Origin of the sequence: Actinoplanes sp. TBRC 11911, assembly GCF_012933445.1 — a bacterium.
Classification (GTDB): domain Bacteria; phylum Actinomycetota; class Actinomycetes; order Mycobacteriales; family Micromonosporaceae; genus Actinoplanes.
In genome coordinates this window covers 1-57,671 of record NZ_JABBNC010000017.1, presented here as the reverse complement: position 1 = coordinate 57,671, position 57,671 = coordinate 1, and the positions used below count along the sequence as shown (strand labels likewise).

The 57,671-nt window shown below is 71.7% G+C and carries 50 protein-coding genes and 1 pseudogene (1 of these 51 running past the window's edge); 33 read left to right on the top strand and 18 right to left on the bottom strand.

The window, feature by feature from the left end; genetic code table 11:
* The 7 genes from HH310_RS22845 to HH310_RS22815 all read left to right on the top strand — a co-directional run.
* Window positions 1–299, top strand: partial view of a response regulator transcription factor gene (locus HH310_RS22845; RefSeq protein WP_169177657.1) — the 3' end only. 379 nt of this gene lie to the left of the window's left edge; only the last 299 of its 678 coding nucleotides appear in the window; the start codon falls outside the window, past its left edge; its stop codon occupies window positions 297–299.
* Window positions 296–1,558 (top strand): HAMP domain-containing sensor histidine kinase, encoded by a 1,263-nt coding sequence (locus tag HH310_RS22840; RefSeq protein WP_169177656.1) that lies wholly within the window; start codon window positions 296–298, stop codon window positions 1,556–1,558. The genes HH310_RS22845 and HH310_RS22840 overlap by 4 nt, the downstream gene beginning before the upstream one ends.
* A gap of 85 nt (window positions 1,559–1,643) precedes the next feature.
* The gene (locus HH310_RS22835) at window positions 1,644–2,348 is read left to right on the top strand and encodes a PepSY domain-containing protein (protein WP_169177655.1); all 705 of its coding nucleotides are present in this window, start codon (window positions 1,644–1,646) and stop codon (window positions 2,346–2,348) included.
* Window positions 2,349–2,762: 414 nt separating this feature from the next.
* Window positions 2,763–4,112, top strand: coding sequence for a glycosyltransferase (locus HH310_RS22830; protein WP_169177654.1), 1,350 nt, complete (start codon window positions 2,763–2,765; stop codon window positions 4,110–4,112).
* Window positions 4,113–4,138: 26 nt separating this feature from the next.
* A complete protein-coding gene (wecB, locus tag HH310_RS22825; RefSeq protein WP_169177653.1) occupies window positions 4,139–5,311 on the top strand; it encodes a non-hydrolyzing UDP-N-acetylglucosamine 2-epimerase in 1,173 nt (390 codons plus the stop codon).
* Window positions 5,311–6,924 carry a DUF2334 domain-containing protein gene (locus HH310_RS22820; protein WP_169177652.1) on the top strand — a complete coding sequence of 538 codons (1,614 nt, stop codon included), beginning with the start codon at window positions 5,311–5,313 and terminating at the stop codon, window positions 6,922–6,924. The genes wecB and HH310_RS22820 overlap by 1 nt, the downstream gene beginning before the upstream one ends.
* A gap of 136 nt (window positions 6,925–7,060) precedes the next feature.
* A complete protein-coding gene (locus tag HH310_RS22815; RefSeq protein ID WP_211192493.1) occupies window positions 7,061–7,309 on the top strand; it encodes a 2TM domain-containing protein in 249 nt (82 codons plus the stop codon).
* Here the strand turns inward: HH310_RS22815 and HH310_RS22810 are convergent.
* Window positions 7,273–10,407 carry an AAA family ATPase gene (locus HH310_RS22810; RefSeq protein WP_169177651.1) on the bottom strand — a complete coding sequence of 1,045 codons (3,135 nt, stop codon included), beginning with the start codon at window positions 10,405–10,407 and terminating at the stop codon, window positions 7,273–7,275. The two genes, HH310_RS22815 and HH310_RS22810, sit on opposite strands and share 37 nt — an antisense overlap.
* A gap of 160 nt (window positions 10,408–10,567) precedes the next feature.
* Between HH310_RS22810 and HH310_RS22805 the strand changes: the two genes are divergently transcribed.
* Both HH310_RS22805 and HH310_RS22800 read left to right on the top strand, forming a co-directional pair.
* Window positions 10,568–13,504: an AAA family ATPase gene (locus HH310_RS22805; RefSeq protein ID WP_169177650.1), complete on the top strand. Its 2,937-nt coding sequence runs from the start codon at window positions 10,568–10,570 to the stop codon at window positions 13,502–13,504.
* A gap of 63 nt (window positions 13,505–13,567) precedes the next feature.
* On the top strand, window positions 13,568–14,632 hold the full coding sequence (locus tag HH310_RS22800) for a bifunctional 2-polyprenyl-6-hydroxyphenol methylase/3-demethylubiquinol 3-O-methyltransferase UbiG (RefSeq protein WP_169177649.1): 1,065 nt from the start codon (window positions 13,568–13,570) through the stop codon (window positions 14,630–14,632).
* Between the two features lie 68 nt (window positions 14,633–14,700).
* On the opposite strand, the gene HH310_RS22795 is transcribed toward HH310_RS22800, so the two are convergent.
* The 3 genes from HH310_RS22795 to HH310_RS22785 all read right to left on the bottom strand — a co-directional run bounded on the left by HH310_RS22795 (window position 14,701) and on the right by HH310_RS22785 (window position 19,042).
* The gene (locus HH310_RS22795) at window positions 14,701–15,603 is read right to left on the bottom strand and encodes an SDR family NAD(P)-dependent oxidoreductase (protein ID WP_169177648.1); all 903 of its coding nucleotides are present in this window, start codon (window positions 15,601–15,603) and stop codon (window positions 14,701–14,703) included.
* A 71-nt stretch (window positions 15,604–15,674) separates the two neighbouring features.
* The gene (locus HH310_RS45470) at window positions 15,675–18,353 is read right to left on the bottom strand and encodes a LuxR family transcriptional regulator (protein ID WP_169177647.1); all 2,679 of its coding nucleotides are present in this window, start codon (window positions 18,351–18,353) and stop codon (window positions 15,675–15,677) included.
* 26 nt (window positions 18,354–18,379) lie between these two features.
* Window positions 18,380–19,042: a GntR family transcriptional regulator gene (locus tag HH310_RS22785; RefSeq protein ID WP_169177646.1), complete on the bottom strand. Its 663-nt coding sequence runs from the start codon at window positions 19,040–19,042 to the stop codon at window positions 18,380–18,382.
* Window positions 19,043–19,162: 120 nt separating this feature from the next.
* Between HH310_RS22785 and HH310_RS22780 the strand changes: the two genes are divergently transcribed.
* From HH310_RS22780 to HH310_RS22730, 11 genes are all read left to right on the top strand, one after another.
* A complete protein-coding gene (locus HH310_RS22780) occupies window positions 19,163–20,209 on the top strand; it encodes a sugar ABC transporter substrate-binding protein (protein ID WP_169177645.1) in 1,047 nt (348 codons plus the stop codon).
* Window positions 20,209–21,294, top strand: coding sequence for a mandelate racemase/muconate lactonizing enzyme family protein (locus HH310_RS22775; protein ID WP_169177644.1), 1,086 nt, complete (start codon window positions 20,209–20,211; stop codon window positions 21,292–21,294). The genes HH310_RS22780 and HH310_RS22775 overlap by 1 nt, the downstream gene beginning before the upstream one ends.
* A complete protein-coding gene (locus tag HH310_RS22770) occupies window positions 21,291–22,352 on the top strand; it encodes an ABC transporter permease (RefSeq protein ID WP_169177643.1) in 1,062 nt (353 codons plus the stop codon). Before HH310_RS22775 ends, HH310_RS22770 begins: the two co-directional genes overlap by 4 nt.
* Complete coding sequence (locus HH310_RS22765; RefSeq protein ID WP_169177642.1) at window positions 22,349–23,305, top strand: ABC transporter permease; 957 nt, start codon at window positions 22,349–22,351, stop codon at window positions 23,303–23,305. The genes HH310_RS22770 and HH310_RS22765 overlap by 4 nt, the downstream gene beginning before the upstream one ends.
* The gene (locus HH310_RS22760; RefSeq protein WP_169177641.1) at window positions 23,305–24,816 is read left to right on the top strand and encodes a sugar ABC transporter ATP-binding protein; all 1,512 of its coding nucleotides are present in this window, start codon (window positions 23,305–23,307) and stop codon (window positions 24,814–24,816) included. Before HH310_RS22765 ends, HH310_RS22760 begins: the two co-directional genes overlap by 1 nt.
* Entirely contained in the window at window positions 24,813–25,772 is a 960-nt protein-coding gene (locus HH310_RS22755; RefSeq protein ID WP_169177640.1) for an aldo/keto reductase, read from the top strand. The genes HH310_RS22760 and HH310_RS22755 overlap by 4 nt, the downstream gene beginning before the upstream one ends.
* Window positions 25,769–26,596 (top strand): amidohydrolase, encoded by an 828-nt coding sequence (locus HH310_RS22750; RefSeq protein ID WP_169177639.1) that lies wholly within the window; start codon window positions 25,769–25,771, stop codon window positions 26,594–26,596. Before HH310_RS22755 ends, HH310_RS22750 begins: the two co-directional genes overlap by 4 nt.
* Complete coding sequence (locus HH310_RS22745) at window positions 26,593–27,873, top strand: enolase C-terminal domain-like protein (RefSeq protein ID WP_312034270.1); 1,281 nt, start codon at window positions 26,593–26,595, stop codon at window positions 27,871–27,873. The genes HH310_RS22750 and HH310_RS22745 overlap by 4 nt, the downstream gene beginning before the upstream one ends.
* On the top strand, window positions 27,864–29,351 hold the full coding sequence (locus HH310_RS22740) for an aldehyde ferredoxin oxidoreductase N-terminal domain-containing protein (RefSeq protein WP_169177638.1): 1,488 nt from the start codon (window positions 27,864–27,866) through the stop codon (window positions 29,349–29,351). The genes HH310_RS22745 and HH310_RS22740 overlap by 10 nt, the downstream gene beginning before the upstream one ends.
* 90 nt (window positions 29,352–29,441) lie before the next feature.
* Window positions 29,442–29,735, top strand: a complete 294-nt coding sequence (locus HH310_RS22735; RefSeq protein ID WP_169177637.1) for a hypothetical protein — start codon at window positions 29,442–29,444, stop codon at window positions 29,733–29,735.
* A gap of 267 nt (window positions 29,736–30,002) precedes the next feature.
* Window positions 30,003–32,024, top strand: coding sequence for a metallophosphoesterase family protein (locus HH310_RS22730; RefSeq protein WP_312034269.1), 2,022 nt, complete (start codon window positions 30,003–30,005; stop codon window positions 32,022–32,024).
* A gap of 39 nt (window positions 32,025–32,063) precedes the next feature.
* Here the strand turns inward: HH310_RS22730 and HH310_RS22725 are convergent, their stop codons facing one another.
* The 3 genes from HH310_RS22725 to HH310_RS22715 form a co-directional block, all read right to left on the bottom strand.
* On the bottom strand, window positions 32,064–33,062 hold the full coding sequence (locus HH310_RS22725) for a hypothetical protein (protein WP_169177635.1): 999 nt from the start codon (window positions 33,060–33,062) through the stop codon (window positions 32,064–32,066).
* Window positions 33,059–33,373: a PadR family transcriptional regulator gene (locus HH310_RS22720; protein ID WP_312034268.1), complete on the bottom strand. Its 315-nt coding sequence runs from the start codon at window positions 33,371–33,373 to the stop codon at window positions 33,059–33,061. Before HH310_RS22720 ends, HH310_RS22725 begins: the two co-directional genes overlap by 4 nt.
* Before the next feature lie 158 nt (window positions 33,374–33,531).
* Window positions 33,532–34,932 (bottom strand): FAD-binding oxidoreductase, encoded by a 1,401-nt coding sequence (locus HH310_RS22715; RefSeq protein ID WP_312034267.1) that lies wholly within the window; start codon window positions 34,930–34,932, stop codon window positions 33,532–33,534.
* A gap of 407 nt (window positions 34,933–35,339) precedes the next feature.
* Here HH310_RS22715 and HH310_RS22710 point away from each other — a divergent pair, with 407 nt between their 5' ends.
* From HH310_RS22710 to HH310_RS22700, 3 genes are all read left to right on the top strand, one after another.
* The gene (locus HH310_RS22710; RefSeq protein ID WP_169177633.1) at window positions 35,340–38,117 is read left to right on the top strand and encodes a BTAD domain-containing putative transcriptional regulator; all 2,778 of its coding nucleotides are present in this window, start codon (window positions 35,340–35,342) and stop codon (window positions 38,115–38,117) included.
* Window positions 38,118–38,160: 43 nt separating this feature from the next.
* Window positions 38,161–38,559 (top strand): MerR family transcriptional regulator, encoded by a 399-nt coding sequence (locus HH310_RS22705; protein WP_169177632.1) that lies wholly within the window; start codon window positions 38,161–38,163, stop codon window positions 38,557–38,559.
* Window positions 38,560–39,138: 579 nt separating this feature from the next.
* A complete protein-coding gene (locus HH310_RS22700; protein ID WP_169177631.1) occupies window positions 39,139–39,837 on the top strand; it encodes a hypothetical protein in 699 nt (232 codons plus the stop codon).
* An 80-nt stretch (window positions 39,838–39,917) separates the two neighbouring features.
* Here HH310_RS22700 and HH310_RS22695 read toward each other — a convergent pair whose 3' ends face one another.
* From HH310_RS22695 to HH310_RS22675, 5 genes are all read right to left on the bottom strand, one after another.
* On the bottom strand, window positions 39,918–40,370 hold the full coding sequence (locus HH310_RS22695) for a nitroreductase family deazaflavin-dependent oxidoreductase (RefSeq protein ID WP_211192491.1): 453 nt from the start codon (window positions 40,368–40,370) through the stop codon (window positions 39,918–39,920).
* A gap of 80 nt (window positions 40,371–40,450) precedes the next feature.
* Entirely contained in the window at window positions 40,451–40,675 is a 225-nt protein-coding gene (gene infA, locus HH310_RS22690; RefSeq protein WP_169177630.1) for a translation initiation factor IF-1, read from the bottom strand.
* Between the two features lie 10 nt (window positions 40,676–40,685).
* Window positions 40,686–41,495, bottom strand: coding sequence for a GNAT family N-acetyltransferase (locus HH310_RS22685; RefSeq protein ID WP_169177629.1), 810 nt, complete (start codon window positions 41,493–41,495; stop codon window positions 40,686–40,688).
* Between the two features lie 183 nt (window positions 41,496–41,678).
* A complete protein-coding gene (locus tag HH310_RS22680; RefSeq protein WP_312034266.1) occupies window positions 41,679–42,191 on the bottom strand; it encodes a GNAT family N-acetyltransferase in 513 nt (170 codons plus the stop codon).
* A 4-nt stretch (window positions 42,192–42,195) separates the two neighbouring features.
* Window positions 42,196–42,972, bottom strand: a complete 777-nt coding sequence (locus HH310_RS22675; protein ID WP_211192490.1) for a DUF4253 domain-containing protein — start codon at window positions 42,970–42,972, stop codon at window positions 42,196–42,198.
* A gap of 189 nt (window positions 42,973–43,161) precedes the next feature.
* On the opposite strand from HH310_RS22675, the gene HH310_RS22670 reads away from it, so the two are divergent.
* The 4 genes from HH310_RS22670 (at window position 43,162) to HH310_RS22655 (ending at window position 47,879) form a co-directional block, all read left to right on the top strand.
* Window positions 43,162–44,574 carry a Y4yA family PLP-dependent enzyme gene (locus HH310_RS22670; protein WP_169177735.1) on the top strand — a complete coding sequence of 471 codons (1,413 nt, stop codon included), beginning with the start codon at window positions 43,162–43,164 and terminating at the stop codon, window positions 44,572–44,574.
* Window positions 44,571–45,878, top strand: a complete 1,308-nt coding sequence (locus HH310_RS22665) for a pyridoxal-phosphate dependent enzyme (RefSeq protein WP_169177626.1) — start codon at window positions 44,571–44,573, stop codon at window positions 45,876–45,878. The genes HH310_RS22670 and HH310_RS22665 overlap by 4 nt, the downstream gene beginning before the upstream one ends.
* Window positions 45,871–47,031: an aminotransferase class V-fold PLP-dependent enzyme gene (locus HH310_RS22660; protein ID WP_312034265.1), complete on the top strand. Its 1,161-nt coding sequence runs from the start codon at window positions 45,871–45,873 to the stop codon at window positions 47,029–47,031. The genes HH310_RS22665 and HH310_RS22660 overlap by 8 nt, the downstream gene beginning before the upstream one ends.
* 83 nt (window positions 47,032–47,114) lie before the next feature.
* Window positions 47,115–47,879 carry a class I SAM-dependent methyltransferase gene (locus HH310_RS22655; RefSeq protein ID WP_169177625.1) on the top strand — a complete coding sequence of 255 codons (765 nt, stop codon included), beginning with the start codon at window positions 47,115–47,117 and terminating at the stop codon, window positions 47,877–47,879.
* On the opposite strand, the gene HH310_RS22650 is transcribed toward HH310_RS22655, so the two are convergent.
* From HH310_RS22650 to HH310_RS22630, 5 genes are read right to left on the bottom strand one after another with little or no spacing between them, the layout of a single operon-like run.
* A complete protein-coding gene (locus HH310_RS22650; RefSeq protein ID WP_169177624.1) occupies window positions 47,860–48,216 on the bottom strand; it encodes a hypothetical protein in 357 nt (118 codons plus the stop codon). The two genes, HH310_RS22655 and HH310_RS22650, sit on opposite strands and share 20 nt — an antisense overlap.
* A gap of 4 nt (window positions 48,217–48,220) precedes the next feature.
* The gene (locus HH310_RS22645; RefSeq protein ID WP_169177623.1) at window positions 48,221–48,850 is read right to left on the bottom strand and encodes a hypothetical protein; all 630 of its coding nucleotides are present in this window, start codon (window positions 48,848–48,850) and stop codon (window positions 48,221–48,223) included.
* 27 nt (window positions 48,851–48,877) lie between these two features.
* A complete protein-coding gene (locus tag HH310_RS22640) occupies window positions 48,878–49,564 on the bottom strand; it encodes a hypothetical protein (RefSeq protein WP_169177622.1) in 687 nt (228 codons plus the stop codon).
* Window positions 49,565–49,612: 48 nt separating this feature from the next.
* The gene (locus tag HH310_RS22635) at window positions 49,613–50,269 is read right to left on the bottom strand and encodes a response regulator transcription factor (protein WP_169177621.1); all 657 of its coding nucleotides are present in this window, start codon (window positions 50,267–50,269) and stop codon (window positions 49,613–49,615) included.
* Between the two features lie 14 nt (window positions 50,270–50,283).
* Window positions 50,284–52,212 carry a sensor histidine kinase gene (locus HH310_RS22630; protein WP_169177620.1) on the bottom strand — a complete coding sequence of 643 codons (1,929 nt, stop codon included), beginning with the start codon at window positions 52,210–52,212 and terminating at the stop codon, window positions 50,284–50,286.
* A 161-nt stretch (window positions 52,213–52,373) separates the two neighbouring features.
* Here HH310_RS22630 and HH310_RS22625 point away from each other — a divergent pair, with 161 nt between their 5' ends.
* From HH310_RS22625 to HH310_RS22600, 6 genes are all read left to right on the top strand, one after another.
* Complete coding sequence (locus HH310_RS22625) at window positions 52,374–53,093, top strand: ATP-binding protein (protein ID WP_169177619.1); 720 nt, start codon at window positions 52,374–52,376, stop codon at window positions 53,091–53,093.
* Between the two features lie 63 nt (window positions 53,094–53,156).
* On the top strand, window positions 53,157–53,564 hold the full coding sequence (locus HH310_RS22620) for a PASTA domain-containing protein (protein WP_169177618.1): 408 nt from the start codon (window positions 53,157–53,159) through the stop codon (window positions 53,562–53,564).
* Between the two features lie 95 nt (window positions 53,565–53,659).
* Window positions 53,660–53,899 (top strand): hypothetical protein, encoded by a 240-nt coding sequence (locus HH310_RS22615; protein WP_169177617.1) that lies wholly within the window; start codon window positions 53,660–53,662, stop codon window positions 53,897–53,899.
* Between the two features lie 1,375 nt (window positions 53,900–55,274).
* Window positions 55,275–56,309 (top strand): helix-turn-helix domain-containing protein, encoded by a 1,035-nt coding sequence (locus HH310_RS22610; protein ID WP_169177616.1) that lies wholly within the window; start codon window positions 55,275–55,277, stop codon window positions 56,307–56,309.
* A gap of 38 nt (window positions 56,310–56,347) precedes the next feature.
* Window positions 56,348–56,812, top strand: coding sequence for a hypothetical protein (locus HH310_RS22605; RefSeq protein WP_169177615.1), 465 nt, complete (start codon window positions 56,348–56,350; stop codon window positions 56,810–56,812).
* Window positions 56,813–56,864: 52 nt separating this feature from the next.
* Window positions 56,865–57,341 (top strand): RICIN domain-containing protein, encoded by a 477-nt coding sequence (locus HH310_RS22600; RefSeq protein ID WP_169177614.1) that lies wholly within the window; start codon window positions 56,865–56,867, stop codon window positions 57,339–57,341.
* A 92-nt stretch (window positions 57,342–57,433) separates the two neighbouring features.
* Here the strand turns inward: HH310_RS22600 and HH310_RS22595 are convergent.
* A pseudogene (locus HH310_RS22595) lies at window positions 57,434–57,671 on the bottom strand (fructosamine kinase family protein); the annotation flags it as partial.

Genomic DNA, 57,671 nt, shown 5'->3' with positions numbered 1-57,671 from the left:
CGATCACGGTGGGGGAGCTGGTCATCGACCCGGGCGCCCGGCAGGTCACGCTCGCCGGGGTGCCGATCGAGCTGACGCCGCGCGAGTTCGACCTGCTGCACCACCTCGCGGGGCGCGCGGGGCAGGTGGTGACCAAGCGCGAGCTGATGACCGAGGTGTGGCAGATCCCGTACGGGGGTGCGGACAAGACGGTCGACGTCCATCTCTCCTGGCTGCGCCGCAAGCTGGGGGAGAGCGCCACCGCGCCGCGTTACCTGCACACCGTCCGCGGCGTGGGTGTCCGGCTCGGACCTCCGTGAGAACGCGGCTGACGCTGCTCGTGCTGGCCACCACGAGCCTCCTGGTGATCGCCTTCCTGGTGCCGCTCGCGCTGCTGGTCCGGCAGGTCGCCCAGGACCGCGCGACCGTCCGCGCCACTGCCGACATCCAGGGCATCGTGCCGGTGGCCGGCACCTCCGACGTCCGCCAGCTCGGCCTGACCGTCGCTCAGCTCGCCGCGACCTCGGGCCGCCCGGTCACCGTCTTCCTCGGTAACGGAACCGTGCTGGGCTCGCCGGTCGCGGTCACCCCGGCCGTCGAGCTCGCCCGGCGCGGGCAGAGCCTCACGGTCTCCGAACGAGGCGGCGCCCGCGAGATCGTGGTGGCGGTGCAGGGCCGGCCGGAAGGCCCGGCCGTGGTGCGCACCGTCGTGTCGCCGGCCGAGGCGAGCAGCGGCGTGGCCCGGTCCTGGCTGGTGCTGGTGGTGCTCGCCGCCGTGCTGGTGCTGCTCGGGCTGGTGGTCGCCGACCGGCTCGCCCGGCGGCTGGTCCGGCCCATCACCGCGCTCTCCGACGTGTCGCACCGGCTCGCCAACGCCGAGCTGACCGCGCGCGCCGAACCGGACGGGCCGCCGGAGCTGCGCGAGGTCGCCGGCGCTCTGAACCATCTGGCCGCCCGGATCCAGGAGCTGCTGCGCCAGGAACGCGAGCACGTCGCCGACCTCTCGCACCGCCTGCGCACGCCGCTGACCGCGCTGCGCCTGGAGGCCGAGGGGCTGCGTGATCCGGCGGAGAGCGCCCGGCTCGCGGCCGCCGCCGACGGGCTCGAACGCGCGGTCAGCGGGCTGATCCGGCAGGCGCGCAGCCGCACCGATCCGTCGTCACCCGGCCGCTGCGACGCGGCGGCGGTGGTCGGTGAGCGTGCGGCGTTCTGGGCGGTGCTGGCCGAGGACACCGGCCGGCACATGGAGGTGGAGCTGGTCGCCGGCCCGCAACCGGTGGCGCTGGCCGCCGAGGAGCTCGCGGCCGCGGTGGACGCGTTGCTGGGCAACGTCTTCGCGCACACGCCGGAGGGAACCCCGTTTTCGGTACGCCTCACCGGCGCCCCGGCCGTGATCGTGGCGGATCAGGGTCCCGGGATGCCGTCCGGCCTGGCGGCGCGCGGGGTCAGCGGCGGCGACTCGACCGGGCTGGGCCTGGACATCGCGCGCCGGGCGGCCGCGGCGAGCGGCGGTGACCTCGCGATCCACCCGGCCGAACCGAGCGGGACGTCGGTCGTGCTGCGGCTCGGCCGTCCTTAACCCCGTCTTAGGGATCATGCAGCGCGCCGCTATCCCGCGACGCGCGAATCTTCTGGTCGTCAACCGGTAACCAGGAGGTTCAGTCATGAAGCGCACGTCCATGATCGCCGCGGCCATGGGTGCCGCCGCCGTGCTGGGTCTGGCGGGCACCGCGGTCGCCGCGAACGCCGGCGACGGCGCACCGGCGACCGTCCGGGTCAGCCCGGCGAGCGACGACAACGGCCTGCGGGGCGACGGGACGGTGGACGACAACCCGTCGAAGACCGCGCCGGCCCGGCCCTCGGCGTCGGCGTCGTCGCCGACGGCTTCCGACGACCGCGCCGCGGCCTCGAAGGCTGCTCTGCGGGCCGCCGGCGGCGGCACGGTGACCAAGATCGAGGCGGAGTACGAGCACGGGCGGGCCGTCTGGAAGGTCCGCATCGTCAAGGACGGCAAGCGGTACGACCTGTACGTGGACCGCAAGACCGGCAAGGTGACCCGGCACGACGTCAAGAAGTCCTCGTCCGCCACGTCGACGCGGACCGTCACCTACAGCACCCCCAAGCCCAAGGCGACGAAGAAGCACTCCGCCGACGACCACCGCGGCCGGGGCCGCGGGTCCGACGACAAGGGCCGCGACGACCGGGGCCGTGGCGGTCACGGCAGCGACGACAAGGGCCGCGACGACCGGGGGCGCGGCGGTCACGGCTCGGACGACAAGGGCGGCGACGACCACGGCCGCGGCGGGCACGGCAGCGACGACAAAGGCTCGGACGACCACGGCGGACACGGCCGCGGCTCGGACGACTGAGGTTCCCTTACGGCGTAGAAAGGGACTCCTCACCCCGGCGACGGCCCACGCGATCCTCGCGTGGGCCGTCGTTTCGTCGTTGCCGCGTCACGGGCGACAACACACTGCGTAACAATCGCTGCCGGCGTCTCGCGCGCTCGCACCACAGGGCGGCAGCACAAAGAGTGATAGCGCAGGGCCCCGGCATCGCCCGCTGTGACCTGCGGCATAGGTCCGACTTGTGCCGTCTTTCGCCGTTTTACGACCGGTCTGAGATGTCTGAGTTGGGCCATTCGGCCGTATTGGTCCGCCGGTCAGGTCAGCGGCCTTGAATCACGCTGCGTAGCTTCATATTGTCCCAATACGTCCATCACTACGGGCAGTATCCGACGGTGGACATCACGAACAGTGACTTGGGACAGGAGGAAGAGCGCGGTGACCGCTACGCATCAATGGCTGCTCCTGGTCGCCGGATACGCCGTCATGTTGTCCTGGCCGATCTCCACGATCGCCCTGGTGACCTTCGCCGTCCGCTACGTCGGTGCCCGCCGGCGGAGCTCGGTCACCAAGGCCCTGGAGGGCGGAGACGGCACTCCCGAGCATTTCTGGATCATCGTGCCGGCGCTGAACGAAGAGGTCGTGGTCGGCAACACGGTCCGCGCCGCGCTCGGCCTCAGCGGTCCCGGCAACACCCTGGCCCGGGTCCTCGTGGTGGACGACGGCTCCGACGACGGCACCCCGGACGTGCTCGCCGCCATCGACCACCCCCGGCTGCACATCATGCGGCGCGAGCTGCCCGAGGCGCGCAAGGGCAAGGGCGAGGCGCTCAACGCCGCCTACCGCTACATCGCCGAGCGCTCCGCGGAGGCCGGCGTCAGCCCGGACAAGGTGGTTCTCGGCATCATCGACGGCGACGGCCAGGGCAGCCGCAACATCCTGCTCGAGGTCTCCCGGATGCTGCGCGACACCCGCATCGGTGCGGTCCAGGTCCAGGTACGCATCCGCAACCGCAACAAGCTTCTCGGCGCCGTGCAGGACCTGGAGTTCGGCTCGATCGTCAACGCCTGCCAGAGCCTGCGCGACTCGCTCGACACCGTCGGGCTCGGCGGCAACGGCCAGTTCACCCGGCTCTCCGCGCTGCTCGCCCTGGGCGACGCGCCGTGGTCGGCCTGCCTGGTCGAGGACCTCGAGCTGGGCCTGCGCATGCATCTCGACGGCCTCGGCATCCGCTACTCGTCGCGGGCGTCGGTCACCCAGCAGGCGGTGGTGGACGTCCGCCGGCTCACCCGCCAGCGCACCCGCTGGGCGCAGGGCAACCTGCAGTGCGCCCGCTACCTGCGCCGGCTGGTCACCTCGAAGCGGCTCGGCCCGATCGGACTCGTCGAGGTGCTGCACTACCTGCTCTCGCCGTGGGCGAACGCCGTGGTCGCCGTGCTCCTCGCCGGCATGGTCGCGGTCGCGGTCGGCGGCCTGGTGATCGGGCACCCGTTCGCGTACATGGACGACTGGGGTTGCCTCGCCGAGAGCTGCGGCACCTGGCTCGGCGTCACCTTCTTCCCGGGCCTGCTCTGGGCACTGGTGCACCGCTACCGCCTGCGCGACGAGGGCATCCGCCGGCTGCTGGTGGCTGCCCTGGCGTACCCCCTGTTCCTGCTGCTCGGCCTGGTCGCCACCTACCGCGCGGTGGGCCGGCAGGTCAGCGGCCGGCAGGCCTGGGCCAAGACCGAACGACTCGCCGAAGAACCGATGGACACCCCGCAAGAAGAGCTCGTACTCGCCGGTTAACCCACGACGACCCCCCGGAGAATCACATGTCGCTCCCCGAAGTCCACCTCATCGGCGGTACCCGCCCCGAAGCCGTCAAGCTCGCGCCGGTCGCCGTCGCGATGCGCGAGCAGGGCCTGGTCGAACCGGTTCTGCTGGCCAGCGGTCAGCACCCGGCGATGGTCGTGCAGGCGCTCGCCGCGTTCGACCTGACCCCCGACGTCACGCTCACCGTCGAGCGGACCACCGGCAGCCAGGCCGAGCTGCTCACCGAGATGATCCGCAAGCTCGAGGAGCTGTGGGACCGGCGGCCGCCCGCCGCGGTGATCGTGCAGGGCGACACCACCACCAGCCTGGCCGGGGCGCTCGCCGCGTTCTGGCGGCGCATCCCGGTCGTGCACCTCGAGGCCGGCCTGCGCTCGGGTGACCTCGACTCGCCGTTCCCGGAGGAGGCGAACCGCAAGCTGGTCGCCCAGGTCGCCGCGCTGCACCTGGCGCCGACCCCGCTGGCGGCCACCAACCTGCTCGACGAGAACGTGCCCGGCGACGGCGTGATGGTCATCGGCAACACGGTGGTGGACGCGACGCTAGCGGTGGCCGGTCGCAAGCTGCCGTTCGAGAACGCCGCCGTGGCCGCGTCCCGGGCCGGCAGCACGAACCGGCTGGTGCTGGTCACCGCGCACCGCCGCGAGTCGTGGGGCGAGCCGCTGGAGCGGATCCTCAAGGCGGTTCGCCACCTCGTGGCGAAATATCAGGACATAGAGGTAATTCTGCCGAGCCACCCCAACCCGGCGGTACGGGCGCAGGTGGAAGCCGGGCTGGCCGGCGTCGAGCGCGTCACCGTCACCGACCCGCTGCCGTACCCGGACCTGTCCCGCCTGCTCTCCGAGGCGTACCTGGTCCTCACCGACTCGGGCGGCATCCAGGAGGAGGCGCCGTCGTTCGGCGTGCCCGCCCTGGTGCTGCGCGACGTCACCGAGCGCGTCGAGTCGCTGCACGCCGGCTGCGCGAAGCTCGTCGGCTCGGACACCGACCTGATCGTCACCGAGGCGTCCGCGCTTCTCGACGATCGTGCCCTCCGCGACGCGATGACCGCGGGCGGCAACCCGTACGGCGACGGCCTCGCCGCCCTCCGAACCGCCCAGGCGACTGCCGCTCTTCTGGGCCTGGCCCCCGCCCCCGCCGCCATGCCGGCCCTCGTGACTGGAGTGACCCGCTGATGCGTACGACCAAAATGACCCGACGTGGCCTGCTCGGCGCCGGCCTCTCGATCGCGGCGGTGACCGCGGTCGGCCTGAACGCCGTCGAGGCCGACGCCGCACTGCCGGCGGCCAAGTCCGGCCTGGCCGCACCCGGCGGTGGCACCGCGAAGACCCTCATCCTGTACGACACCACGAGTGAGTTCGGCTGGCTCGGCGAGGTCTACGCGACCCAGACCGCGAACCTGAGCTCGCACTTCGGCTCGTGGACCGCGGCCCCGGTCGGCGGCTACAAGACCGGCGACCTGAATGCGTACACCGCCGTCGTCTACATCGGCAGCACCTACGACGAGCCGCTGCCGGTCGCCTTCCTCGACGACGTGACCGCCACGACCAAGCCGGTCACCTGGGTCTACGACAACATCTGGCAGCTCACCGCGCGGGACACCACGTTCGCCGCCAAGCACGGCTTCACCAGCGGCGCGTTCGACACCTCGGACGTCGCCGAGGTGAAGTACAAGGACAAGTCGCTCACCCGGGACGCGGTGAACAACAAGTCCGGCATCATGAACCTGTCGATCAGCGACGCGAGCAAGCTCACCCCGCTGGCCACCGCGGTCCGGCCGGACGGCACCACCTTCCCGTGGGCGGTCAAGTCGGGCAACTTCACCTACGTCGGCGAGATCCCGTTCGCGTACGTCACCCACGACGACCGCTACATGGCCTTCGCCGACCTGCTGTTCGACTCGCTGGGCAGCACCGGCGTCGAACGGCACCGCGCGCTGGTCCGCATCGAGGACGTCGGCCCCGACTCCGAGCCGGCCGAGCTGCGCGCCGTCGCCGACTACCTGTTCGCGCAGAAGGTGCCGTTCACCGTCGCCGTCTACCCACGCTACCGCGACCCGAAGGGCGTCAACAACGGCGGCCGGGCCGAGGACTACACGCTGCTGCAGCGGCCGCAGGTCATCTCCGCGCTCAAGTACATGCAGAGCAAGGGCGGCACGTTGCTCATGCACGGCTACACCCACCAGTTCGGCAACCTCGCGAACCCGTACGACGGGGTCAGCGCCAACGACTTCGAGTTCTACATGGCCCATGTGGACGCCAACGACAGCGTGATCTACGACGGCCCGGTGGCCGGCGACTCGGCGATCTGGATGACCGGCCGGATCCTGGCCTCCGGCCTGGTCTTCGCGGCCTCCGGGCTGGGCACGCCGACCATCTTCGAGCCGCCGCACTACGCGGCCAGCGCGGTCGACTACCAGACCATCAACTCCATCTTCGGCAAGCGCTACGACCGGGGTCTCTACTTCCCGGGCGTGCTCACCGGCGCCAAGCCCAACTACGCCAAGCAGTTCGGGCAGTTCTTCCCGTACACCGTCCGTGACGTCTACGGCTCGGTCGTCGTCCCGGAGAACATCGGCAACGTCGAGCCGCTGCCGTTCAACCACCACCCGGCCCGCCTGCCCGCCGACCTGATCGCCTCGGCCGACCGCAACCTGGTCGTCCGCGACGGCGTGGCGAGCTTCTTCTACCACCCGTACCTCGGCACCGACTACCTCAAGCAGCTGGTGCCCGGCATCAAGGCCGAGGGGTACACGTTCGTCAGCGCGGCCACCATGCTCGCCGGCTGACCCGTCGCACGAAATGAGCGCCGCCCGGCATCGCCGGGCGGCGCTTACGCGGTTCAGTAGTCCTTCAGTCGCCATCAAGTCGATCAATTTAATCTGGGCGCACGTGCGGCCCCGGAACGATTGGACGGTGGCGGGAATGAAGGATTACAAGGACTACCGAGCGCCGCGATGGCAGGACATGAGCGACCGGGAGAAGAAGATCGGCCTGTTCTGGCACGCGCTTTCCTATCTCGTGTTCAATGTGGCCTTCATCGTCTACTGGCTGATCGCGCCGCCGACGGGCTTCTTCTGGCCGGTCGTCCCGGTGGTCGCCTGGGGCATCGGGCTGGCGTTCCACGTCCGGGCCGTCTACGCACCGTCGAAATCGGCGCCGCGGGAGGCGTGAAGGCCGCCGGCCAGCTTCTCGGCCCGCCGGGCGAACAGGTGAGCGCCCCGGGCGACCGACAACGCCCGGGCGCTCTCCGCGACGGCTCGCACCGCCGACTCCGGCTCGCCGCGCGCCCGGGCCAGCCGCGCCCGCATCAGCAGCAGGAAACCCTCGGGATAGCGCTGGCCGTGGGTGTCGAGCAACGCGCCGGCCCGGTCGAGGGCGGCGGCGGCCGCGGCGGGCCGCCCGGCCGCCAGCCACATCTCGGCGAGCAGCCCGTACCAGGTGGCCACGCCCGAGCGGGGCGGGTCGAGCAGGGTGCCGGCGATGATCTCCGCGGCCTCCGTCGCGGCGGCGGCCGGGTCCTCGCCGGACACCGCGCGCGCCCAGCAGCGGCCGAGCCGCTGGTACGCGCCGAGGAACACGAAGGTGGCCTCCGGGTCCACCGCGATGCCGCGATCCGCCGCCCGCCGCGCCCAGTCCGGGTGGCCGGCCAGCGCCGCGATCGTCACGCTGAACGCCGCCCAGACCGTGATCACGTACGGGTCGCCGTCCGCGCCGGCCTCCATCGTGTCGAGCTGGGCTCGCGCGCCGCCGACGTCGCCGTGCAGCGCGGTCATCAACGCGCGCATCACCGGCCAGAGCAGCCGCAGGTCACGGCGCAGCGAGTAGGCGCCGCCGTCGGCCGGGTCGTCGAGCATCGTCGCGGTCCGGTCCAGGTACCTGAACGCCGTACCGATGTCGCCCACGTCCCACCGGTGGATGCCCCAGGCGTGCCGCCCGTACGCGCGTACGAGGGAATCGGTCGACGCCTCGCCCTCGTCGAGCAGCTGTCGCGCGAGCCGGCCCGCCCGGTCGAGCCGGATGCCCTGCGAGTACGCGGCCCAGCGGGAGAACAGGAAGTCGGCGGCCTCACGTTCGCGTCCGAGCTTGCGTGCCAGCAACTCGGCCCGTTCCAGCTGGTCGAGCGCCGAGCCGACGTACCCCGACCGCATCCCGCTGACCGCGGCGAACCGCGACAGCGCGGACAGTTCCAGCTCGGCCAGGCCCGCCGTGCGAGCGATCTGCGCGGCCGCCCGTAACTGCTGCTCGGCGGCCTCGAACGCGGACTTGGCTGCGGCCCGGCGACCGGCGTCCACGAGCGCCGCGGCGGTCCGGGCCGGGTCGGCGAGCGGCCCGGCCGCCCACAGGTGATGGGCGAGACGCTCGGCGACCGGCTCGTCGCCGGTCTGCTCCAGCGCGTCCGCGATCCGCAGGTGCAGCCGGGTCGCGAGCGGCGCCGGCGTGGCCCGGACCACCGACTCGCGCACCAGGTCGTGGGTGAAGCGGAACGCGAAGGGATCGCCGGGCGCCGGTTCGAGCATGCCGAGCTCGACCGGCGGCTCGAGACGGTCGAGGCAGCTCAGGCTGTCGACGCCGGCGGCCCGGGCGAGCAGGCCCAGCTCGACGTCCCGGCCGGCCAGCGCGGCGATCCGCACCAGATCCCGGGCGTCGTCGTCGAGGCCGGCCATCCGGTCGCGCACGATGTCGCGCACGGTGGACGGCACCCCGGCCCGCGCCGCGGCGTCCCCGGTGAGCGGGCCGCCGCCGGCGAGGAACCGGGACAGCTCGCGGACGAAGAACGGATTGCCGCCGGTGCGGGCGTGGATGCTGTGCGCCGCACCCGGGCCGGGCTCCCGGCCGGTCTCGCGGCGGACCAGCTCGGACACCTCGGCCTCGCCGAGCGGGCCGAGCCGGATCCGGCGGTGCTGGGGCAACCGGCTCGCCGCGGCCAGCATCCGGGCCAGCTCCGAGCCGGGCACCGGCGCGCGGTCGCGCAGCGCCCCGACGATCACGACACCGTCCGGCAGCCGGGCCGCGAGGTGGCCGAACAACTGCAGCGAGGCGACGTCGGCCCACTGAAGGTCGTCGATCACCAGCAGCAGCGGGCGGCGGGCCGCGATCTGACCGGTCAGCTCGACGGTCCGCTCGAACAGGCGGAACCGGGCGCCGGTGTCCGGCAGCACCGGCGCGGCCGGAGCGCCGTCGCCGGGTTCCAGGAGCCGGCCGAGGTCGCCGCCCTGCCACTGCTCGCGGGCCGCGACGCTCAGCTCGCCCAGCAGGGTGCCGACGGCCTGCACCCACGGCCACATCGAGGGCGTCCCGTCGCCGTCCAGACAGCGGCCCCAGACGACGAACGCGCCCCGCCGGGACGCCTCGGCGGCGATCTCGGCCAGCAGGCGGGTCTTGCCCACCCCCGGCTCGCCCTCGACGACCGCGAGTGCGCTGCCGCCGCCGAACGCCGCCGCCAGGGTGTGGCGTAACACCGCGAGCTCCTCGGCCCGGTCGACCAGACCGGTGGCGGGCGCCGGCATGGCCTCGGCGGGCGCGGGCTGCCGCAGCGCCCGCTGGTGTGCGGCGAGCAACGCCGGTCCCGGATCGATGCCGAGCTCCTCGGCCAGCCGCGCGCGAACCGCCTGGAACACCGACAGCGCCTCGGCCGTGCGTCCGGTGGCGGCCAGCGTGACGACCAGCGCGGCCTGCACCGTCTCGTGCAGCGGCGCCATCCGGGCGGCCAGACGCACCGACGGCAGCACCCGCTCCGGCTCGCCGCGGGACACCGCGAGCCCGGCCGCCGCCACGCAGGCGTCGAAGAACTCGCCGTCGAGCGCGGTGAAGATCGACGACGCGGCCGCCGTGGTCAGGCCGTCGCCCGCGGCGCCGTGCCACAGCGGCAGCGCCCGCGCGTAGTGGCCGAGCGCCACCTCCGGGGTGGCACCCGCCTTGGCCGCCTCGACGAGCTCCCGGAAGCTGACCACGTCCAGCATGCCGGGACCGGGCTCGAACAGGTAGCCGTTGCCCCGGCGCCGCAGGTACGAGCCGGGTCCGCGGGCGGGCCGCGCCGGTTCCAGCAACCGCCGCAGCGTGCCGACGTACTTCTGCAGGATGTTGAGCGCCGAGGCCGGCACGTCGTCGCCCCAGATCAGATCGATCAGCTCGTGGGTGCTGACCGGCTTGCCCGCGCGGGCCAGCAGAACGGCGAGCAGGCAGCACTGCTGCCGCGGCCCGGTGTCGAGTTCGACGCCGTCGCGCCACACCCGCAACGGGCCGAGAATCTGCAGATACAGATCCGCCATGCCATTCCCATACCGAATTGTCAGGACAATTTCCGGGGAGCCGCGAACAGTCTACCGAGATCATCCACATTGGTCACCCGATGCAATTCGGTCCATTTCCGTGCGGACCGTTCGCGTTCCGCATTCGCTCGACTCCACCAGATTGTGCTTGGCTGGCGGTATGCGGGTGAATGACCTGGTCGGCCGGGACGGCTTGCTGGCCGATCTGCTCGGCTGGTTCCGCCCGGCGGCGCGCGGCAGCGGCCGGGCGGCGCTGCTGCTGGGCGAGGCCGGCGCGGGAAAGTCCAGCCTGGCGGACGCCGTGGCGGCCGGGCTCGACGGCTTCCGGGTCGCGCGGGGCTGGTGCTCCGCCGCCGGGATGCCGCCGTACTGGCCATGGCGGAGCGCGCTCGCCAAGGTCGCGCCGGGCCTGCCGTTCGATTCCGGCGACGCGTCCCGCGACGACCGGCAGGTGCTGTTCACCGCCGTGCTCGACGCGCTCGAACGGCAGCCGGCGCCGCTGCTGATCGTGCTCGAGGACCTGCACTGGGCGGACGCCTCCTCGCTGGCGCTGCTGCGTTCGGTGGCCGCGGCACCGGTGGCGTTGCTGTGCACCCGCCGCGACGAACCGGGCGTGAACCCCCTTGCCGACCCGCTCGCGGACCTGCCGACCAGCGTGCGGCGGATCGCCGTGCCGCCGCTGGACGACGTCGCGGCCGCGACGCTGGTGTCGCGGATCGTCGGCGACCGGCTGCCCGGCGCCAGCGTGGCCGCGGTCGTGGCGCGGGCCGGCGGCAACCCGTTCTTCCTCGCCGAGGTGGCCCGGCTGCTGGCCGCGCACGGCTCGTCCGCGATGGCCGTGGTGCCACCCGGCGTGCACGAGGTCCTGGGCCGCCGGGTCGCGCGGCTGACCCAGTCGTGCGCGACGTTGCTCGCGGCCGCGGCGGTGACCGCGGAGACGGCCACCGCCGGCCCGGACCTGATCGACGAGCGCCTGGTCGTAGCGGTCACCGGCCGGTCACCCGAGACGGTGACCGACCTGCTCGACGAGGCGGTGCGGGCCGGCCTGGTGACGGCCGGCCCGTCCCCGCGATTCGCCCACGCGCTGGTGCGCGAGGTGCTGGTGGCGGACCTGCCGCGCGGCGAAGCGGGCCGTACCCACCGCCGGACAGCCGAATTGATCGAGCCGAGTGGTGACGCGGAACGGCTCGCGTATCACTGGTCGCGCTCGTCCGGGCCGGACGCGCCCGGCCGCGCCGCCGCATGGTCGATCCGGGCGGCCGAGCAGGCCGTCGACGCGCTCGGCTTCGACCAGGCGGTCGCCCACCTGCGGCGGGCGCTGGACGGCGCCGCCGCGGACCGGGTCGATGTGCTGATCCGGCTCGGCCGGGCGCAGCGTCTCGCCGGTGATCCGGTCGGCAGCCGGGCGTCCTTCGAGGCCGCGGCCGCGCTGGCCGGCGAGTCCGGCCGGGCGGACGATCTCGCGGTGGCGGCGCTCGGCATCGGCGGCGGCGTCATCGGGTTCGAGGTGCCGATCGCCGACGAGGCGTACGCGGAAATGCTGCGCGACGCGCTCGCGCGGCAGACGGGTGACTCACCGGTGAAGGCCGCGCTGCTCGGGCGGCTGTCCATGGCGCTCACCGGGCTCGCCGGGCCGGGGGAGCGGCGGCGGCTGGCGCAGGAGGCGGTCGCGATGGCGGAGCGGACCGGCGATCCGGCCACGACGGCCGGGGTGCTCGCGGCGTACTGCGACGCGGTGGCGGGTCCGGAACATGTGACCGCGCGCCTGGCGGCGGCGGACCGGATGCTCGCCGTCGCGGCCGGTCGTGAGTCGAGACTGCTGGCCCGGCGGCTGCGCCTGCTCGCCTACTTCGAACGCGGCGACCTCGCCCGGGTCGACGCCGAGATCGCCGCGTACCGGCGCGACGCCGGGGCGGCCGGCATCCCGCTCTACCAATGGCTGCCGGAGATCTGGCGCGGCGCCCGCGCCCTGCTGACCGGCGACCCGGACGCCGCGCTCGCACACGCCGCCACCGCCGAGGCGATCGGCGCCCGGGCCGGCAGCGGCAACGCCGTGCTGCTCGGGCTCGCGCTGCGCATGCACGCCCACCTGACCGCGGGCCGGGCCGCCGAGCTCGCCGGCGAGATGCGCGCGCTGCTCGACCAGGTCGCCGTCGTGCCGTTGCAGATCTTCTACCGCGCCGCTCCCGCGGTCGTCCTGCTCGCCGCGGGCGACGACACCGAGGCGCGGGCGACCTTGAACGCCTACGTCGAAACGGCCGCGGCGGACATCGCGCCGGACGCCGAATGGCTCGAAGGACACTGGGCGCTGGCCGAGATCGCGGTCCGGCTGGGCGACGAGCGGGCCGCGGCACGGGTGCTGAGCGACCTGCGGCCGTTCGAGCGGCTCTGGGCCGTGGACGGGATCGGCGCCGCGGTCTTCGGCACCGTCGGTCACCAGTTGGGGCGGCTCTGTGCGCTGCTCGGGCGGCACCGCGAGGCGCACGGTTACTTCGAGCGGGCGCTCGCCGACTACGAGCACGCCGGGGCCCGGCTCCTCGCCGGGCAGGTGCGGGCCGAGGCCGGCCTGCCCCGGCCGGCGCCGGTTCGCGACGAGGGCGTACTACGCCGCGACGGCCGGTACTGGCACGTCGAATGGCGCGGCACCGCCTCGGTGGTGGCCGACGGCAAGGGCATCCGGGACCTCGCCGTGCTTCTGGCGCGGCCGCATCGGCCGGTGCCGGCCGTCGAGCTGGCCGGCGTCGAGAGCGCGGGCGACCTGGGACCGCGGCTGGACGCGACCGCCCGCGCCGCCTATCGAGCCCGGCTGGCCACGCTCGACGCGGCGCTCGCCGACGGCACCGGCGACGCCCGGATCCTCGCCGAGCGGGAGGCGATCGTGGCCGAGCTGCGCGCGGCGATCGGGCTGGGCGGGCGGCCGCGCGCCGAGGGCGATCCGGCCGACCGGGCCCGCAAGGCGGTCACCATGCGCATCCGTGCGGCGATCACGGCCGTCGAACGCACCGATCCGGCGCTGGCGCGGCATCTGCGCAACGCGATCAAGACCGGCCGGGTCTGCGCGTACCAGCCGGAAACCGCGGTTCGCTGGCGCACCTGACGATGTCAGCTCCCGTCTGACGCCTTCCCGGGTGACAGCGAAATTCCCGGAAGGAGCACCGCCATGGGTACCGAAGAGCTAGCCGACCGCCTGTTCACGGCCGGCGTCGCCACGATCGAACTGTCCTGCGTCTACCTGGGCATCCGGCTCGGGTACTACCACACGCTCGCCTGCACCGGCGGCGGCCTCACCGCCGACGAGCTGGCCAAACACACCGGAACCGCCCCCCGCTACACGCATGAGTGGCTGCAGTCGCAGGCGATCAGCGGGTTCGTGACCATCGACGGCGACGACCCGGCGACCGCACGGTACGCGCTGGCCGACGGCGCCTCGGACGTGCTGGTCGAGGTGACCGGCCCGGCCTACCTCGGCGGCCTCGCCCACGCCGCGGCGGCGATCGGCGGCGTGCTGCCCGATCTGGCCGACGCGTACCGCACCGGCGACGGCCTCCCCTATGCGCGATACGGCGCCGACGCGGTCACCGCGCAGGCGGCCCTGAACCGGCCCGCGTACGTGAATTCGCTGGCCGCCGAGTGGCTTCCGCAGGTGCCCGACGTGGTGGATCGGCTGGCCGGAGGCGCCCGGGTCGCCGACTATGGCTGCGGTGCGGGCTGGTCCTCGATCGAGCTGGCCCGGGCCTATCCGGACGTGCGGGTGGACGGCTTCGACAACGACGAGGCCTCGATCGCCACCGCCCGGCGTAACGCCGCCGAGCAGGGTGTCGCGGACCGGATCGACTTCGAGGTGGCCGACCTGACCGGCGGCACGGGCGCGGTGGGCCGGTACGACGTCGTGTTCTTCTTCGAATGTGTGCACGACTTCCCGCGACCGGTCGAGGTGCTGCGCAACGCGCGCACGGCGGTACGGCCCGGCGGCACCGTCATCGTCATGGACGAGCGCGCGGCCGAGACGTTCACCGCGCCCGGCGACCCGGTGGAGCGGTTCCTCGGCGGCGTGAGCGCGTTGTGGTGCCTGCCGCAGGGTCTGGTCGGCGCCGACCCGCAACCGGTCGGGACGCTGATGCGACCGGCCGCCATGGCCGCGCTGGCGGCCGACGCCGGCTTCGCGGCCAGCGAGATCCTGCCGATCGAGCACCCGTTCTTCCGCTTCTACCGCCTGGTGCCGTGACGCTGCCACGGACCGGGAGCGGCGCGGCCGGCCGGGCAACGGGCAGCCGCGCCGCTCGGGACAAAAGCTCAGTTCTCCTCGGGGTTGCTCGGATGCAGCAGGTCGGACAGGCCGAGCCGGGCCAGGAACTCGCCGCGCACCCGGTCGGCCACCTCGTCGACGGCCGTGGCCCCCTGCCCGCTCGGCTCGTGGTGCACGCGCAGCGGGCGGGTGCCCTTGTCCATCGCGACCACCTCGACGATCAGCCGCGCGATCACGGCGGCGTCGATGCCCGCGGGTTCGAGCATCGCCATCTTCGCGCCGATCTGCTCCATCAGCTGCGGGTAGCGCAGCTCGTACTCGGCCGCCACCGCCGCGTCGGCCGGCGCGCCCGCGTGCGCGTAGTGGTTCGTGCCGCGGGTGAACGAGCCCGGCGTCACGATCGTCGTCTCGATGCCGAAGCGGGCCACCTCCAGCGCGGTGTTCGCGGCCAGCGCGTCCAGCCCGGCCTTGGCCGCGAAGTACGGCGCCAGGTACGGCGGGCTGCCGGCCCGGGCGCCCGCGTTGCCGATCCAGAGCAGCAGGCCGTCGCCGTTCGCGCGCATCGACGGCAGCATCGCCCGGTTCAGCCGGTGGGCGCCGAGCACGTTCGTGTCGTACAGGTCGGCCAGTTGCTCCGGGGTGAACGCCTCGGCCGGGCCCACCACCATCGCCCCGACGTTGTGCACCAGCACGTCCACCCGACCCCCCTGGTCGAGGATGCCGGCGGTCGCGTTCTTCACCGACTCGGCCGAGGTCACGTCCAGCTCGATCACCCGCAGATCGACGCGGCGGCCCCGGGCGTAGGCCGCGGCCTCGTCGGCCGGCTCGGCGTTACGCCCCGCCACGTCCCGGATGCCCGCGAACACCGTGTGGCCCTGCTCGGCCAGCGCGCGCGACGTCATCCGGCCGAAGCCGCTGGATGCGCCGCTGACGACGATGTTCTTCGGCATGAGTGGTGTGGTCCTCCTCGCGCACGATCTTTGTGTCGACCGTACGAAGCGGACGGCGTGTCTAACGTGAGTCAAACGACGTAACTGCGCGTCACAACCGTCGCGAGCTCGGTGCGCGACGAGACCCCGACCTTCGGATATATCCGGTACAAATGACTGCTGATCGTGCGCGGCGAGACAAACAGCCGCCCGGCGATCTCGCGGTTGCTCAATCCCTCCGCCACCAGCCGGGCCACCTGCAGCTCCTGCGGCGTCAGCTGGTCGGTGGCATCGGTGGTACGCCGGCGCGTCTCACCCGACGCCCGCAACTCCGCCTGCGCGCGCTCGGCCCACGGACGGGCACCCAGGGCGTCGAAGGTCTCCACCGCCGCGCGCAGGATCGGCCGGGCCAGCGCCGGGCGGCGCCGTCGCACCCGGCTGCCGTACGCGAGTTGCAGCCGCGCCCGCTCGAACGGCCATTCGCTCAGCTCGCCGCCCAGCGCCGCGCCCAACTCCTCGTCGGCGTCGGCCAGCATCGCCCGCGCGCAGGTCAGGCCCACGGTCAGCACCGAAATCCCGGTGATCGACTCGACCTCCCGCACCCGCCGCGCGACGCTGTCCCGCCGGTCGCTGGCCACGCCCGCCTCGGCCAGGTGCGCGAGCACGAACAACCGCAGGTACGGGTGGTAGCCCGGCCCGGACGGCTCGAAGATCGCGTCGAACTCCTCGTGCGCCTCGGCGAACCGCGCGTCCGCCAGCGCCTGCACGCCCCGCGCGATCCGCACCAGCCCGAGCAGCGTGTGCGCGCCGATCGACAGCAGCACCTGCTCGGCCTTCTCGGCCAGCATCCGGGCCTCGTCGCCGTTGCCGCGCAGCGCTTCGCCCTGCGCCCGGGACAGCATCGCGGTGAGCATGAAGTTGCGCTGCCCGGTGTCCGCGGCCAGCTCCTCCGCCTCGGCCGCCGCGGTCCGGGCCAGCGACGCGTTCCCGCGCTGCGCCGCGATCCAGGCCTGATTCACCAGGGCCTGGGTCAACGTCACCAGGTGTCCCTGCTCGCGCAGCAGCTCGACGGCGTCGGCGGCGAGCTGAGCCGCCGGCCCGAGCGCCCCGACCCCGCTCGCGCCGGTGCTGATCTCGTGCATCTCGTACGCGGTCAGGTCGATGCGCCCGAGCAGCTCCCGGGTCCGCGCCACCACCTCGGCGCCACGCTCCAGCGGGGCGATCAGGCCGAGCGCGCCGACCAGCCGCGGCGTCGACGGTGGCAGGCCGAGGCTGTCCAGCAGGGCCAGCATGCCCGCGCGCAGGTCGGCGTCCGGGTTCGAGTGGTACGTCCGCAGGGCCACCCGCCACAGCGTCAGCAGCGACTGCCGGGGCCGTCCGGCGTCGCGCAGCCGGATCGTCGCGTCCAGGTGGCCGCGCAGCCGGGACGCCCCCGACCACGTACCGCCGCGGGTGGTCTCCGAGACCAGCCACAGCAGCACCTGGTCGTCCGGGCTGAGCTCGTCGATCAGCACCTGCGGGAGCAGCTTGTCGACCCGGGCGAGGTCGCCGGTCTCCAGCGAGCTGACCGCGGCCTGCAGCAGCATCGCGGACCGGCGGCCGGGCACCGAGGTGAGCCGCGCGGCGCGTTCCCAGGCCTGCCGCGCCGGGCCGGGCGCGCCGCGGTCCATCAGCCGTCTCGCGAGCCGGCCGAGATCCTCGGCGAGCCCGTCGTCGGTGCCGACGGTGGCCGCCGCGCGGTGCCACACGGCGCGGTCCGGGTCGCCGGCCACCCCGGCCAGCGCTGCGTGCGCACGCAAGCGTTGCGAGAGGCTGGCGCCCTCCCGGATCGCCGAGCGGACCAGCGGGTGCCGGAAGTGCAGCCGGAACGCGTCGTCGACGTCGATGAGCCGGGCCGCGATCGCCGGTTCCGCGTCCTCGACCGTCAGCGGCTCGTCCCCGCCGAGCGCCCCGGCCGCCAGGAACTCGTCCAGCCGGTCACCGTCGTCCAGCGCCGCCACCAGCAGCAGCGCCCACGTCCGCGGCGGCAGCTCGCGGGCGGCCGCGCCGAACGCGCGTTCCAGCCGGGTGGTCAGCGGCAGCGTCGCCAGCAGCAGACCGTCCGCGCCGGCGCGCGCGGCGGCCACCGCGAGCTCGGCGAGGGCCAGCGGGTTGCCGGCCGCCTCGGCGAGGACCCGGCCGCGCAGCAGCGGCGACAGCCCCGGCGACAGGTCGCCGAGCAGCGCCGCCGACTCCTTCTCGGACAGCGGCTCCACCCGCAGCTCCAGCGCGCCCAGCCCGTCGAGGCGTGCCTCGGTCTCGGCGCCGTCGCGCATGCCCAGCAGCACCACGATCGGGTCCGACTCGACGTGCCGGCCGGCGAAGCCCATCGCCGCCCAGCTCGCCGAGTCGAGCCACTGCGCGTCGTCGACCACGATCAGCAGTGGACGGTCGGCGGCCCGCACGGTCGCGGCCCGGCGCAGGGCGAGGCCGAGCTGGAACTCGTAGCGTTCGTCGTCGCCGGGCTCCGGCACCGGCTCGGTCCCGCCGAGCATGCCGAGCAGGGTGAGCGCGGCCGCGAACGGCATCCGGAACTCGGACTGCACCCCGACCAGCGAGAGCGTGTCGATCCCGCGCCCGGCCGCCTCCCGGGCGGCGGCCGCGAGCAGCGACGATTTGCCGATCCCCGCGCCGCCGCGCACGACGAGCAGCCCGGGCCGATCAGGCAGGCGAGACACCACCCGCCGGATCGCCGACAGCTCCGCCTGCCGGCCCCGGAGATCGTCAGTCACCGCCCGAGACTACGTCCGGACGCCGGCTAGTTGCCGAAGACGACCCGGTGGCGGTCGCGGGCCCGGGTCAGGTGCTCGCGCATGGCGACCTCGGCGGCGTCCGCTTCGTGGTCGCGGATGGCGGCGGCGATGCGCTGGTGCTCGTCGTTGGTGACGGCCGTCTGGGCGTACGGGAAATAGCGCCGGTGCAGGTGCAGGTGGGAATGCAGGCGGCCGATGCTCTCGTGCAGCAGCGGGCTGCCGGACGCCGCCGCGACCAGGTCGTGCATCTGCGCGTCGAGCGTGGTGAACGCCGCGTGCCAGGCCTGGTCGTCGCCGTCGCCGGCGGACACCGTGCGCGCCGCCGCGACCACCAGTTCGGCGCGCTGCTCGTCAGTGGCCCGTGCCGCGGCCCAGCGCGCCGCGGCCGGCTCCAGCAGCAGGCGCATGTCGAACAAATCCTCGAACTCGGCGACCGTGAGCAGCGGGGAAACCGTGTAACCGGCCAGCGGGCGCTTGCGCACCAGCCCCTCGGACTCGAGGCGGGCCAGTGCCTCCCGCACGGGCGTGGGGGAGACCTCGAGCTCGCGGGCGAGACCGTCGATGTTCATCCGGTCGCCGGGCGTGAGCGTGTGCTCCAGGACCGCCGCCCGCAGCGTCTGGTAGACGTCTTCGCCCAGCGTGGAGCGCTTCAGGCGGGACAGGGACATGCCGCCACCTTCCTCGTGTTACGTGATCTTTTCCAGTTTGTGTCTTGACGTGGATCGATGTGACCGAGTACACAACAGGAAAGATCCTATAGGATCTACTATCCGGAAAGGAAGCCGTGCATGAAGCGGTCCGCGCTCCTTCGTCTCGGCACCGCGGCGACTGCGCTCCTCCTGGTCACCGCCGGTTGCACCAAAAAGAGTGACAACGACGAGTCCGCGGCGACCAGTCGCGGGCCTGAGCAAGTGAAGATCGCGCTGATCCCCGGTGGCGCGCACCCGTACTTCCAGCCGTGGAAGGACGCGGCGGCCACCGCCAAGACCGAGCTCAAGCTCGGCGACGTCACCTTCAACGAGACGTCGGACTGGGACCAGACCAAGCAGAACGACGTGATCAAATCGCTGGCCGCGCAGGGCTACAACGCGTTCGGCATCTTCGGTGTCTCGCCGGAGAACATCAACTCCACCTTCGAGGACCTCAAACGGCAGGGCTTCGCGGTCGGCTCGCTGGCCTCCTGCCCGGCCGGGGACGTCGACAAGGCCGACTTCTGCCTGTCCACCGACACCGGTGAGGCGGCGTACAAGGCGACCAAGACGGCGATCGAGGCGATCGGCGGTCAGGGCACCATCGCGCACCTGACCGGCAACAAGGTCGACTCCAACACCCAGCGCCGGATCGAAGGCGTGCAGAAGGCGGTCGACGAGACCGGCGGCAAGGTGAAGGTGATCCAGACGGTCACCGACATCGACACCGACCTGCAGAGCGCACAGAAGGCCGTCGCCGACCTGCTCGCCGCCAAGGGTAAGCAGATCAACGGCATCGTCACCACGGCCTACAACCCGGCGGTGGCCGCGGCCGAGGGCGTCAAGCAGACCAAGCTGCCGATCAAGGTGATCGCCATCGACGACGACAAGACCATCCTGGACGGCATCAAGGACGGCGCGGTCGCCGGCACCGTCGTGCAGAATCCGGTCGGTCAGGCCAGCGTCGGGTCGTACGCCTTGATGAAGCTCTCCGGGGGCTGCACCATCGCGCAACCGGGCGTGGTCATCGACTCCGGCTCGTTCGTGGTCACCAAGGCCAATGTGGACACCTACGATCAGGAACGCCAGACCAAGACGAACGAGCTGAAGACCGCGTTCGACGGCCAGTACCTGGTCTGCAAGTAATGACCGTCATCACCCACGCCGAGGCGTACCTGGTCGACCTCGCGGTCGAGACGGTACGCACCGACGCGCTGCAGACCTTCGTGAAGCAGGAGACCGTCTTCGTCGAGATCCACACCGACGACGGCGGCGCGGGGACCGGTTACAGCTACACGATCGGCACCGGCGGCACGGCGGTGCTGGCTCTGCTGACCGACCACCTGCTGAAAGCCTTGCCCGGCCGGGATCCGCGCCGGGTGGAGGCGATCTGGCGGGAGCTGTTCCGGTCCACGAAGGCCACCACGGTCGGCGCCATCACCTCGCTGGCGCTGGCCGCGGTGGACACGGCGTTGTGGGACCTGCGTTGCCGGGCCGCCGGCGAGCCCCTCTGGGTGCTCGCCGGCGGTGCCCAGGACCGGATCCCGCTCTACGACACCGAGGGCGGGTGGCTGCACCTGAGCACCGACGAGCTGGTCGCCGGCGCCAAGGACAGTCAAGCGAAGGGCTGGCCGGGCATCAAGATGAAGCTGGGCCGGTCACCCGCGGAGGACGCCGAAAGGCTTGCCGCGGTACGCCGCGAGACCGGCCCGGCGTTCGACATCATGCTCGACGCCAACCAGTCGCTGACCGCCGCCGACGCCATCCGCCGGGCGCGCCTGCTGGAACCGTACGACCCGTACTGGTTCGAGGAGCCGCTCCCGGCCGAGGACGTCGCCGGCCACCGGGCGGTGGCGCGCTCGACCAGCATCCCGGTCGCGGTCGGCGAATCCCTGTACGCCCCGGGCCAGTTCGCCGAATACCTCAAGCGGGACGCGGCCGGCGTCGTGCAGGTGGACGTCGCCCGGATCGGCGGCATCACCCCGTGGCTCAAGGTCGCGCACCTGGCCGAGGCCGCGAACGTGCCGGTCTGCCCGCACTTCCTGATGGAGCTGCACGTGAGCCTCTGCTGCGCGGTGCCGAACAGCCGGTACCTGGAACACATCCCGCAACTGCGCGCGATCACCACCGCACCACTGACCATCGTGAACGGTTACGCGCTCGCGCCCGGCGCACCCGGCCTCGGCATCGCCTGGGACCGGGACGCGATCGACGATCGGAGAGTCCGATGAGCGTCGCGACCGAGGAGGGTCGCACCGAGTCGGCCGAAACGGTGCGGAAGCCACCCCGGATCCCGTGGTGGGCCAATCCCCGCGTCGGCCTGGTGATCCTGCTGATCCTGCTGATCGCCCTGTTCACCGCGCTGCGGCCGGCGTTTCTGGACACCAAGCTGACGCTGGTGCCGCTGCAGTCGGACATCAGCGTCTACCTGGTCGTCGGCCTCGCCCAGCTCATGGTGCTCTCCCTCGGGCACATGAACATGGCGGTCGGCCGGATGGCCGCGATGAGCGCGTTCGTCATGGGCCTGGTGCACGACCAGCTGGGCGCCGGTCTCGTGGTGAGCCTCCTCCTCGGGCTGATCGCCGGCGGCCTGCTCGGGGCGCTGGCCGGGCTGATCATCTCGCGGACCGGGGTGAACTCGTTCGTCGTCACCCTCGCGATGGACTTCGCCCTGGTCGGCCTGATCACCATCCTCTACACGTCGGTCACCGACGGGGTGGCATTCCCGACGCTGCCGGCCGGGATGGACGCGCTGCGCTTCGACACGTTCGCCGACTACTGCCTCGGCGACGTGTGCGGTCCGCGCATCCCGCTGGTCGTGCCGTTCGCGGTGGCCGCCGCGTTGCTGGTCGGCCTGCTGTTCCGGTTCTCCCGGCTGGGCCGCGAGATGCTGATGACCGGTGCGAACATCAAGGCCGCCGAGCTGTCCGGCATCCCCACCAAGAACCGGATCGTCCAGGCGCACGCCCTCTCCGGCCTGATCGCCGGGCTGGCCGGCTTCCTGCTGGCGGCCAACAACGGCGCTTTCTCCGCCAGCATCGGCGGCGAGTTCCTGCTGCCCTCGTTCCTCGCGCCGGTGCTCGGCGGCACGCTGCTGGCCGGCGGCGCGGTCAGCGTGCTCGGCACGGTCCTCGGCGCCACCCTCACCCAGGTCATCTACAAAGGACTGAATCTGTTGCAGTTCCAGCTCGACCAGCTCCAGCTCTACATCGGACTGGTGCTGCTCGCGGCGCTGTCGCTGGACCGGGCCCGGCACGTCATCGCGGAACGACGAGGAGCCAAGCTGTGACCCGGTTCTTGCGCACCCCGGACTTCACGCTCGCCGCGATCGCCCTGCTCGGTTTCGTCGTGCTCGCGTTCGCCACCAGCGGCAACCTGCTCTCGGCCGGCACCCTCGGCGCGTTCTTCCGGTTCCTGGCCGTGCCCGTGGTGATCGGCCTGTCCCAGATGGTCGTGCTCGCGGTCGGTCAGATGAACCTCAGCGTCGGCGCGCTCACCGGCTTCTGCGCGATGGCCGCCGCGTGGCTGATGCTCGAGGCCGGGCTGCCCGCTCCCGTCGCGGTGCTCGCCGCGCTCGCCCTCGGCCTCGGCGTCGGTCTCATCAATGGTCTGCTGGTGGTATTCACCCGGATCAACGGCTTCATCGTCACTCTCGCGACGATGACCATCATCCAGGGCCTGCGGTACGGCGTGAACGGTCCCGACACGTTCCAGGGCTACTCGGCGGGGCTGCGCGCGTTCGGGCGGGCCTCGGTGCTCGGGCTGCCGGTGGTGTTCCTGTGCGCGCTGGTCGTGGCCGGGCTCGTCGGCTGGTTCTTCGCCCGCACGGTCGCCGGCCGGCGGCTGCTGGCCAGCGGCGGCAGCCCGTTCGCGGCCCGCCTGTCCGGCATCTCCAACGACCGGTCGCTGGTCGTCGCGCACGGCCTGTCCGGTCTGCTCGCCGGGGTGGCCGCGGTCATCACCGTGGCCGCGTCCGGCTCGGTCAACGCCAGCATCGGCGACGACCTGCTGCTGCCCAGCTTCGCGGCGCCGATCATCGGCGGGGTCGCGCTGGCCGGCGGCATGGTCAGCGTGACCGGCACGGTGCTGGCCGCGTTCCTGGTCCGCCTGGTCGACGTCATGCAGGCCCAGTTCGGCATCAACCCGCGCTGGATCGATCTCATCATCGGTGCGGTCGTGCTGGGCGCGGTGCTGCTCGGCACGGTCCGCCAACGACTTCATGACAGGGGGTCGACGGCCTGATGCTCGTCGCGGAAAACCTGATCAAAACCTTTCCCGGCGTACGCGCGTTGGACGGCGCCACGCTGCGGGTGTCGCCGGGCAGTGTGCACGCGCTGCTCGGCGAGAACGGCGCCGGCAAGAGCACGCTGGTCAAGGTGCTCACCGGCGTCTACCAGCCGGACGGCGGGCGGATCACGCTGGACGGCGACGACCTGCGGCTGACCGGGCCGATGGACGCACAGGCGGCCGGGATCGGCGTGGTGCACCAGGAACGCAACCTGATCCCGGCGTTCTCGGTGGCGGAGAACATCTCGCTGCACCACCTGCCGCACCGCCGGGGCGTGGTGGACCGCGCCCGGATGCGTGCCGAGGCCCGGCGCTGCCTCGGCCTGCTCGAGGTGGAGCTCGACCCGGACGCGCCGGTCGCCACGCTGTCGCCGGCGCAGGGCCAGCTCGTCGAGATCGCCAAGGCGCTCAGCCTGGAGAACCGGGTGCTGCTGCTGGACGAGCCGACCGCGTCGCTGACCGGGGACGAGGCCGACCACCTGTACGCCGTGGTCCGCCGGTTACGCGACTCCGGCCGGGCGGTGGTGCTGGTCAGTCACAAGCTGGAGGAAGTGTTCGCGGTGGCGGACACGCTGACGGTCCTGCGCGACGGGCGCAGTGTCGCGTCCGGGGAGGCGCTGGCCGGGTTCAGCCAGAGCCGCGTGGTCGATCTGATGGTGGGACGGGCGTACGAGCAAGTGGAACTGGCCCGGCGTGAGGTGAACGCCGAGGCCGTGCCGGCACTCAGATTGGCGGACGTCGCCACCGCGCACGGCCATCGCGACGTGTCGCTGGAGGTGCGCCCGGGCGAGATCCTCGGCCTGTACGGGCTGGTCGGCGCCGGCCGCAGCGAGCTGGCGAAGGCGATCCTCGGGCTGGGCCGGATCACCGCCGGAACCGTTGAGGTGCACGGGAAACCGGCCCGCATCGCGACCGTCGGCGAGGCGCTGCGCCGCTACCGCCTCGGGTACGTGACCGAGGACCGCAAGGACGAGGGCCTGTTCCTGGACCAGCAGGTGACCCGGAACATCGCGGTCACCGTGTGGCGGCGGCTGGCCCGGCTCGGACTGGTGCCGGACCGTGCCGAACGCCGGCTCGCGCTCGACTTCGTCGGCAAGCTCGACATCCGGATCTCGACGCCGCGCCAGGTCGCCGGGCAGCTCTCCGGCGGCAACCAGCAGAAGGTCAGCCTGGCCAAGTGGCTGGCCGCCGACTGCGACATCCTCATCGTCGACGAGCCGACGGTCGGCATCGACGTGCGGACCAAGGCGGCGTTCCACGAGCTCATCGCCGGGCTGGCCGCCGACGGGCTGGCGCTGCTGCTCATCTCGTCGGACCTGCCCGAGACGGTGGCGCTGGCCGACCGCATCGCGGTGATGAGCGACCTGCGCATCGCCGGGGTGCTGGACAACGACCACGACTATCCGCGGATGAGCCGCCAGATCATCCGGATGATCCACGCCGAGACGCATGCGGAGGCCGCGTGAACCCCCTCGAACGCGTCCGGATCGGCCGCACCGATGTGCGGGTGACGCGGCTTGGTCTGGGACTGGCTCCGATCGGCGGGTTGTACTCGGCCGTGGGGGACGCCCAAGCCTTCGCCACCCTCGCGGCGGGTTGGGAACTGGGCATCCGCTACTTCGACGTGGCGCCGTTGTACGGCAACGGACTGGCCGAGCAGCGGGCGGGGACGGTGCTGTCGGCTAAGCCGCGTAACGAGTTCGCACTGTCCACAAAAGTGGGACGGCTGCTGCGGCCGGGCGGCTCGGACACCCAGGCCATCTGGTCCGAACCCACATCGGTCACGCCGGTCTTCGACTTCAGCGCGGCCGGCATTCGTACGTCGTATGAGGAAAGCCTGTCGCGGTTGCGCCTCGACCGGGCGGACATCGTGCATCTGCACGACCCGGACGACCATTTCCCGGCGGCCGTGTCGGAGTCGTTGCCGGCTCTCGCCGAGCTGCGTGCCGCGGGGCGGATCGGCGCGGTCTCGGCCGGCATGAACCAGACCAGGATGCTCGCCGAGCTGGTGCGCACCGGCGAGCTGGACTCGGTGCTGGTCGCCGGCCGGTACACGCTGCTCGACCAGTCGGCCGAGGACGAACTGCTGCCGCTGTGCGAGAAACGTGGCGTGTCGGTGATCGCGGGCGGCGTGTTCAACTCCGGGCTGCTGGCCGATCCCCGGCCGGGGGCGACGTTCGACTACTCGCCGGCCGCCGCCACCATGCTGGAACTGGCGCTGGTGTGCGAGGCGATCTGCACCCGGCACGGCGTCCCGTTGCGGGCGGCCGCGATCCAGTTCCCGTTGCGGCATCCTGCGGTGACGTGCGTGCTGGTCGGGGTGCGCTCGCCGGCCGAGGTCGCGGACGCCGTCGAGATGGCGGCCCGGCCGATCCCGTCACGGCTGTGGCGGGACCTGCGCGCCGAAGGACTGATCCGATGATCGTCGACGCGCATCAGCACTTCTGGACGGCGGATTACGCGTGGCTGGCCGCGCCGGCCCTGGCTCCGATTCGGCGAGATTACGAAATATCGGATTTGAGCCCGCTGATGGCGGCGGCCGGAGTCGACCGGACCGTGCTGGTCGAGGCCGGTCGCTGCGACGCCGCCGAGACCTCGGCGTTTCTCGAGCTGGCCGGGCGGACGCCGGAGATCGCCGGGGTGGTCGGCTGGGCCTCGTTGACGTCGCCGGCGCTGGCCGCCTCACTGGACGAACACCGGGCCGGGCCGGGCGGTCATCTCCTGGTCGGGATCCGCGATCAGGTCCAGGCGTTCGGCGACGACCACCTGGACGGTGCCGCGGCGCGACGCGGCCTGGCCACGGTCGCCTCCGCCGGGCTGGTCAACGAGCTCGTGGTCCGTTCCGCGCAGCTGCCGTCGGTGGCCCGGGCGGCAGCCGGCCTTCCGTCGTCGTTGTTCGTGCTCGACCACCTCGGCAAGCCGCCGGTCGCCGCCGGGGACTGGAAAGGGTGGCGGGAGCTGATCGCGCCGGTCGCCGCCCAGCCCAACGTGGTCGCGAAGGTGTCCGGCCTGGTGGCCGAGGCGAACTGGGAGTCGTGGACGGCGGCCGACCTGCGGCCGTTCGTCGAGATCGCGGCCGAGCTGTTCGGCACGTCCCGGCTGATGTACGGCTCGGACTGGCCGGTACTCGAGGTCGCGGCCAACTACGGGCAGGTCAAGGACGTGCTGGCGGACCTGCTGGGCGGGCTGTTGCCGGAGGTGTTCGGCGGCACCGCGATTCGCACCTACCAATTGGAGATTCCGTGACCATCATTGCGGTTCGGACGTACGACGTCCGCTTCCCGACCTCGCGCGAACTGGACGGGTCCGACGCGATGAACCCCGACCCGGACTACTCCGCGGCGTACGTGGTCCTGGTCGACGAGGATCTGCGCGAGGGGCACGGATTCACCTTCACGATCGGGCGCGGGAACGAGGTCGCGCGGGCGGCGATCGACACGCTGGCGCCGATGGTGGTGGGGCGCGACGTCACGGATCTGGGGGAGTTCGCGCGGCGGCTCACGCACGACTCGCAGATCCGGTGGCTGGGGCCGGAGAAGGGCGTCATGCATCTGGCCGCGGCGGCGCTGATCAACGCGGCGTGGGATCTGGCGGCACGGCGGGCCGGGAAGCCACTGTGGCGGTTCCTGGTCGACCTTTCGCCGGCGCAGGTCGTGGACATGGTGGACTGGCGTTATCTGTCGGACGCGCTTACTCCTGGTGAGGCGATCGATCTCCTGGATGCGGCCCGTCCCGGCATTTCCGACAGGCTTGATTTATTGGGACAAAACGGATATCCAGCCTATACCACGACGCCGGGCTGGCTCGGATACGACGACGAGAAGCTGGTGCGGCTGGCCCGCCAGGCGGTCGGCGACGGCTTCGCGCAGATCAAGCTCAAGGTGGGCGCCGACCTCTCCGACGACGTACGCCGGATGAAGCTCGCCCGGCAGGCGGTGGGCGACGACGTCCGGATCGCTGTCGACGCCAACCAGCGCTGGGATGTGAGCGCGGCGATCGAGTGGGTGTCCGCCCTCGCCCCCTACCGCCCGTGGTGGATCGAGGAGCCGACCAGCCCCGACGACATCCTCGCGCACGCGGCGATCCGGCAGGCGGTGCGGCCCCTGGGCGTACGCGTCGCCACCGGTGAGCACGTGCAGAACCGCATCATTTTCAAGCAGTTGCTGCAGGCCTCCGCCGTCGACGTGGTCCAGATCGACGCGTGCCGGGTGGCCGGCGTCAACGAGAACATCGCGATCCTGTTGCTGGCCGCCAAGTTCGGCGTCCCGGTGTGCCCGCATGCCGGCGGCGTCGGCCTGTGCGAGCTGGTCCAGCACCTGTCGATGTTCGACTACGTGGCGGTGTCCGGCTCCGTCGACGACCGCACCATCGAGTACGTGGACCACCTGCACGAGCACTTCGAGGACCCGGTGGTGGTGACGAAGGGTGCGTACCAGGTGCCGACCGCGCCCGGCTTCTCGTCGCGGATGAAGGAGTCGTCGCTGACCCGGTACTCGTATCCGAACGGGCCCGCGTGGCACTGATCCGCCTCGACCTCGGCGACGGCGGCGGGTCGTCCGTCGTCGCCGCGGCCGGCGGGCCGATCCCGGCGCTGCGGCACCTGCTCGACCACCTGCAGGACCCGCCGCTGGCGTTGGTGACCGGTGCGGCCGGTGGGTCCGGCGCTCCCGGGACGGCTCGCTGCGCGGCGGTCGGCGTGTCCCCGCTCTCCGGCGCGGTGGCCGAAACCCGCGCGGAGGGCCCGTTCGCGGCCGGTCTGCGCGCGGCCGGCGTGACCGGTGTCGTGCTGCACGGGCGCGCGGCCCGGCCGGTGTGGGTGGTCGTGTCGGCGGGCCGCGCGTGGACGGAACCCGCCGATGACCTGTGGGGCCTCGAAACGGGCCCGGCGACCGACCGGCTGCTGGACCGGTACGGATCCGGGGCGGCCGTCGCGGTGATCGGCCCGGCGGGGGAGCGGCAGATCCCGTACGCGTCAATTGTCACCTGCCGCCACCACCCGCTGCCGCGCCTCGGACTCGGCGCCGATCTGGGCGCCCGCCGGGTGAAGGCGGTGGTGGCGGTCGGATCGGCACCGATCCCGGTGGCCTCGCCAGCCGCCCTCGACGCCGTGCGAGCCTCCTATATGGACGCCGAGAACACGCTTACCGCTTGGCAGCACGACCTGCCCGGTTTCGGCGTGTGGGACGGCGAACCCGGCTACGCCCCGGTCGCCGGCTTCCGCGACACCACCCGCCGCGGCGGCGTTGCGGTCGCCCCCGTGGCCGCCTCCGGCGTGGCGTCCTGCCCCGGCTGCCCCACCGACTGCATCAAGCTGTACGCCGGTGCCGGTCTCCACCAGGAAGCCCTGGCCATGCTGGGCCCGAACGCGGGCACCGACCCGTGGCCGCTGCTCTCCCGATGCGAGCAGCTCGGCCTGGACCCGGTCGAGGTGGGCGCCCGCCTGGCCGGCCCGCCGGTGACCAGCAAGGGCGTGGCGATCCCGCCGTTCGACCCGCGGGTGCAGCCGAACCTGGGGCTGGCGTACGCGGTGTCACCGATCGGCCCCCGCTACGACATGATCGAGCACGACCTGGACTTCGACCCCGAACTGGGGTTGCCGGCGAGCTTCCCGGAGATGCGCGCGCTGGGCGTCACGGTCCCGTCGCCGAGGGGCACGCTCGACGTTTTCCGCACGGCCCAGCTGATGCGGTTGTGGAGCGGGCTGGACGCGCTGGGCGTCTGCGTGTTCGCCGCCACCCCGACCCGCCCGCTGACCCTCGCCCTGGTGGCGGACCTGGTCGCGGCGGTGACCGGCACCCGGCCCGACGTGCTGGCGCTGGGCGGGACCCGGTTGCGCCTGATGTTCGAGGTGAACCGCCGCCTGCGGGTGCCCGCGTCGGCCGACACCCTGCCCGCCGTGTTCTTCGACGAGCCGGTCCGGGCCGGGCGCTACCGGGGCGCGGTACTGGACCGCCCGTCCTTCGCTACGGCGGTGGCATCCCTGCGAGCGACCCTGTCCTGACGGCCAAATCCGCCGAAGTGGCCTCTTTCGTGCGCCGGGCCGGGTTTCATAGGGGGACAGCCAACCTACGACAGCCGCTCAGGGGACTCCGTGTCGATCGAACACACCGGCGTCGACAGCCCGGTGCCCGCCGGGCAACCCGTCATCGAGCTGTCCCGCCGGACCAGGCTGGCGGTCACCGACGCACCGTCGCTGGTCGCGGCCGCGGTCAGCGCGGGCTGGGAGAACCCGGACGGCTTCGCCGCCGACGATCCGCACGCCGCCGTCGACGCGGCCCTGTGGCTCTGGACGCTGAACTCCTCCGCCCTCCCCGGCGTCAGCGTCCTGGCCGACGGCGGCGAGGCCGGCTTCGCCGCCGCCCCCGGCGACCCGGCAGCGCCGTAGCCGCTCATCCGGCACGACCGCGGCGCTCTGCGCGTATTACTTCGCACGAGCCGCAATTAATATGATAGTCGAATATCAATATGAATGCGGGATAGCATTTTCGCAGCCACTGTGAAGCGGCAGCGGAGATGATCGGCGGTCGATGTCAAGCGGGAAACGCGAGCCAACAGCCATCCGGTTACGTTCAATAGCAAATAGCAATGCGTTCATTGATTCGACCGCGAAATGACTCTAGGGCCATCCCGGAGTCGATCGACCATGGCGTCCGTGAGTAAATTTCTGAACAAACGACCCCTGACTGTCGATGAGTACGCGGAGTTCAACACTCAGGCGCTCGCCCGGCAGTCCGTCTCCCGGCGGTCGATGCTCAAGGCGGCGGTCGCGGGCGCGGGCGGCGTCGCGGTGGCCCAGTTCGCTCTCGCCGACGCGGCGTTCGCGGCCGGCGGGGGCACCGCCGGTAACGCCGGCGTCGTCGTATCGGGCCGGCACATCTCGTTCGTGCCGGCATCCGACGGAACGCTGCGCAACGCCATGGCGGTCACCGCGCAGCTGGTCAGCAAGACCGGCTCGCTCCCGCGGAACCTCAAGGCCTGGGTCGAGGTCGGCACGGCGCCCGGCCACTACGGCGCGCGCCACGACGCGGACATCCAGCACCTGCTCGGCCAGTACGCGATCGCCGAAGGCCCGATCGGCAGCCAGTTCTACCTGAAGGCGACCATCACCGGGCTGCGCGAGGACTCCGTCTACCACTACCGGGTGCGGTTGTCCGACGGCACGGTCAGCGGCGACGCGCACTTCACCACCGCGCCCGCCCGGGTGCTCGGCCACGGCCACGACACGAAGGCGCCGAAGCCGTTCACCTTCACCGCGTTCGCCGACGTCGGCACCAACACCTCACCCACCGACCCCAAGTACGCCTGGGGACAGGACCCGGCTTTCGTGACGGCGGCCGGGGGCACGTGGTCGAAGGGCATTTTCGACGACGGCTACTACAAGACGGACGACCCCGTCGCCGGTCCGAACGGCACCGACCCGCACCCGGCCATCAGCCAGACCAACCTGATGGCCACGCAGAATCCCGTCTTCACGTTGCTGGCCGGCGACATCTGCTACGCCGACCCGGACGGCAGCGGACTGCCCGCCGACAACAGCGGCGTCTCGCCGACCGCGACCGGCGGGGCCGCGGTGTTCGGCAAGAACTTCTTCAACCCGTACGTGTGGGACGTGTTCCTCAACCAGATCGAGTCGCAGGCCGCGTTCACGCCGTGGATGTTCGCGACCGGCAACCACGACATGGAGCCGCTCTACGGCAACACCGAGTTCCTGGGTGGCAGCCCCACCCACGGGTACGCGAGCCACGCCAAGCGCCTGGACCTGCCGGAGAACGGGCCGCACGGCTGCCCGTCGGTGTATCGCTTCGTCTACGGGAACGTCGCCGTGATCTCGGTGGACGCGAACGATCTGTCGTACGAGATCCAGACGAACTTGAATTACTCCGGCGGCGCCCAGTTGCGCTGGCTGGAGCAGTCGCTGAAGGAGTGGCGCAGCGGGGCGGCGGCCGAGGGCATCGACTTCGTCGTCGTCTTCTTCCACCACTGCATGTACTCGACCACCGACAACCACGCCTCGGACGGCGGCCTGCGCGACAAGCTGGACCCGCTGTTCAGCAAGTACCAGGTGGACCTGGTCGTGAACGGCCACAACCACCTGCTCGAGCGCACCGACCCGATCCGGTACGGCCGGCGCACCCGCCCGGCGCCGGACGGCTCGACCATCCACCCGGCCGACGACGGCGTGACCTACATCTGCGTCGGTTCCGGCGGCCGCCCCCGCTACCCGTTCCGGCCCGCGCCGAGCGCCGCCGCACCGGCCCCCGCGGGCGTCACCCCGACCGGCCCGCAGCTGCTGCCGGAGGGCCAGCGCTTCCGCGGCTACCAGCCGGCCGGTGGCGCGAACACCAAGGAGAACAACACCGAGAACGTCGTGAACAGCTACGTCTGGTCGAAGGACGGCACGACCATCAAGCCGGGCGACGGCTACCCGACCGGTACGAAGGTCCCCGAGGTCGTCGACTGGTCGCAGGTCCGCTACGACGACTACGCGTTCATCGCGGTGGACGTGGTGCCGGGCCGTGCCGGGCAGAAGACGACGTTCACGATCCGCACCCTGGCGGACGCGCTGCCGGGCAGTGGCAAGCCGTACGCGGAGATCGACCGCATCACCCTCGAGCGCACCGCCGGCCGCGGCGCGATCCGCACCATCGACCACCCGCACAACGGTCGTTCCTGAGCGACCGTGGGGGGCGTGGCGTCCGCCACGCCCCCTTTTCTAGTCAATACCCGGGACCGGCCCGGCGTGATCCGCGGACACCCCATCCACGGCCGACCGCCGCACCACCGCCGCGCACAGACCCACGGCGATCAGCCAGCCGAACAGCAGCATCCACAGATACGGGTCGTGGATCTCGATGCGGCTGCCGGCCAGCCGGTCGGCGGGGGTCAGCGCGTGCGGGACCAACGGCGTGATGAGCCACGCCGGCCCGGCAGCGACCAGCACGCTGAACACGTTGAGGATCAGCAACGTCGCGACGGTGCCGGCGCATGCCCCGGCCAGAAGCTCGGCGGCACCACCCCCGCGACGGGCGGCGACCCATCCGGCCGCGCCCATCCCCGCGACGGTGAAGAGGACCGCCGCCGAGGGGTCGGCCGGGATCGGCGGGAACGCCATCACCAGCACGGTCCACCCGGCGGCCGCGACACCGCCGGCGGCGACGCCGATGATCAGGGTGCGCGTGGTAGCGGGCGAACGTCGCGCGGTCAGCGCGGCGAGTCCGAGCAGATACCCCGCGAACATCACCGTATAGACGGGCACCCCCGCGATGTCGTGATTGGTCTTGTGCGCCATGGACGCGACCGCCTCCGCGGCCAGAGCACCGACGAGGAGATGGCCGCCGGTGCGCAGACCACGCGCGGCGGCGCCACCCGCCACCGGCCCGAACGGCCTGACCCGCCCGAGCCCGACCACCAGCAGCAGCGCGCCGACCAGCCCGACAAGGCCCCACCGCAACGGCCCGTACGAAACCCCCGCGACCGTGTGCACCCCGGCGACCAGCAGTGCCAGCACCAGCAGCGGGTACCCGGTACGTCGCCACACCGCGGGCCGGGTAACGACCACCCGGACACAGCCGGCGGCGAAGCGCCAGCGCTCCCCGCGCGGCCCGATGGCCTCGAGCTCCGCCTGCATCGCGGCACCCCATTCGCGGCGGCCGGGCGGCAGGAGGTGGGCAACGGACGCCACCAGCCGTCCGGCCGCGTCGCGCCGGCTCACCACGCACCCCGCAACTCGCTCCGCGACCGCCCCGGCAACACCTCCTCGGCCGCGCCCTCCCCGGCCACCCGAGCCCCCTCCCCGGTCAGCCGATACAGATGCCGCGCCGGCCGGCCGGGCGGCGGGTCGCTTTCCCAGGTGGCCTCCAGCAGCCCGCGGTCGCACAGCCGGATCAGGATCGGGTAGAGCGAGCCGGCCTTCAGCCCGACCTGCCGCCCCAGCTCGTAGCCGTGGCGCCAGGCCGACGGGTCGGCGGCGAGCGCGCTCAGCACCGCGATGGTCTGCGGGGAAAGTCGCCGGCTCCGGGTCACCGCCAAACTCTATCTATATAGATAACCACCGGTCCCTCGGCCGTTCGGACAGCGCCCGGACACCGCGCAGCCACCACGGCCGGAGACCGTGGTGGCTGCTGTGCGGGGGCGAGGAGCAAAGCTCAGGACTTGATCAGGTGGTGCGCCATGGCCGACGCTCAGAGGGGCTGGATGTTGTGGTTCAGCCGGAACATGTTGCCGGGGTCGACGCGGCCCTTGATGGCCGCGAGCCGGTCGTAGCGCTCCGCGCCGTAGGCCCGCCGCACCTGCTCCGGAGTGACCGCCTCGTCCTTGGACAGGAAGTTCACCATGCGCCGGTCGTCGACCGCCCACGGTGCGAACGTCTGCACCATGCGCTCGAGCCACCCCCGCAACAGGTCGGCCTGCCCGGACCCGCCCACCCCGAAGGCGAACATCACGTACGGCACGCCGCGGCTGGCAACCGAGTTGGGGACGGCGGGTTCCTGGTCGAACGCGCCGCCGAGCAGCCGCACCTCGATGCTGAGCAGAGGGTTGTTCGTGTCCGGCCCGGCGAAGTCCCACAGGGTGTCGAGTACGCCCGGCGAGAACTCGCGCAGCGTGGTGGTCCGGTCGAAGTACGGGACCGGCTCCGGCGGGTCGAGGTGGATCATCGCGTTCTCCGTGTACGGGCGCATCCGCACGTCGTCGATGATCGGCGTGGCGGCCGCGCGGATCGGCGCGAACAGGCGCTCCCCTTCCTCGGCGCCGCCCAGATACGCGAAGCGCACGTGCAGCACGAACGCGCCGCGCAGCGGTTCCGGGAAGGCATCCAGGGCGGGCAGCCGCTGCACCGCGAACGATGTCGTCGCCTGCTCCGGCAACGTGGGCGCCCAGGTGCTCCAGATCCGGAGCACGTCCTTCATGCTCGCGCCCGGGAAGTAGACGCCACCGCCGTAGAACTCGGTGACCGCGAACAACTCGACCTCGATCGCCGTGACCACCCCGAAGTTGCCCTTGCCGCCGAGCAGCGCCCAGAACAGGTCCGGCTCGCTGGTGGCGGTGACGTCGTGTCCCTCGCCGTCGGCGGTGACCACCTCGATGCGCCGGACGTGGTCGGCCGCGTACCCCAGCGACCGGCCGAAGATCGGGCTCTGCCCACCGCCCAGGATGTAGCCGACGGCGCCGACCGTCGGGGCCGACCCGTTCATCGGGGCGAGCCCGTGCTGGGCGGCCTCGGCCACCACCGCGCCCCAGCGCACCCCGGCCTCGATGCGAGCCGTCCGGTTGGCCGCGTCGATGCGGACGCCGTCCATCCGGGCGGTGTTGATCAGAACGGCGCCGTGCGCCTCCCGGACCACCTGATGCCCACCGCCGCGCACCGCCACCGGCAGCCCGTGGCGGGCCGCGAAGCGAACCGCGGCGCGCACGTCGGCGGCACCGGTGACGCCGACCGCGACGGCCGGGCTCAGCGGGTTGTTCAGGTTGAACGGTGCGGTCTCGGCGGCAAACCCGTCGTCGCCCGGCAGCAGGACCGGGCCGGCCACGGCGCCGCGCAGTTCGGCGACGTCCAGTCCGCTTGCGGCGGCTGTCTCTGTCACAGCATTCACTCCATTGCCTAATCGCTTGCGTACCGCATTCTTGCGCACGCCAGAAGCGAGGCTAATGGGATAGCCATTAAAATCAAGCGTGATGACGGCCATTGATCAGGAATTGAACCACGGACGGCCGGAGCCGACGGACACGGTGACCGAGTGCACATCCCGTGTGAAGCAATCTACCCAGCGTAGAACGCTACGATTCGTGACCTGAGGCTACGATGTAGCGAGCTATACGCATATGAGCACTACATCGACGAGCTTGCCACCACCGTCAAGGAGGCCCTCATGCCGGACGTTCCGGCACAGCTCCGGCAGACCGTCTTCGCGAGATCCGGTGGACGTCGAGTGGATTTCGAATGGAGAGGAAAAAGTGTCCTCGCATTCGACATGACGGAACGGGAGATGCGATGACGCAAACATTTTCCGGCGCGCCGGCGGTGCGGCTCGCGGTTCTCGGACCGGTGCGCGCGTGGCGCGGCACGCACGAGCTCAACCTCGGACCGCGCCAGCAACGCCAGGTGCTCGCGCTGCTGCTGGCCCGCGCCGGCCGCTACGTCACGATCCACGAGCTGGTCGACCTTCTCTGGGGCCGCAACGCCCCGGCCAGCGCCACCAACAGCGTGCACCGCTTCATCGGAGCGCTGCGCCACCTCCTCGAACCCGACGTGGCCCCGCGCTCCGACGGGAAGTGGATTCTGCGGCGCGACGCCTCCTACAGCCTGGTCGCTCCGGCGGAAAGCGTCGACCTGCTGGAGCTGCGCCGCCTGGCGGCCGAGGCGCGCGACGCGGAGAACCGCGGTCTCGCCGAGGCGGCGATCGCCCGCTACGGCGAGGCTCTGGCGCTCTCCCGCGGACGCTGCGCCGACGACGGCACCGCCGAGACGCACCGGCATCCGGCCTTCGTGGCCGTCGACGAGGAATACGCGTCGGTGGCCCGCGATGCCGCGCGCGCCGCGCTCACCATGGACGGCGCCGGCGCGCTGCTGCCGCCGATCCGGCGCGCGTCCGAGATGAACCCGCTCGACGAGGCGTTGCAGGCGCGCATGATGCGGCTGATGGCCGCCGACGGGCGGCAGGCCGACGCGTTCGCCCTCTTCCAGATGGTCCGGGAGGCGTTGTCCCGCGAGCTCGGCGTCGACCCGGGCCCGGAGCTGCGCGAGGCGTACGACGAGGTCCTCCGGCCCCCCGCGGAGGCCACCGCGCCGACCGGCCTCGCCCAGCTGCCGCGCGACCTGGTCTCGTTCACCGGGCGCCGGGAGCAGCTCGACCGGCTCACCGCCCTGTTGCGCGAGGCGGAGCAAGCCGGTTCGATGCCGATCGTCGCCATCGACGGCATGCCGGGCGTCGGAAAGTCCACTTTGGCCGTGCACTGGTCCTACCAGGTGGCCGGCCGGTTCCCCGACGGCCAGCTCTACCTCGACCTGCGCGGGCACCGTCCGGACGCCGAGCCGGTGACCGCGGCCGAGGCCCTGCAGTCGTTGCTGGCCACGCTGGGGGTCGCGGCGGACTCGCTGCCCGCCGGCGTCGGCGCCCAGGCCGCCGTGCTGCGCAGCCATCTTGCCGGGCGCCGGCTGCTGGTACTGCTCGACAACGCCGAGTCGGACGAGCAGGTGCGCCATCTGCTGCCCGGCGGCACCGCCGGCTTGGTGCTCATCACCAGCCGGGTACGCCTCGCCGCCCTGAACGCCCGCGACGGCGCCGAGCTGTTCACCCTGGACACGCTCGCGCACGACGAGGCCCGGTCGCTGCTCAGCCGCCGGCTCACCGGCCGGCTTGACGACCAGAACCAGGCGCTGGACCAGTTGGTCGAGCTCTCCGGCCGCCTTCCGTCGGCGCTCGCGGGCCTGAGCTCGTACATGATCGCCTGTCCGCAACGCACGCTGGAGGCCGTCCTCGCCGACGTGCACACCCGCGACAACACGCTGGATCTGTTCGCCGAGCAGGGCGTGGTGAACGTCCGGGAGTCGTTCGCCACGTCCTACCACCGGCTCACCGCACCGGCGGCCCGCCTGTTCCGTCTCGCCGCGCTGCATCCCGGGCCGGAGATGAATCACGTCGCCGCCGCCAGCCTCGCGGGCCTTCCACCGGCCGAGGTGCGCCCGTTGCTGGCCGAGCTCGACCGCTCCCACCTGCTGCACACCTCACCCACCTCACGCCTCTCCTTGCATTCCCTGGTACGCCGGTACGCCTCGGAGTTGTCCGCCACCATCGACAGCGACACCGATCGGAGCGCGGCCCGCGAACGGCTGATCCAGCACTATCGGCACACCGCGGACGCCGCGTACCGGATGCTGCGACCGCCCGTCCCGCCGGTGGACCCGGGCGAGGTGCCGGAAGCCGTGACACTGCAACGCATCCCGGACTACGGCACCGCCCTGTCCTGGTTCCGCACCGAGATCGCGGTACTGGAGCGGCTCGTGGACGGACCGCACGGATGGCAGATGGCGACCACCTTGGTCCCCTACTACCGGCACAGCGGCCTCGGTCAGGAGTGGCTCGTCACCATGCGCACCGGCCTGCGATCGGCCGAGCGGCTCGGCGACCGCGCGGGTCAGGCACACATGTACCGAGCCCTGGCCGGCGCCCACCACCAGCTCGGCGACCACGACCGGGCACACGACGACCTGGGGACGGCGTTGCACCGGTTCGGCGAGCTCGGTCTCGCGGCCGAACAGGCGTACGTGCGCCTCGGCTTGGGGGATCTGCTGGCGGAAGCGGGCCGGCACCGGGAGGCGATAGCCGACTTCGAACGCGGGCAGCGCCTGTTCACCGAGGCCGGCAACGAGAACGGCGTCGCGGCCTCGCGCGAGCGCATCGCGTCGTGCCTCGCCGCGCTCGGTGACCGGGACGCGGCCGTGCGGCTGTTCGAGCGGGCGGCGGCGGACTATCTGCGGCTGCGCGACGAGAACGGCGTCGCGGACTGCATGCTCGGCCTGGGCAGCGTCCGGCTCGGGACGGGCGACAACTTCACGGCCATCGGCTACCTCAAGCGCGCGATCGAGCTGTACCGCCGCGCCGGCAACGCCGCCGCCGCGGCGGAGACACTGATCGCGCTCGGCGACGCCCACCTGGCGAACGACGAACCCGACGAGGCCTTCCGCACGTGGCGTGACGCCCTCGACATCCTGGAGGACCTGCGCCTCCCGGCCGCGGTGACCGCCCACGGCCGCCTGCAGACCTCCTGACCGCCTTGACCCTGACGCGGGTCAGCGCCGCAGAATCGGCGCCGTGGACGAACAATCGCCGCGCTGGCAGATCGGGCAGTTCGCCGAGCTCGTCGGCCTGAGCATTCCTCAGCTACGCCGCTACGACCCGCTACGGCTGCTCGAACCCGACGGCCGTGCGGCGCCGTCAGGTTACCGCTACTACACGCCCGGCCAGACCGGCGCGGCGCGGGCCATCGCGCTGCTCCGATCCATGGACATGCCGATCGCCGACAACCGCCGGGTCCTGGCCGGCGCCGGCGACACCGAACGCCGCGAGCTGTTCCGCGATCATCGCGCGCGGCTGGAAGCCCGTCTCGACGAAGTCCGCCGCCTCCTGGCCGCGGTGGACGCCCTGACCCGCGCGCCAACGGCATGCGGGACTTCGTCGTGGGTGACCCCGACGGGCACCGTTTCACCCTAGGCTGCGGCGACCAGCGGTTACGCGAGGTGGCCGACTACTACGGCCTCACCCCGGAGACCGTCTCCACCGACCCGGCAACCTAGAAATCTCGCAGGGCCAGGGCAGGTCCGATCTGCGTCAGTCGTGTGCTCCCACAATGTGGCGGTTGCGACGACATTTCACGGTTTTCGGCGACCTTGGAGAGTTGCGCCCACATATATGAGCCATAACTCTCCAAGGTCCGCGTCGGGCCGGGAAAACCGGCTGGACAAAGGCCGAATAACAGGAGGAAATACTATCTACCGTGGAGGTGCGTCCCACATTGCGGACCTGTCGCCACGATGTGGACGCCGGTCCTACTGAGTGGACGCATGTCCCACATAATGGGAGTCGTGCCACGTGGGATGCCAGGCGCTCGATCAGCCGCGGATGAGATGGCCAGCGGTAACGGGGCAATGGCTGCGTTACCGCCGGTCAGCCGGTGAAATCGATCGCGGGTCGGCTTCGAGGCCGGCCCGCCGGGTGCTCCGCGGCGGAACAGCGTGCTGGGGCGCCGGCGGCCTCGGCGTGCGTGTTGAAGGCATCCCGCACAGTGGGGGCATGCAGATCGTCGAGGTGAGCGTGGTCGGGGTGCGGTCCGCCGTGCTGCGCCTGACCCGGCGTGAGACCCCGCTGCGGTTCGAGATCTACCCGATGGTGCATGTCGGCGAGCCGGCGTTCTACGCGGCTGTGACCGAGCGGCTGCGGCGCTGCGATCTGATCGTGGCCGAGGGCGTGGGCGGCAACGCCGCGGTGTCCGCGTTGACGGCGGCCTACCGGCTGCCCGCCCACTTCGAGCGCTCCGGACTGGTCGAGCAGAACATCCGCTACGCCTCGCTCGGCAAGCCGGTGCGCTATCCGGACATGACCGGCGAGCAGTTCAGCGCCGGCTGGCGGGCGGTGCCGTTCTGGCAGCGGGCGGCGGCCGCCGTGGCGTCGCCGCTGGTCGGCCTCGAGCAGCTCGCCTTCGGCTCCCGCCGGATGCTGGCGCGTGGCATGGAGCTGACCGACGTGGACTGGTACGACCAGTTCGGCGACGTCGACTCGATGGAGGAGCTGATGTCGCTCATCGGCGAGCGACGGGACCGGCTCCTGATGGCCGATCTGGACCGCATCCACCGCACTCGCCGGCTGGAGGCGATCACCGTCGCGGTGGTGTACGGCGCCCTGCACGTCCCGCCCGTCGTGCACGGCATGCGGGCGCTGCACGGCTACGGGGTGCGCGGTGCCGAATGGCTGACCGTCTTCGGCTTCGACTGATCACCACGGTTCACCGTGGCCCGCACCACCGAACTTTCCAGGTCCTCGGCCCCGTCCACGGTGGCGAACCGGCTCAACGGCTACCGGATCGGGAGCAGTTCGAACACGGGGTGGCGGGGCGCCTCGGCCACGAAGTCCGCCACCGGGGCGTCCTTGTCCGCGTCGAAATACGGCCGGGTGGCACTGGCGACCACCACGTACCGCTTCAGCACCGGCCCGGCCTCATCGGCCGGCACCTCGCGGATCGCGTAGTCGACCCGCGTGCCGCGACGCGTCAGAGTGACCCGGCCGGAGACACGCGCGTTGCGCACCCACGACACCACCCCGTACGGCGACACCAGCCACTGCCGCTGCCCGTCCCGGACGATCGTCGCCGGGTGGGTCAGCGGCCGGCCGCTCTTGCGCCCGGTCGTCGTCAGCAGGTAGGTGTCGGGCACCACGCCGGCGCGCACGAACACGCTCATGACCGCGTCGACCGCGCGGCGCCCGCGACCCCCATGGAACTGCCGGGCCGAGCTTTTCCCGTCCGTCATGCGTACCAGCCTGGTCCGCGACCCGGGAGCCGGTCAATGAAAGGGCGGTGCGGGCATCGCCCGCACCGCCGGTGACAAGGTCAGCCGCGATACCGGAAGACGATCCGGCCGCGGGTCAGGTCGTACGGGCTCAACTCGACGAGCACCCGGTCGAGCGGCACGATCTTGATGTAGTTCTTCCGGATCTTCCCGCTGATGTGGGCCAGCACGATGTGGCCGTTCGGCAGCTCGACCCGGAAGGTGGCGTTGCGCAGACACTCGACGACGGTGCCCTCGAGCTCGATGCCTTTCGCGGTCCGTGGCATGGTCGGCCTCCTAACGCCGGGTCAGTTCGAGGTTGCTGCCGGTGCGCCGGGCGCCGAAGCCCTCGAACAGCGCGGTGGCGGCCACATTGGACTCGGTCACCTCGGCCGAGGCCGTGCTCTTGCCGACGTGGTGCAGCGCGCCGAGCGTGTGCGCCAGCAACGCCCGGCCGATGCCACGCCGGCGATGGCCGGCCCGCACGGCGATCAGCCCGATCCGGGGCAGCCGGGTCACCATCGCGACCCGCAGCAGACCCACATATTCGGCGCCGTCGGCGGCCACGGCATATTTCGACGGGTCCAGCGGGCGCGCGACGACCTCGGCCGGCATGTCCTGCCAGCCCGGTCCGGCCTCGGCACGGATCTCCCGGTCCAGAGCGCGCAGCGGGGCCACCGACGCGGTGCCGAAGCCCTTGATCGCCACCCCGGCCGGCGGCAAAGCCACCCCGGCCGGCGGCAAAGCCACCCCGGCCGGCGGCAAAGCCACCCCGGCCGGCGGCAGCGCCGAGCCGGCCTCGGTGGGCACGGCGTACTCCCACTCGCGGCGCCGGATCGTGAAGCCGGCCCGCTGCCACGCCGCGGTCATCTCGAGGTCGGCCTCGTCGACCACCGTGTGCAGCGGCCGGGGCAGCGCCGCCAGCATGGCCGCGGCCAACTCGTCGAAGGCCGCGTCGTGCCAGGCGTCGATGCTGACGAATATCCGTCCGTCGGGCCGCCGCGACGCCGCGCCGCGGCCGGCCACCAGGTCGTCCTGGAGGGCATGCCACTGGTCGGGTGCCACGTGCGAGATCAGCACGTCGTGGCGGAATTCCACAGGTTTCATGCGTTGGTGCCTTTCGGGATCGCCAATGGTGGGGCGCTCCCGGCGACACCTACGTCAGTGGCCGGTCCGTGACGACGAGGGGAGCACCCACATCGATACAAACGTTCACGGGTCCCACCTCCTCGATCTGTGTCACGGCGCGACGGAACGTACCAGCCGGCTCGTCGGGCCGTCCAACGCTTTTCAGGCGGCCCGCTCGTAGACGTATTCGAGACCGTCCTCGTCGTCCCACTGCTCGCCCACCTTGGTGAAGCCGTACTGCGAGGTCAGGGCGTACGAGGGAAGGTTGTCGGGTCGGATGCTGACGCGCACCGTGCGGACCGTCTCGTCGTCGGCGGCCCGGCGCAGCAGGGCTTCCAGGGCGGCCCGCGCGTAACCCCGCCGGCGATAGGAAGGGTCGACCGCATAGCCGATCTCGACCGTGCCGTCCGCGTCCGGCGGCGCGTGGAATCCGGCCCGGCCCACCGCGGCGTGGGCGTCCTCGTCCCAGATGATGCCGGTCACCCAGGCCGCCGTGGCCGGATCGTCGTCGAACTGGCCGGCCCGCCGCAGCCAGACGCCGCGGCATTCGGGGCCGGCCAGATAGGCGGAGGCCGGCACCGGACTCGCGGCATCGGCCGCTTCGAGGTCACCCGCGGCCAGGGCGCGGAAGGCGGTGCCGTTCAGGTGCACGATGCGTACGCGTGGGAGAGTCACGTCCTCAATCCCACCAGAAGTGCCAGATCTCCGCGTCGACGAGGTCATGGGCGTACCGGATGAGCCGCCCGCTGCCCTGCAGCACGTTGTCCGGGCAGAACGCGAAATGCTCGGCGGCGATCCGCATCGCGTCGGCGTGCCGGGACGGCGCCGCGGCCACGCTGACGTCCAGGTCGGCATAACCCAAGCCGATCACCCGTACGCCGAACCGGTCCTCCCACGACCGCACCACCGCCGCGATCACGCCGGTGTCGTTCTCGTGGTTGCCCGGGCCCTGCCATCCGCACGCGGCCAGGGCGTCACTGCCCCGGGCGGCGGCCACCAGACCGATCCGCTGTTTCGGGTTGATGCGCAGCAACTCGCCGGCGCACCGGGCGGCCAGCCGGTCCGGGTCGGTCGAGACGTCGCCGGGCGCGGCGAGCCCGGGCCAGCGCCGCGTGAAGGGCGTGGTCGCCGCCTCGGTCCGCCGCGCGTACGAGGCCCACCATTGCCGGAGCACCACGTCCGGATCGTGGTCGCCGGGTGCGGACATGGTGGCGGGCCAGAGCTCGCCCTCGTCCCACGGGCGGTGCGTGTCGTTCCACAGGGTGTCCAGCAGCAGCGGATACAGCCCGCTGCCCGGATGCTCGGCCTGCAGCGTGCGCCACACGTCCGGGGTGGCCGGCTCGTCGCTCACCCACAGCGCCGGCTCCTCGTCGTCGCCGTGGTCGCCACGGACCAGCCGCCCCGGCGGCAGGGCGACGGTCAGGCGGGCCAGCAGCCCCGGCAGGTCGTTCGACACCGGAGAAGCATAGATCATCTTGCCTATGCCGAGGTCGCCGAGATTCGCGCCGGGAATGAATGCGATTCATCGAATACATTTCGTAAAGTCGTCCGGGACGCATGCGGATTTCCTTATGGAAATTGTCCTTGGCGGGAGTGCCGGCGGTCGGTTAGCGTGAAGAAAGACGGCGGAACGGAGTTGCCCGTGATGTTGTTTCTGACCCCGCGAATCGATGATGAGACGCAATCATTTCTCGAATGCGACGGCCTCGCCCGGCAGCTCGTGGAAAGCCTCGGATCACCGCTGAACGTGGTCTTTCCGGAGCGCGCCGAGGCGAATGTGCGGGCCTTTCGCGACGTCTACGACGAGCATCGGCTGGGCGGGCGGATCTACTTCGCGCACAAGGCGAACCGATCGTCCGCGCTGCTCCGGGCCCTCGCCGCCACCGAGGCGGGGGTGGACGTGGCCTCGCTCGGCGAGTTGCAGCACGCACTGGGTGCCGGGTTCGGGCCGGACCGGATCATCGCGACCGGCCCGAAGGACGCGAAATTTCGCTGGCTGGCCGAGCGGACCGGCATCACCGTCAATGCCGATTCGATCGAGGAACTCGCCGCGCTGAACAATGGGACCCGCGTCATGGTGCGGCTTTCCGATTTCCCGGCCGATGGCGTGCGGGTGATGAGCCGCCGCAGCCGATTCGGGGTGCCCGTGCAAGCCCTGCCGGACGCCCTCGACGTGGTCGAGAAGAACGGTCTGCACCTGGTCGGATTGTCCTATCACCTGGACACGATCGGGGTGGCTGAGAAGGCGCTGGCGATGGAAAAATGTCTGGCCGCCCTGGACCGGTGCCGCGAGCGGGGGCACGAGCCGCGTTCGCTGGACATCGGCGGCGGCTTCGGCGTCAACTACCTGGCCGACGGTGCGCAGTGGGAGCGCTACACGTCCGAGCTGGCGCGCGGCGTGCTCGGCAAGCGGCCGCCGCTGACCTGGGACGGGCACGGCTACGGGCTGCGCAACGAAGCCGGCACGGTCCGCGGCACGCTCGCGCTCTATCCCGCGTACCGGCCGGTGTCCGGTGCCGGCTACCTCGATCGGCTTCTGGGGACGGTGCCCACGGCGTACGGGAGGGAACTGGGGTCGTTGCTCTTGGACGACATGTACGACCTGGACATCGAGCCGGGGCGGGCGCTGCTCGACCAGTGCGGGCTGGTGCTGGCGTCGGTGGCCGAGGTGCGCAGCGGGGGAGACGGCGACGTCAGCGTGCGGCTCGCCATGAACGCCCGCGACGTCAGCCTGGAGGAACACGGCGTGCTGATGGACCCGGTGCTGATCGGCGGCGAGCCGGACAGCGAGCCGACCGGCGTCTACCTGCTCGGCAACCTGTGCCTGGAAGCCGATCTGATCACCCGCCGCACGGTGTTCCTGCCACGGATGCCGAGGCCGGGCGACGTGCTCGCGTTCGTGAACACGGCCGGCTACTTCATGGACTTCAGCTCGACCCGGGCCCTGTTCCAGCCCGTCGCCCGTACGGTCGCCGCCGTCCCCGGCGGCGGCGGCCGATGGCGCTGGTGCCTCGACGACGAGTACTGGCCCGTCCCTGCGCACGCGGAGGTCGCATGAGATACGACGACATCACCGACGTCATCGGCAACACCCCGCTCATCCGCATCGACCCGGCCGTGCACGGCCTCGCGAACATCGACCTGTACGCGAAGATGGAGATGCTCAACCCGTTCGGCTCGGTGAAGGACCGCGCCGCGTGGGCGATGGCCCGGCCGCTGCTCGCCGGGGCCCGCGAACGCGGCGACACGATGGTGGAGCTGTCCAGCGGCAACACGGCCAAGGCCCTCGCGGTGATCGCCGGACGCCACGGGCTGCCGTTCAAGAGCGTCACCAACCGCATGAAGGTGCCCGAGATCAAGGAGCTCCTGCTGCTGCTCGGCGCCGCCATCGAGGAGCTGCCCGGGCAGGCCGAATGCCTCGACCCGACGGACACCGAGGACCCGCTCACCCGGATGCACCAGCGGCTCGCGTCGACCGGCACCGGCTATGTGCACACCGATCAGTACTTCAACGAGCTCAACATGGAGGCGCACCGGCTCGGCACCGGCCCGGAGATCATCAAGGATCTGGACGGGCGCGCGCCGGACTACTTCGTCGCCTGCGTGGGCACGGCCGGGTCGTCCGGCGGGGTGGCCCGGGCGCTGCGCGAGCACACCCCGGACACCCGCGTCATCGGCCTGGTCGCCGGCAAGAACGACTTCATCCCGGGCATCCGCACGATCGACGAGGTGCACGAGGTCGGGCTGTTCGACCCGGACGTGTACGACTCCCTCGAAACGGTGACGGCGCACGAGGCGATCGAAGGACTGCTTTCCCTCGTACGCCGGAGCGGAATCCTCGCGGGGCCGACCGGCGGCGGGGCCTACTTCGGGGCACTGCGTCATCTCCGTACGGTGGACGCCGGGCTGACCGAACGCCGGACCGCGGTGTTCATCGTCTGCGACCGCGTCGAGAGTTATCTGAGCTACCTGCGTTCGCGCCGCCCCGACCTGTTCGCCCTGCCGGCCCGGCCCGACTCGGTCGACACGGTCACCGCGGCGGAGGCGTTGAGCGCGCCGGCGATCGGCGTGGCCGAGGCTCGCATGTGGACCGGGCTCGTGGTGGATCTGCGCGGGCCGCACGCTTTCCGGGCGTTGCACATCGACGGCTCGGTGAACATCACCGACGACGTGTTCGCCGCGATGCTCGCCGGCGGCCTGCCGTTCAGCAAAAGCCGGCCGGTGCTGCTGGTCTGCCCGCTGGGGGAGCGCTCGGCCCGGTACACGGCGCTGTTGCGGCGCATGGGTCATCCGTCGGTGTTCTCGCTGAGCGGCGGCGTCATCGCGTGGCGCGACGCGGGCGCGGAGCTGGTCCGTGACTGACGACCTGCTCGGGTGGCAGCGCGAACTGCGCGCCCAGTTCCCGATCCTGACCGCCTCCACCATGTCCTATCTGGACAGTGCGGCGACCGCACAGAAGCCACAGGCCGTGCTGGACGCGGTGCTGACCTATCTCACCACCTCGAACGCGAACGCGTCCCGGGGCACCTACACGTGGGCCAACCACACGACGGCGCTCATCGCGGCCACCGCGTCGCAGCTTCGCGCGTTCCTCGACGACCCCGGGGCGTCCGAGTCGGGCGTGCATTTCCTCAGCGGCACCACCGAGGGGCTGCGGTCGATCGCGCGGGACTGGCTGGCACCCACGTTGCGGCCCGGCGACGAGATCGTCGTGCCGTTCGCGGACCACAGCGCGAACATCGTCGCGTGGGAGGAGGTCGCCGCGCGGGCCGGCGCGTCGCTGGTGCCGATGCCGTACGACGCGGCGCACGACTACGACGCCGACCGCCTCGCCGGCCTCGTCGGGCCGCGCACCCGGCTGATCGCGGCCACCCACGTCCACCACGTCTACGGCAACGACATGAACGTGCACCGGCTGCGGCGCGCGGCCGGCCCGGACATCCCGATCTGCCTGGACGCGGCGCAGAGCTTCGGGCATCTGCCGATCTCGGTGACCGCGCTCGACGTCGACTTCGTCGTCTTCTCCGGCCACAAGGCCATGGCCCTGCCCGGCACCGGCGCGGTCTGGGCACGCAACACCCGCGGTCCCCGGTACGCCCCGGGAGGCTGGAGTGGCTCGCCCAACACCGCCGGGATCGTCAGCCTGGCGGCCGCGATGTCCTGGCTGTCCGAGGCGGGGCTGCCGGACATCGCGCGCTGGAACACGGCGCTCGGAGCGCGGCTGACGGACGGGCTTGCGGGCCTCGCGGCGTACGAGGTCCTCGGTTGTCAGGACAGCCTGTCCCCGGGGTCGCCGGTGCAGCGCCGCGCGGGCATCGTGACGTTCCGGCATCGCGGCATCGGCTCGAACGACCTGGGCTTCATCCTCGCGGCGGACGGGTTCATGGTGCGCTCGGACGGCCACTGCCAGGGGTCGGACGGCGAACGCGACCCGTCGGTGCGGGTCAGCCCGCACGTGTACACGACGGTCGACGAGATCGACCGCCTCGTCGCGGCGCTGGCCGCGCTCGCGTGAACCGGCCCCGCCGTAACCTCCGCAGCGGAACTCTGTTAGAAATGGTTGTCGTTTCCATATCCTGAGTTCCGAAGGTCAGCCGCATGCCACCTACCGCCCGCGCCACCCTCGACCCCGCCCGCCTGGCCGGCTGGCGCGCCTCCTGGACCTCGGTGATGGCCGGATTCGTGCCCGGCATGCCACGCCTCGAAGCGGTCATCACCGCCACGGTCGACGCGCTGCGACCCGGCCCGCCCGCCCGCATCATGGACGTCGGCGGCGGGCCCGGCGTCCTCGCCGAACGGTTGTCGGCGCAGTGGCCGGACGCGCACGTCACGCTGGTCGACATCGACCCGGTGCTGCTCGCGCTGGCCCGCGGTGCCCTGCCCGGCTCGGTCGCCGTGATCGACGCCGACCTGACCTCGCCGGGCTGGGCGGCCGGCACGTTCGACCTGATCACGGCGGTGATGACCGTGCACTATCTGGGGCCGCGCGAGATCCGCGCGTTCTACCGGGAGGCCCGGCGGGCACTGGCCCCCGGCGGCGTCCTGGTGGTGGCCGACCTGATGCCCGACGCGGGCCTGCCGTCGGTGATGGACGCCCTGGACCCCGCCGCCGGCGAGGCCGCCGCCGAGCTGGCGTGGGCACAGTGGTGGGGCACGCTCGCCGAGACACCCGCCCTGCACGACCTCCTGACCGCCCGCACCGAGATCTTCCGGCGGCGGCCACCGTCCGGTTTCGTCGCCGAGTCGTCGTGGCACCTCGACGCCGCCCGTGAGGCCGGCTTCGGCGAGACCGGCGTGCTGTGGCGCGAGGGCCGGCACGCCGCGCTCGCGGCCCGTGCGGCCGCTACCGGAGGCGGTCGCTGACCAGGTAGACACGATGCTGGCCGTAGCCGGGCCACTCCGGTCCCGGCTCGCCCTCGTGGATCCGCAGGCTGATCTTCACCGGCGGATCCACCACCCCGGTGAGCAGCGCGTCGATCGCCGACTCCAGGTCGGCGAGGTCGGTGCTCACCTCGTCGTTCGTCGCGCGCAGGCAGACGTGCACGATGATCTCGGCCGGCTCGGCCTGGACGCTCAGGCCGAGGATCTCCGGCCCGATCAGCCCCTGCGACGCCTGCAGCACGGTGAGGGTGGCGGCGTTCGACCAGGCCTGCGCCGGCCCGGTGCCCGACCCCACCCGCACCACGGGGAATCGCTGCATCCCGTCAGGCCGCCGACGTCCGCAGCTTCTTGACGCCCGCCTGCACGATCTGCTTGAGGTCGGCGCCGTCCTCGTCACCCGCGGCCATCTTCGTGAAGATCGTGAGCAGGTCGTCGTGCGCGACCATCGCCGTCCGGAAGCGAAGACCGCCGATGGTCAGCACGTAGCCGATCGACGCGTCGCCGAACGCCGGCAGGGCCCATCGGGTGAACGTCATCGAGATGTTCGGGTCGGACGCGGACGGGCAGCGGTCGAGGATGTCCTCGTACCGCTTGATGGCCGCACCGGCCGCTGCCCGCCCGGTCACCGTGATCGTCTGGGACACGCTCGGGCTGCTTCCGGCAGTGCCCTTGCGGAAACTGACCGAGGCCATCGGCCCGTACTTGGCGGCCTTCGCGGGCGGTTGCGCGGGCGGCGTGGTGGCGCACGGATCACCGGGCTCGGGCGCGCCGCCGTCGACTCCGAAATAGAAGGACTCGAAACGGTATCCGGCCGGCATGTCGTCCTCGGCCACCAGCGTGCGCTGCAACCGCTCCTGCGCGGGCGGCGGCCCGGCGACGGCAACGCCGGACAGGCCGTTCAGAATCGCGGCCGACGCCGCCACCGCCAGACAGGTTCTCGTGATTCGTCGCATGCGCTCACGGTAGGAGGGCAAAAAGGATCATGTAGGAGGAACAGTAGATATGTCCGCCAGCTCCCGCGTACCGTTCCGGACGATCTTCTTGAGCTGAGCGGCGTCCGCGGCCTCGCCGTCGGTCATCGTGAAGTGGGCCAGCACATCGTCGTGCGCGACCACCGCGGTCGTGAAGCTGACCGACGGCCGGTCCGCCGCCTTGCTCTCGATGACCAGCGTGTAGCCGACCGACGCGTCGCCGACCTCGGGAGCCGCCCAGCGGGAGAACGTCGTGCGGTACGCGTCGTCCTCGGTGACCGGGCACCGGTCGAGGATCTCCTCGATCTGCTCGACGGTGTCACCGGCCGCCTCGGCACCGACGGCGGTGAGCGTCTCGGACACGGTCGGGCCGTCGTCACCCTTTTGGAGGGTGACCGAGGCGACCGGTCCGGCGGTGCCCGTCGCCTCGGACGGCTCGGCCCCGACCGGCGCCGCGTCGGTGCACGGGTCGTCGGGCCGGGCAGTGTCCGGTCCGGCGCCGGGGGCGGTGAAATGGGAGATGGCGCTGAATCCCGGGTACTTGGTCGAGTTCAGCGCTCTCAGCAGGTCCCACCACGAAGTCTTGCCGTCGGCCGGTGCGACGGACGCCGAGGGCACCGGTGGTGCGGCGACACTCGGTGACGCCGGGATCGTCACGGCGGTCACGAGCGCAAGGCCGTGAAGGATTCGTCGCATGTGCTCACGGTAGAGGCCACCGGCGTACGGCTCCGGAGAATGGCGAAGTCAGCGAGCCTTTCCCAGTCCGGCGTCGCGCGCCTTGGCCACCGCCGCCGCCCGGCTGCCGACCTGCAGCTTGGCCAGGATCGACGCCACGTTGTTGCGGATCGTCTTCTCGGACAGCACGAACCGCCGGGCGATCTCGTGGTTGGTCTGCCCGCCGGCGACGAGCTCCAGGATCTCGCGTTCCCGGTCGGTCAGCTCGGGGAAGACGGTGCCCGCGTGCTCGGCGTTCGCGCCGGTGAGACAGTCGACGATCCGCTGGGCGACGTTCGTGCCGTAGACCGCGTCGCCGCGCGCCACACTCAGCACGGCGCGGACGATGTCGCCGCTCTCGGCACCCTTGAGGAGATACCCGCGCGCGCCGGCCCGGATCGCCCCGAAGACCGCCTCGTCGTCCTCATGCATGGTCAGGACGAGCACCGCCACCGCCGGATGCCGGGCCTTGATCTCGCGGGTGGCGCTGACGCCGTCGGTGCCGGGCATCGCCAGGTCGGTGATGACGACATCCGGCGTGATCCGGTCGACCATCTCGACGAGTTCCGCGCCCGAGGATGCCTCGCCGAGCAGGTCGATCTCCGGCGCCGCGCCGATGGCCGCGGTCAGCCCGAACCGGAACATCGGGTGGTCGTCGGCGATCAGCACGCGGACGGGAGAGGGCATCGTGATCTCCAGATCTACGAGGACAGCGGCAGGGTGGCGGTGACGGTGGTGCCGCCGTCGCCGGAGTGGACGGCCAGGCCGCCGCCCAGGGCTTCGGCACGCCGGCGCATCGACGAGAGGCCGACCCCCTCGGTGCGGTCCGCGTCGATGCCGCACCCGTCGTCGCTCACCGCGATGTGCAGGGCCTCGTCGGCGTCGATGGTGACCCGCGCCTGCCGGGCGTGGGCGTGCCGTGCCGCGTTGGTGAGCGCCTCGGTGATGATGCGGTAGGCGGTCACCTCGACGTCGGGCGCGAGCACCGGCAGAGTGCCGGCCCGCACGTCCACCGGCAACGCCGCGTCGAGCGTGCCGGCGTGGCGTTGCACCGCCTGGGTCAGGCCCGCGGTGTCCAGCACGGTGGGGCGCAGGCCGTCGATGATGCGGCGGATGTCGCGGACGGCGGTGTCCGTCTCGGCCCGAAGGCGTTGCACCAGGGCGCCGGCGTCGCCGGCCGCGCCGTTGCTCAGCATGCCGGACAAGGCCTGCAGCCCCAGGCTCATGCCGGTCAGCGACGGTCCGAGGCCGTCGTGCAGGTCGCGGCGCAGCCGGTCGCGCTCGTCGCGGGTGGCGGTGACGACCCGGACCCGTTCGGCCTCCAGCGCCTCGGTCAGGTCGGTGGCCGAGATGACGACGGCGAGCTGGGCCGCCAGCGCCGTCAGCAGCCGGAGATCGTCCTGCGAATAGCGTCCCTCGGCCGGCTCGGCCACCCGCAGCTCGCCGATCTCGGCGCCGCCGAACCGCAGCGGCAGGGCCAGGTACCGCTCGGGTTCGGCGCCGGCCCGTGCCAGCACCTTCCGGTCCGGCGCGATGATCACCGCGCCCGTGGCCCGGACGGCGGTGATGACGGTGGCGACCGCGGCCGGGACCGGATCGAGGCGATCGGCGGCGACGCTGTCGCTCAACTCGGCCAGTGCCTGCAGCGGATCGCGGCGGGCACCGTAGACCAGCCGGTCGGCCGCCCGCTGGAGCCGGTCGCGCGCCGGTGCCAGGCCGGCCGCCACGATCGCCGCGGCCACGACGCCGGGCAGCGGCTTGTCGTCGAGAACCGTGCCGAGACCCGCGGTGACCAGGAAATAGACGGTGACCACGAGGACGGTGAGCGTCCCGTAGACCAGACCGCGACGCAGCACCGCCTTGATCCCGAGCAGGTGGTAGCGAAGCACCCCGACCGCCACCCCGATCGGGATGACCAGCATCGGGTCGGTCAGCAGCACGACCAGGGCCAGGCCTTGGATCCGCAGCGACGCGTAGGCGAAACCGGCGAGCACGTAACACACGTAGGACACCACGCCGCAGCCCGCGAACCAGGCCAGCTGCTGCCGGTACGGATAGACCGCCCGCCGCCACCGTACGAAAGTGGCGACCACGATCGTCGCGGTCGCCGCCGCGATCGGGAAGACGAGCAGACGCCGTGCCGGGTCCGCGACGCCGGGCAGCAGAACCGGGATCCCGCACAGCAGCACGATGCCGGCGATCGCCACGCCGACCGGCCAGCTCCACCACCGGGCGGGCAGGCGCCCGTCGGGGTACAGGGCGAGGATGACGGTCGGGACCGCCAGCAACGGGACGAAGCCCAGGGTCAGGGCGAGCTCCAGCTGCCACGACGTGTCGTCCAGGTAGCTGCGCCCGGCCGCGCCGAGCAGCAGGGCACCCGACAACAGCAACCCGCAGGCGAGGAACAACCAGCCCAGCGCGTTGCGGGGGCGCCGGCCGGCCAGGACACCGCCGGATACCGTCCAGCCCAGCGCGGGCAGCGTCGAGATCAGTTGCCGCAGGGCCATCGAGCCGCCGCCGACCCCGTGCGGGGGCGCGTGCAGGAACGCCTGGACGTCCAAGATCGTGCGAGCCCCGAGCGTGGCGACCGAGGCGAGCACGAGCACGCCGATCAGGACACGTCGCCACATGCCCCTATTGTGCGGAAAAGGTGTATTTTTCGCCCGATATTACCGGGCAATCCGCCCGGCCAACTCGGGACACCCGCCTCATGCGCCCGGCCGTCCGGGCGCATCAGGGTGGAGTTCAGACGTGGTCGACCAGCCGGCCCGCCGACCCGGAAGAGGAAGCCATGACCATCACCACCGCATGCGCCCCGGTCCGCCGCCGCCGTCGCGCGCCGTCCCGCGAGGCCGACCTGCGCGGCTTCCTCATCATGGCCACGCACGACCTGAAGTCCCCGCTCACCACCGTCTCGGCACACCTGCAACTGCTCCGCGAGGAGGGTCTGCCGGCCGAGATCGAGCGCGACCTGGACGTGATGGAACGGGCGGTCCGGCGCATGACCCGCCTCATCGAGGACCTGCTCACGCACGCCCGCGCGGATCAGTCAGACCTCAGGACCGAGGCGGTGTCGCTGGACGAACTCGTCGCCGACGTCGCCGGCGAGCGCCTCACCACCGGCGACGGCTCCCGGGTGACGGCGCACGGCCCGCTGCCGCACGTCCAGGCCGATCCGGCGCTGCTGCGCCACGTGCTCGACAACCTGATCGGCAACGCGCTCAAGTACCAGCGGCCCGGCACCCCGGCGCGGGTCGAGGTCTCCGCACAGATCCAGCCCGATTCCTCGGTACGCGTCGAGGTGGCCGACAACGGCATCGGCATCCCCGAGGCGGACCGCCCCAGGGTCTTCGACGCCTTTCACCGCTCCGCCAACAGCCGTGGCTACCAGGGCACCGGCCTGGGCCTGGCGATCTGCCACCGGATCGTCGACCGCCACGCCGGCCGCATCGGCGTGACGGAGAGCGCGGCCGGCGGCACCACCTTCTGGTTCACCCTGCCGGGATCCTGACAGTTCACCGGCACGCCGGCGGGGGACGCTTATGGTCGGTCTTCATCTCGAGGTGGAGGAAGCGTGAGTGGTCTTCGATCCGGGCGTGCCCGGGCGAGCGCCGCACTGATGGCCGGCGGCCTGCTGGCGTTCACCGGCTGCACGTCACCGGACACCGCACCGGCGCCGGCTCCCGCGCCGACCACGGTTTCGGCAACGAGTCGCTCCGCGACGCCCGCCGAGACCGAGGCGTCACCGAAGGCGGCCCGGATCAAGGTGCCCGACGGTGTGGGTCTGGACTATCAATCGGCGCAGGACCTGTGGCGAGCGGCGGGCCTGCACGTGGCCCCGGCAACGGACGCGACGGGCGCGCACCGCATCCCGGTGCTCGACCGGAACTGGGTCGTGGTGGCGCAGAGCCCGAAGGCCGGCGCGACCGTCGACGACGGCTCCTTCGTCACCGCCACCGTCAAGAAGAGCACCGACGACTGACGCCCAGGCGTCGCGTAGGTAGGAGCCGCGGCCGCGGCCACGGGGACAGGCCGCAGCTACCCGGAACCGCCCGATCGTAGGCGTCGATCCGGGCGATGCTGCGTGAGGCCGGTCTGCAGGAGCGCTACTTCGCGAAGAGCCTCTCCGGCACGGACGACATGCTGGCCGCGGTGCACGACGAGGTCGACGCCTATTTCTTCGACTTGCTGATGCGAGACCTGAATCGGTCCGCCCCCCGCGCACCAGCGCCGGACGATCCTGGCGAACTACATCACGGCCATCGAGAAACACCAGACCACTCAACGCCCGCCAGGATCCGCCTGACGCGCAACTAGACGTGTAAGTCCTAAGCCGAGTCAGTGGCCGTAGCCGAGTCAGCGATCTGATCGCCGTCCGTCCGCCAGCGCCCGCCACCCTCTCGCATATCCGATATTTCCTGAGATTTGTCGAATCGGGCTGGGCCGCTGGACAGGCGGGCTCGTCGCGCGGCCGCGCGACGCTTCCATTGCGTGAGACGGGCGACCGCCTGCTGAGACCCACGCCCGCATCATGTAACTGTTCAGCTGGTTCCGTTGGCCGGGAGTCCCCGTGCGAGGCGACGCCGCCAGGTCCGGGCAGGTCCCAGCTCCCCACAGTGGCCGCCCCACCCCCGTGTGGGGAGTCGCGACGCCGGGGAGGTAGTGGTTGCCCACACCGCAGCCACCCCCACCCCCGTGTGGGCAGTCGCGACGCCGGGGAGGTAGTGGTTGCCCACACCGCAGCCACCCCCACCCCCGTGTGGGCAGTCGCGACGCCGGGGAGGTAGTGGTTGCCCACACCGCAGCCACCCCCACCCCGGTGTGGGCGGTCGCGACGCCGGGGAGGTTGCGGTTGCCCACACCGCAGCCACCCCCACCCCCGTGTGGGAAGCCGCCACGACCGGAAGGTCCCAGCTCCCCACAGCGACGGCCCGCGCAGGTCCGCCGCGCAAGGTCAACTCATCGGAGCGTGAGCGGCGCGAGAAACAGCTGAACAGTTCCACATCATGGACCCACCGTCCGCGATGTGGGACCAGCGTCCATTGTAGAGAACGTGTTTGTCATGTTACGAGGCTTTCGCCCGGCAGGTTTTTCCGGCCGAATGTGAACCTTGGAGAGTTATGGCTCGAATGTGGGCGCAACTTTCCAAGGTTCACAAGAATCCACGATGTGGAACTGTTCAGCTGGCGCGCCGCTCACCCTGCGATGCGTTGGCCTTGCGTGGCCGCCCTGAAGGCCGTCGCTGTGGGGAGCTGGGACGTTCCGGCCGTGACGGGTGCCCACACCCGCGGTGGGTTCGCCACGGTGTGGGAACCACAACCTCCCCGTCGTCAGCGACTTCCCACGCGTGGGTAGGGGTGGCCGCGGTGTGGGGAGCCACGGCCTCCCCGGCGTCGTGACTGCCCACACCCGGGTGGGGCCGCGCATTGTGGGGAGCTGGGACCTGCCCGGGCCTGGCGGCGCCGCCTCGCACCGCCCAGCCGCGAACGGATCACCACAGCGCCTCAGCTCCGGCACCACCGCACCACCGGAGCTACACCGTAACCAGATCACTCACCGCCTACCACCACCACGGTTAGGACTCACTCCTGTAGGTTCGCCTCCGGCACTCCCTTGAGGAATGGGCGAAACCTGGGCTGAGTGATCCCATAGGAAGTATCGGCGAACTCGCCGGAGGCCATACCGTCGGACCATGACGAGTATCGATGTCTCGACCGACGACTTCCCCGCACATGAACGGCTGACGGCATGGCAGGACTTCATGTCGGACATGCTCGCGCCCATGGAGCTCCGCAGCGACGATCCATCGGCGTTCGCCGCCTCCGCGCGGGTATGGCCGGTCGGCGCGGCCGCCGTGGCCCGCGTCGCCTCCGCGTCCATGGAGTTGCACCGCACGGCCCGCATGATCCGCCAGAGCGATCCGGAGGTCTACCAGCTCACCCTGGCTCACCGCGGCAGCGGTGGGGTCGAGCAAGGCCGGCGGCAGGCCACGCTGAGCGCGAACGAGCTGGTCATCTGGGATACGTCGCGGCCCCTGCACGGGTGGTCCGTCTCCGGTGAGCGGCCGGCCCTCGGCGCCGTGGTCGTGTTGCCCCGCGCCTCGCTCCCGCTGCCGGCGGGACTGGTGCGACGGCTGGCCGCAACCCGATTGCCGGGCGACACGGTGACCGGCCGCCTGCTGATCCAGTTCGTGACCACACTGACCACGAGCGTCGACGACGTCGCCGACGCGGAAGCGACACGGCTGGGCCGCGTGCTGGCCGACCTGCTCGCCGCGTATATCGCGGGATTGCTGGACGCGCGGCGAGCGCTGCCGCCGGAAACCCGCGAAGCGGCGCTGCTGCTGGCCATCGACGACTTCATCACTCGCCGGCTCCGCGACCCCGCGCTGAGCCCGGCCGGCATTGCGGCCTCGCACCACATCTCGGTGCGCTACCTGCACAAGCTGTACGCCGCACGGGAAGACGGACTGACCGTGTCGGCCACGATCCGGTTGCGCCGGCTGGAGGAGTGTCACCGCGATCTCGCCGACGCGTCCGGTAGTCATCGGCCGGTGCATCAGGTCGCTGCCAGCTGGGGCTTTCGGAGCGAGTCGCACTTCAGCCGGCTGTTCAAGGAAACCTACGGGGTCAGCCCGTCGGCGGTGCGACATTCACGTCCGTGCGCGCAGGGGCAACCCATGGGCACTCATCGTCATGGCCGAACCACACCCCGTAGCGAACGATGAATCTCGGCCGGGATCTCGTACGCGATGAAGGGGTCATCATGAAGCTCAAGCACGGAGGACGAACACTGATCGTCGCCTTGACGGCACTGCTGCTGACGCTCGTGGCGTCGGTGGTGGCCGTCGCGCCGGCGCAGGCCGGGACCTGCGCGACACGCGGGTGCGGAGGCCGCGTGATCAATCGCTCGACCATGAACGTGCGTATTCAAAACTGCTGGTCCGGAGTCGCTCAGATCGTGTTCAAGGACAAGCACGATTGCGTCAAGTACCCCAACAATTGGTACCAGAAGAATGCCGACGCGGAGCTGCCGCCCGGCGGCGACTCGGACTGGACGACAACGTTCTACTACGACGTCGATGGATTCCGCGCTTACAAGGGATGCATAACCCAGTACTACTGGGGCAGCGACTCGGGCAACATCCAGACCGAGCAGCCCGGCGGAACGAGCATGTGGATCAAATTCAGCGACCCGTTGACCGTGACCATCACCTCCATCCGGTGTTGATGATGATCTCGCCGCGGAGGAGAAACGCGATTAGCCGATGGAAAGGTAACGCATGAAGAAGACGCTGAGCGCTGTCGTCGCGGTGCTCGTAGCGCTGGCCCTTGCCGGGGCCACGGCCGGTCCGGCTACTGCGGCATCTCCCGCGGCAGCCGACGACACCTACGAAATCACCTCCGGGCACTACCTCCCTCTCCACAGCTACTGCCTGGACGGCAGCACCTCGAACGGGGTGCGGCTGCGGCCCTGCGACGGGACGACCTTCCAGCAGTGGGTCTACACGTCCAAGCATCAGTTCCAGCTCAACCGCTACAACCGCACGCTGTGCCTGGACGCCAGCGTGTCCAACGGGATCCGCCTGCAACCGTGCAACGACACCAGCACCTTCCAGCAGTGGGGTCTCGACGAGCTCGAGTACGTCCTCGAAAACCGCTACAACCGGTCGATGTGCCTGGACGCCAGCGTTTCCAACGGAGTCCGCCTGCAACCGTGCAACGACACCTCCTTCCAGGAATGGTGGCTCTGGGTCTGACCTGTTTCGACGATCTCGGCGACAGCGTCGAACGGGCGCTGTCGCTCGAGTTCCCGGCCTGGACGGGGCGAGCCCGCTCGCCACGCCCCGGCTCAGGCCGTCGCGCGGAACGGCGCCAGCGTGGCCCGGATCGTCTCGGCGGCGCCCCAGTCGTCGTCGAACTGGGCCAGGACCGCGAGATGCTGCCGCAGTTGGATGATCGGCATGCGGGCGGCGGGTTCGAGCGCCGCCTCGACGCGGGGCTCGGACAGCCAGCGCAGCAGCCGATGCTCGGCGAAGAACGTATTGATTTGCCGGCGGCGACCCAGCCAGTTGTCGCGGTGCCATCCG

What these genes read in the sequence shown, in the direction of transcription:
- HH310_RS22835 (WP_169177655.1), top strand. Translation starts at nt 1,644, where the DNA reads ATGAAGCGCACGTCCATGATCGCCGCGGCCATGGGTGCCGCCGCCGTG.
- wecB (WP_169177653.1), top strand. Translation starts at nt 4,139, where the DNA reads ATGTCGCTCCCCGAAGTCCACCTCATCGGCGGTACCCGCCCCGAAGCC.
- HH310_RS22820 (WP_169177652.1), top strand. Translation starts at nt 5,311, where the DNA reads ATGCGTACGACCAAAATGACCCGACGTGGCCTGCTCGGCGCCGGCCTC.
- HH310_RS22815 (WP_211192493.1), top strand. Translation starts at nt 7,061, where the DNA reads ATGAAGGATTACAAGGACTACCGAGCGCCGCGATGGCAGGACATGAGC.
- HH310_RS22810 (WP_169177651.1), bottom strand. Translation starts at nt 10,407, where the DNA reads ATGGCGGATCTGTATCTGCAGATTCTCGGCCCGTTGCGGGTGTGGCGC.
- HH310_RS22805 (WP_169177650.1), top strand. Translation starts at nt 10,568, where the DNA reads ATGCGGGTGAATGACCTGGTCGGCCGGGACGGCTTGCTGGCCGATCTG.
- HH310_RS22800 (WP_169177649.1), top strand. Translation starts at nt 13,568, where the DNA reads ATGGGTACCGAAGAGCTAGCCGACCGCCTGTTCACGGCCGGCGTCGCC.
- HH310_RS22795 (WP_169177648.1), bottom strand. Translation starts at nt 15,603, where the DNA reads ATGCCGAAGAACATCGTCGTCAGCGGCGCATCCAGCGGCTTCGGCCGG.
- HH310_RS22785 (WP_169177646.1), bottom strand. Translation starts at nt 19,042, where the DNA reads ATGTCCCTGTCCCGCCTGAAGCGCTCCACGCTGGGCGAAGACGTCTAC.
- HH310_RS22780 (WP_169177645.1), top strand. Translation starts at nt 19,163, where the DNA reads ATGAAGCGGTCCGCGCTCCTTCGTCTCGGCACCGCGGCGACTGCGCTC.
- HH310_RS22775 (WP_169177644.1), top strand. Translation starts at nt 20,209, where the DNA reads ATGACCGTCATCACCCACGCCGAGGCGTACCTGGTCGACCTCGCGGTC.
- HH310_RS22770 (WP_169177643.1), top strand. Translation starts at nt 21,291, where the DNA reads ATGAGCGTCGCGACCGAGGAGGGTCGCACCGAGTCGGCCGAAACGGTG.
- HH310_RS22760 (WP_169177641.1), top strand. Translation starts at nt 23,305, where the DNA reads ATGCTCGTCGCGGAAAACCTGATCAAAACCTTTCCCGGCGTACGCGCG.
- HH310_RS22750 (WP_169177639.1), top strand. Translation starts at nt 25,769, where the DNA reads ATGATCGTCGACGCGCATCAGCACTTCTGGACGGCGGATTACGCGTGG.
- HH310_RS22710 (WP_169177633.1), top strand. Translation starts at nt 35,340, where the DNA reads ATGACGCAAACATTTTCCGGCGCGCCGGCGGTGCGGCTCGCGGTTCTC.
- HH310_RS22700 (WP_169177631.1), top strand. Translation starts at nt 39,139, where the DNA reads ATGCAGATCGTCGAGGTGAGCGTGGTCGGGGTGCGGTCCGCCGTGCTG.
- HH310_RS22695 (WP_211192491.1), bottom strand. Translation starts at nt 40,370, where the DNA reads ATGACGGACGGGAAAAGCTCGGCCCGGCAGTTCCATGGGGGTCGCGGG.
- infA (WP_169177630.1), bottom strand. Translation starts at nt 40,675, where the DNA reads ATGCCACGGACCGCGAAAGGCATCGAGCTCGAGGGCACCGTCGTCGAG.
- HH310_RS22685 (WP_169177629.1), bottom strand. Translation starts at nt 41,495, where the DNA reads ATGAAACCTGTGGAATTCCGCCACGACGTGCTGATCTCGCACGTGGCA.
- HH310_RS22670 (WP_169177735.1), top strand. Translation starts at nt 43,162, where the DNA reads ATGTTGTTTCTGACCCCGCGAATCGATGATGAGACGCAATCATTTCTC.
- HH310_RS22665 (WP_169177626.1), top strand. Translation starts at nt 44,571, where the DNA reads ATGAGATACGACGACATCACCGACGTCATCGGCAACACCCCGCTCATC.
- HH310_RS22655 (WP_169177625.1), top strand. Translation starts at nt 47,115, where the DNA reads ATGCCACCTACCGCCCGCGCCACCCTCGACCCCGCCCGCCTGGCCGGC.
- HH310_RS22650 (WP_169177624.1), bottom strand. Translation starts at nt 48,216, where the DNA reads ATGCAGCGATTCCCCGTGGTGCGGGTGGGGTCGGGCACCGGGCCGGCG.
- HH310_RS22645 (WP_169177623.1), bottom strand. Translation starts at nt 48,850, where the DNA reads ATGCGACGAATCACGAGAACCTGTCTGGCGGTGGCGGCGTCGGCCGCG.
- HH310_RS22640 (WP_169177622.1), bottom strand. Translation starts at nt 49,564, where the DNA reads ATGCGACGAATCCTTCACGGCCTTGCGCTCGTGACCGCCGTGACGATC.
- HH310_RS22635 (WP_169177621.1), bottom strand. Translation starts at nt 50,269, where the DNA reads ATGCCCTCTCCCGTCCGCGTGCTGATCGCCGACGACCACCCGATGTTC.
- HH310_RS22630 (WP_169177620.1), bottom strand. Translation starts at nt 52,212, where the DNA reads ATGTGGCGACGTGTCCTGATCGGCGTGCTCGTGCTCGCCTCGGTCGCC.
- HH310_RS22625 (WP_169177619.1), top strand. Translation starts at nt 52,374, where the DNA reads ATGACCATCACCACCGCATGCGCCCCGGTCCGCCGCCGCCGTCGCGCG.
- HH310_RS22615 (WP_169177617.1), top strand. Translation starts at nt 53,660, where the DNA reads ATGCTGCGTGAGGCCGGTCTGCAGGAGCGCTACTTCGCGAAGAGCCTC.
- HH310_RS22610 (WP_169177616.1), top strand. Translation starts at nt 55,275, where the DNA reads ATGACGAGTATCGATGTCTCGACCGACGACTTCCCCGCACATGAACGG.
- HH310_RS22605 (WP_169177615.1), top strand. Translation starts at nt 56,348, where the DNA reads ATGAAGCTCAAGCACGGAGGACGAACACTGATCGTCGCCTTGACGGCA.
- HH310_RS22600 (WP_169177614.1), top strand. Translation starts at nt 56,865, where the DNA reads ATGAAGAAGACGCTGAGCGCTGTCGTCGCGGTGCTCGTAGCGCTGGCC.